The organism is Mucilaginibacter rivuli, assembly GCF_019391655.1.
In the GTDB taxonomy this organism is placed as follows: Bacteria; Bacteroidota; Bacteroidia; order Sphingobacteriales; family Sphingobacteriaceae; genus Mucilaginibacter; species Mucilaginibacter rivuli.
Window position 1 is genome coordinate 115,343 of the sequence record NZ_JAHXPQ010000009.1, and the last position, 57,671, is coordinate 173,013.

Annotated in this window: 54 protein-coding genes (2 of these 54 running past the window's edge); 31 read left to right on the plus strand and 23 right to left on the minus strand. The window is 41.8% G+C overall.

Going from position 1 to position 57,671, the window contains the following annotated elements; all coding sequences use genetic code 11:
- From KXQ82_RS18640 to KXQ82_RS18685, 10 genes are all read left to right on the plus strand, one after another.
- A protein-coding gene (locus KXQ82_RS18640) for an anhydro-N-acetylmuramic acid kinase (RefSeq protein WP_219490082.1) crosses the window boundary here: on the plus strand, positions 1 to 324 show its end. It extends 855 nt beyond the left edge of the window; only the last 324 of its 1,179 coding nucleotides appear in the window; its start codon lies beyond the left edge, outside the window; its stop codon occupies positions 322 to 324.
- 49 nt (positions 325 to 373) lie between these two features.
- Positions 374 to 814 (plus strand): cytochrome B, encoded by a 441-nt coding sequence (locus KXQ82_RS18645; protein WP_219490084.1) that lies wholly within the window; start codon positions 374 to 376, stop codon positions 812 to 814.
- A 294-nt stretch (positions 815 to 1,108) separates the two neighbouring features.
- Positions 1,109 to 2,539: an anthranilate synthase component I family protein gene (locus tag KXQ82_RS18650; RefSeq protein ID WP_219490086.1), complete on the plus strand. Its 1,431-nt coding sequence runs from the start codon at positions 1,109 to 1,111 to the stop codon at positions 2,537 to 2,539.
- An 8-nt stretch (positions 2,540 to 2,547) separates the two neighbouring features.
- Positions 2,548 to 3,120, plus strand: coding sequence for an anthranilate synthase component II (locus KXQ82_RS18655; RefSeq protein WP_219490087.1), 573 nt, complete (start codon positions 2,548 to 2,550; stop codon positions 3,118 to 3,120).
- A 117-nt stretch (positions 3,121 to 3,237) separates the two neighbouring features.
- Positions 3,238 to 4,020 carry an indole-3-glycerol phosphate synthase TrpC gene (trpC, locus tag KXQ82_RS18660; RefSeq protein ID WP_219490089.1) on the plus strand — a complete coding sequence of 261 codons (783 nt, stop codon included), beginning with the start codon at positions 3,238 to 3,240 and terminating at the stop codon, positions 4,018 to 4,020.
- 49 nt (positions 4,021 to 4,069) lie between these two features.
- The gene (locus KXQ82_RS18665) at positions 4,070 to 4,267 is read left to right on the plus strand and encodes a RelB antitoxin-like protein (RefSeq protein ID WP_219490090.1); all 198 of its coding nucleotides are present in this window, start codon (positions 4,070 to 4,072) and stop codon (positions 4,265 to 4,267) included.
- Positions 4,260 to 4,517 (plus strand): type II toxin-antitoxin system RelE family toxin, encoded by a 258-nt coding sequence (locus KXQ82_RS18670; RefSeq protein ID WP_219490093.1) that lies wholly within the window; start codon positions 4,260 to 4,262, stop codon positions 4,515 to 4,517. Before KXQ82_RS18665 ends, KXQ82_RS18670 begins: the two co-directional genes overlap by 8 nt.
- 569 nt (positions 4,518 to 5,086) lie before the next feature.
- A complete protein-coding gene (locus tag KXQ82_RS18675; protein ID WP_219490094.1) occupies positions 5,087 to 5,710 on the plus strand; it encodes a hypothetical protein in 624 nt (207 codons plus the stop codon).
- A 345-nt stretch (positions 5,711 to 6,055) separates the two neighbouring features.
- On the plus strand, positions 6,056 to 7,240 hold the full coding sequence (gene hflX, locus KXQ82_RS18680; RefSeq protein ID WP_219490097.1) for a GTPase HflX: 1,185 nt from the start codon (positions 6,056 to 6,058) through the stop codon (positions 7,238 to 7,240).
- A gap of 47 nt (positions 7,241 to 7,287) precedes the next feature.
- A complete protein-coding gene (locus KXQ82_RS18685; protein WP_219490099.1) occupies positions 7,288 to 8,370 on the plus strand; it encodes an alginate lyase family protein in 1,083 nt (360 codons plus the stop codon).
- Here KXQ82_RS18685 and KXQ82_RS18690 read toward each other — a convergent pair.
- The gene (locus KXQ82_RS18690; protein WP_219490101.1) at positions 8,367 to 9,062 is read right to left on the minus strand and encodes a hypothetical protein; all 696 of its coding nucleotides are present in this window, start codon (positions 9,060 to 9,062) and stop codon (positions 8,367 to 8,369) included. The two genes, KXQ82_RS18685 and KXQ82_RS18690, sit on opposite strands and share 4 nt — an antisense overlap.
- Before the next feature lie 220 nt (positions 9,063 to 9,282).
- On the opposite strand from KXQ82_RS18690, the gene rbfA reads away from it, so the two are divergent.
- Positions 9,283 to 9,654: a 30S ribosome-binding factor RbfA gene (gene rbfA, locus KXQ82_RS18695; protein ID WP_219490103.1), complete on the plus strand. Its 372-nt coding sequence runs from the start codon at positions 9,283 to 9,285 to the stop codon at positions 9,652 to 9,654.
- A 6-nt stretch (positions 9,655 to 9,660) separates the two neighbouring features.
- A complete protein-coding gene (locus KXQ82_RS18700) occupies positions 9,661 to 10,365 on the plus strand; it encodes a peptidoglycan DD-metalloendopeptidase family protein (protein WP_219490106.1) in 705 nt (234 codons plus the stop codon).
- On the opposite strand, the gene KXQ82_RS18705 is transcribed toward KXQ82_RS18700, so the two are convergent.
- The gene (locus KXQ82_RS18705; RefSeq protein WP_219490108.1) at positions 10,362 to 11,495 is read right to left on the minus strand and encodes a glycosyltransferase family 2 protein; all 1,134 of its coding nucleotides are present in this window, start codon (positions 11,493 to 11,495) and stop codon (positions 10,362 to 10,364) included. The two genes, KXQ82_RS18700 and KXQ82_RS18705, sit on opposite strands and share 4 nt — an antisense overlap.
- The gene (locus tag KXQ82_RS18710; RefSeq protein WP_219490110.1) at positions 11,479 to 12,450 is read right to left on the minus strand and encodes a lysylphosphatidylglycerol synthase domain-containing protein; all 972 of its coding nucleotides are present in this window, start codon (positions 12,448 to 12,450) and stop codon (positions 11,479 to 11,481) included. Before KXQ82_RS18710 ends, KXQ82_RS18705 begins: the two co-directional genes overlap by 17 nt.
- A 119-nt stretch (positions 12,451 to 12,569) precedes the next feature.
- Between KXQ82_RS18710 and ruvC the strand changes: the two genes are divergently transcribed.
- Positions 12,570 to 13,178 (plus strand): crossover junction endodeoxyribonuclease RuvC, encoded by a 609-nt coding sequence (gene ruvC / locus KXQ82_RS18715; RefSeq protein WP_219490113.1) that lies wholly within the window; start codon positions 12,570 to 12,572, stop codon positions 13,176 to 13,178.
- A 34-nt stretch (positions 13,179 to 13,212) separates the two neighbouring features.
- Here ruvC and KXQ82_RS18720 read toward each other — a convergent pair whose 3' ends face one another.
- The 6 genes from KXQ82_RS18720 to KXQ82_RS18745 all read right to left on the minus strand — a co-directional run bounded on the left by KXQ82_RS18720 (position 13,213) and on the right by KXQ82_RS18745 (position 18,921).
- A complete protein-coding gene (locus KXQ82_RS18720) occupies positions 13,213 to 13,614 on the minus strand; it encodes an HIT family protein (RefSeq protein ID WP_219490116.1) in 402 nt (133 codons plus the stop codon).
- Positions 13,615 to 13,714: 100 nt separating this feature from the next.
- Positions 13,715 to 14,188 (minus strand): transcription elongation factor GreA, encoded by a 474-nt coding sequence (gene greA, locus KXQ82_RS18725; protein WP_219490118.1) that lies wholly within the window; start codon positions 14,186 to 14,188, stop codon positions 13,715 to 13,717.
- Between the two features lie 174 nt (positions 14,189 to 14,362).
- Positions 14,363 to 15,292 carry a 2-hydroxyacid dehydrogenase gene (locus KXQ82_RS18730; RefSeq protein ID WP_219490120.1) on the minus strand — a complete coding sequence of 310 codons (930 nt, stop codon included), beginning with the start codon at positions 15,290 to 15,292 and terminating at the stop codon, positions 14,363 to 14,365.
- A 73-nt stretch (positions 15,293 to 15,365) separates the two neighbouring features.
- A complete protein-coding gene (locus KXQ82_RS18735) occupies positions 15,366 to 16,256 on the minus strand; it encodes a helix-turn-helix domain-containing protein (RefSeq protein ID WP_219490123.1) in 891 nt (296 codons plus the stop codon).
- A gap of 68 nt (positions 16,257 to 16,324) precedes the next feature.
- Positions 16,325 to 17,146 carry an SDR family NAD(P)-dependent oxidoreductase gene (locus tag KXQ82_RS18740; protein ID WP_219490126.1) on the minus strand — a complete coding sequence of 274 codons (822 nt, stop codon included), beginning with the start codon at positions 17,144 to 17,146 and terminating at the stop codon, positions 16,325 to 16,327.
- 188 nt (positions 17,147 to 17,334) lie between these two features.
- Positions 17,335 to 18,921: a S41 family peptidase gene (locus tag KXQ82_RS18745; RefSeq protein ID WP_219490128.1), complete on the minus strand. Its 1,587-nt coding sequence runs from the start codon at positions 18,919 to 18,921 to the stop codon at positions 17,335 to 17,337.
- 112 nt (positions 18,922 to 19,033) lie between these two features.
- On the opposite strand from KXQ82_RS18745, the gene murQ reads away from it, so the two are divergent.
- The 6 genes from murQ to KXQ82_RS18775 all read left to right on the plus strand — a co-directional run bounded on the left by murQ (position 19,034) and on the right by KXQ82_RS18775 (position 24,545).
- Positions 19,034 to 19,846 carry an N-acetylmuramic acid 6-phosphate etherase gene (gene murQ / locus KXQ82_RS18750; protein WP_219490131.1) on the plus strand — a complete coding sequence of 271 codons (813 nt, stop codon included), beginning with the start codon at positions 19,034 to 19,036 and terminating at the stop codon, positions 19,844 to 19,846.
- A 133-nt stretch (positions 19,847 to 19,979) separates the two neighbouring features.
- Entirely contained in the window at positions 19,980 to 20,546 is a 567-nt protein-coding gene (locus KXQ82_RS18755; protein ID WP_219490133.1) for a hypothetical protein, read from the plus strand.
- A gap of 76 nt (positions 20,547 to 20,622) precedes the next feature.
- Complete coding sequence (locus KXQ82_RS18760; protein ID WP_219490134.1) at positions 20,623 to 21,360, plus strand: Bax inhibitor-1/YccA family protein; 738 nt, start codon at positions 20,623 to 20,625, stop codon at positions 21,358 to 21,360.
- 144 nt (positions 21,361 to 21,504) lie between these two features.
- A complete protein-coding gene (locus KXQ82_RS18765) occupies positions 21,505 to 22,854 on the plus strand; it encodes a lipopolysaccharide biosynthesis protein (RefSeq protein WP_219490137.1) in 1,350 nt (449 codons plus the stop codon).
- Positions 22,855 to 23,358 carry a GNAT family N-acetyltransferase gene (locus tag KXQ82_RS18770; protein WP_219490139.1) on the plus strand — a complete coding sequence of 168 codons (504 nt, stop codon included), beginning with the start codon at positions 22,855 to 22,857 and terminating at the stop codon, positions 23,356 to 23,358.
- Between the two features lie 125 nt (positions 23,359 to 23,483).
- Positions 23,484 to 24,545 carry an alpha/beta hydrolase gene (locus tag KXQ82_RS18775; protein ID WP_219490142.1) on the plus strand — a complete coding sequence of 354 codons (1,062 nt, stop codon included), beginning with the start codon at positions 23,484 to 23,486 and terminating at the stop codon, positions 24,543 to 24,545.
- On the opposite strand, the gene KXQ82_RS18780 is transcribed toward KXQ82_RS18775, so the two are convergent.
- On the minus strand, positions 24,546 to 25,115 hold the full coding sequence (locus tag KXQ82_RS18780; RefSeq protein WP_219490144.1) for a CPBP family intramembrane glutamic endopeptidase: 570 nt from the start codon (positions 25,113 to 25,115) through the stop codon (positions 24,546 to 24,548).
- A gap of 243 nt (positions 25,116 to 25,358) precedes the next feature.
- Between KXQ82_RS18780 and KXQ82_RS18785 the strand changes: the two genes are divergently transcribed.
- The 3 genes from KXQ82_RS18785 to KXQ82_RS18795 all read left to right on the plus strand — a co-directional run bounded on the left by KXQ82_RS18785 (position 25,359) and on the right by KXQ82_RS18795 (position 28,906).
- Positions 25,359 to 27,062 carry a glycosyltransferase family 39 protein gene (locus KXQ82_RS18785; RefSeq protein ID WP_219490147.1) on the plus strand — a complete coding sequence of 568 codons (1,704 nt, stop codon included), beginning with the start codon at positions 25,359 to 25,361 and terminating at the stop codon, positions 27,060 to 27,062.
- A gap of 18 nt (positions 27,063 to 27,080) precedes the next feature.
- Positions 27,081 to 28,094 carry a UDP-N-acetylmuramate dehydrogenase gene (murB, locus tag KXQ82_RS18790; RefSeq protein ID WP_219490149.1) on the plus strand — a complete coding sequence of 338 codons (1,014 nt, stop codon included), beginning with the start codon at positions 27,081 to 27,083 and terminating at the stop codon, positions 28,092 to 28,094.
- A 272-nt stretch (positions 28,095 to 28,366) separates the two neighbouring features.
- A complete protein-coding gene (locus tag KXQ82_RS18795; protein ID WP_219490152.1) occupies positions 28,367 to 28,906 on the plus strand; it encodes an RNA polymerase sigma factor in 540 nt (179 codons plus the stop codon).
- 80 nt (positions 28,907 to 28,986) lie between these two features.
- Here the strand turns inward: KXQ82_RS18795 and KXQ82_RS18800 are convergent, their stop codons facing one another.
- Entirely contained in the window at positions 28,987 to 31,590 is a 2,604-nt protein-coding gene (locus KXQ82_RS18800) for a non-ribosomal peptide synthetase (protein WP_219490154.1), read from the minus strand.
- A gap of 162 nt (positions 31,591 to 31,752) precedes the next feature.
- Positions 31,753 to 33,243, minus strand: a complete 1,491-nt coding sequence (crtID, locus tag KXQ82_RS18805; RefSeq protein ID WP_219490157.1) for a bifunctional phytoene desaturase/3,4-desaturase — start codon at positions 33,241 to 33,243, stop codon at positions 31,753 to 31,755.
- A gap of 139 nt (positions 33,244 to 33,382) precedes the next feature.
- Here crtID and KXQ82_RS18810 point away from each other — a divergent pair, with 139 nt between their 5' ends.
- From KXQ82_RS18810 to KXQ82_RS18830, 5 genes are all read left to right on the plus strand, one after another.
- Positions 33,383 to 34,228 (plus strand): phytoene/squalene synthase family protein, encoded by an 846-nt coding sequence (locus KXQ82_RS18810; RefSeq protein ID WP_219490160.1) that lies wholly within the window; start codon positions 33,383 to 33,385, stop codon positions 34,226 to 34,228.
- On the plus strand, positions 34,225 to 34,797 hold the full coding sequence (locus KXQ82_RS18815) for a hypothetical protein (RefSeq protein WP_219490163.1): 573 nt from the start codon (positions 34,225 to 34,227) through the stop codon (positions 34,795 to 34,797). The genes KXQ82_RS18810 and KXQ82_RS18815 overlap by 4 nt, the downstream gene beginning before the upstream one ends.
- Entirely contained in the window at positions 34,794 to 35,474 is a 681-nt protein-coding gene (locus KXQ82_RS18820; protein ID WP_219490166.1) for a lycopene cyclase domain-containing protein, read from the plus strand. Before KXQ82_RS18815 ends, KXQ82_RS18820 begins: the two co-directional genes overlap by 4 nt.
- A gap of 50 nt (positions 35,475 to 35,524) precedes the next feature.
- Positions 35,525 to 35,761 (plus strand): cytochrome b5 domain-containing protein, encoded by a 237-nt coding sequence (locus KXQ82_RS18825; RefSeq protein WP_219490168.1) that lies wholly within the window; start codon positions 35,525 to 35,527, stop codon positions 35,759 to 35,761.
- 111 nt (positions 35,762 to 35,872) lie between these two features.
- Positions 35,873 to 36,751, plus strand: coding sequence for a hypothetical protein (locus KXQ82_RS18830; RefSeq protein WP_219490171.1), 879 nt, complete (start codon positions 35,873 to 35,875; stop codon positions 36,749 to 36,751).
- A 30-nt stretch (positions 36,752 to 36,781) separates the two neighbouring features.
- Here the strand turns inward: KXQ82_RS18830 and KXQ82_RS18835 are convergent, their stop codons facing one another.
- Positions 36,782 to 37,432: a hypothetical protein gene (locus KXQ82_RS18835; protein WP_219490172.1), complete on the minus strand. Its 651-nt coding sequence runs from the start codon at positions 37,430 to 37,432 to the stop codon at positions 36,782 to 36,784.
- Between the two features lie 179 nt (positions 37,433 to 37,611).
- Between KXQ82_RS18835 and KXQ82_RS18840 the strand changes: the two genes are divergently transcribed.
- On the plus strand, positions 37,612 to 40,551 hold the full coding sequence (locus KXQ82_RS18840) for a M16 family metallopeptidase (RefSeq protein WP_219490176.1): 2,940 nt from the start codon (positions 37,612 to 37,614) through the stop codon (positions 40,549 to 40,551).
- 202 nt (positions 40,552 to 40,753) lie between these two features.
- A complete protein-coding gene (locus KXQ82_RS18845; RefSeq protein ID WP_219490180.1) occupies positions 40,754 to 44,080 on the plus strand; it encodes a TonB-dependent receptor in 3,327 nt (1,108 codons plus the stop codon).
- Positions 44,081 to 44,183: 103 nt separating this feature from the next.
- On the opposite strand, the gene KXQ82_RS18850 is transcribed toward KXQ82_RS18845, so the two are convergent.
- The 6 genes from KXQ82_RS18850 to KXQ82_RS18875 form a co-directional block, all read right to left on the minus strand.
- Positions 44,184 to 45,293: a DegT/DnrJ/EryC1/StrS family aminotransferase gene (locus KXQ82_RS18850; protein WP_219490184.1), complete on the minus strand. Its 1,110-nt coding sequence runs from the start codon at positions 45,291 to 45,293 to the stop codon at positions 44,184 to 44,186.
- A gap of 155 nt (positions 45,294 to 45,448) precedes the next feature.
- Complete coding sequence (locus KXQ82_RS18855; protein ID WP_219490187.1) at positions 45,449 to 45,895, minus strand: KTSC domain-containing protein; 447 nt, start codon at positions 45,893 to 45,895, stop codon at positions 45,449 to 45,451.
- Positions 45,896 to 45,990: 95 nt separating this feature from the next.
- On the minus strand, positions 45,991 to 46,200 hold the full coding sequence (locus tag KXQ82_RS18860) for a hypothetical protein (protein WP_219490189.1): 210 nt from the start codon (positions 46,198 to 46,200) through the stop codon (positions 45,991 to 45,993).
- 57 nt (positions 46,201 to 46,257) lie between these two features.
- On the minus strand, positions 46,258 to 46,785 hold the full coding sequence (locus tag KXQ82_RS18865) for an SRPBCC family protein (RefSeq protein WP_219490192.1): 528 nt from the start codon (positions 46,783 to 46,785) through the stop codon (positions 46,258 to 46,260).
- 21 nt (positions 46,786 to 46,806) lie between these two features.
- Positions 46,807 to 47,187: a DoxX family protein gene (locus tag KXQ82_RS18870; protein ID WP_219490194.1), complete on the minus strand. Its 381-nt coding sequence runs from the start codon at positions 47,185 to 47,187 to the stop codon at positions 46,807 to 46,809.
- Between the two features lie 11 nt (positions 47,188 to 47,198).
- A complete protein-coding gene (locus KXQ82_RS18875) occupies positions 47,199 to 47,606 on the minus strand; it encodes a VOC family protein (RefSeq protein WP_219490196.1) in 408 nt (135 codons plus the stop codon).
- A 109-nt stretch (positions 47,607 to 47,715) separates the two neighbouring features.
- Here KXQ82_RS18875 and KXQ82_RS18880 point away from each other — a divergent pair, with 109 nt between their 5' ends.
- Positions 47,716 to 48,696 (plus strand): GlxA family transcriptional regulator, encoded by a 981-nt coding sequence (locus tag KXQ82_RS18880; RefSeq protein ID WP_219490198.1) that lies wholly within the window; start codon positions 47,716 to 47,718, stop codon positions 48,694 to 48,696.
- A 22-nt stretch (positions 48,697 to 48,718) separates the two neighbouring features.
- On the opposite strand, the gene KXQ82_RS18885 is transcribed toward KXQ82_RS18880, so the two are convergent.
- Positions 48,719 to 52,210 (minus strand): two-component regulator propeller domain-containing protein, encoded by a 3,492-nt coding sequence (locus KXQ82_RS18885; RefSeq protein WP_219490200.1) that lies wholly within the window; start codon positions 52,208 to 52,210, stop codon positions 48,719 to 48,721.
- A 62-nt stretch (positions 52,211 to 52,272) separates the two neighbouring features.
- Positions 52,273 to 53,841, minus strand: coding sequence for a hybrid sensor histidine kinase/response regulator (locus tag KXQ82_RS18890; protein ID WP_219490202.1), 1,569 nt, complete (start codon positions 53,839 to 53,841; stop codon positions 52,273 to 52,275).
- Positions 53,842 to 54,008: 167 nt separating this feature from the next.
- Between KXQ82_RS18890 and KXQ82_RS18895 the strand changes: the two genes are divergently transcribed.
- The gene (locus KXQ82_RS18895; protein ID WP_219490204.1) at positions 54,009 to 54,353 is read left to right on the plus strand and encodes a hypothetical protein; all 345 of its coding nucleotides are present in this window, start codon (positions 54,009 to 54,011) and stop codon (positions 54,351 to 54,353) included.
- A gap of 3 nt (positions 54,354 to 54,356) precedes the next feature.
- On the opposite strand, the gene KXQ82_RS18900 is transcribed toward KXQ82_RS18895, so the two are convergent.
- Both KXQ82_RS18900 and KXQ82_RS18905 read right to left on the minus strand, forming a co-directional pair.
- Positions 54,357 to 56,597, minus strand: a complete 2,241-nt coding sequence (locus tag KXQ82_RS18900) for a glycoside hydrolase family 95 protein (protein ID WP_219490205.1) — start codon at positions 56,595 to 56,597, stop codon at positions 54,357 to 54,359.
- Between the two features lie 125 nt (positions 56,598 to 56,722).
- Positions 56,723 to 57,671 carry the 3' portion of an MBL fold metallo-hydrolase gene (locus KXQ82_RS18905; RefSeq protein ID WP_219490206.1) on the minus strand. The gene runs 38 nt beyond the window's last position, so 949 of the gene's 987 nt are visible here — the last part of the coding sequence; its start codon lies beyond the right edge, outside the window; it ends in the stop codon at positions 56,723 to 56,725.

A 57,671-nucleotide genomic window follows, 5' to 3' on the forward strand; every position in this document is an offset into this window, starting at 1 on the left:
ACTGCGCATATTGAGGCTAAAAATATCATTGCTACCCTCAGTGCTTTTACCGCTCATGTTATTGCAAAGGCAGTGTTGAGTTATGGTGCTGGCGTTCAGCTGTTTATTAGCGGTGGCGGTGGACGCAACCCTTTTGTGATACAGCAGTTGGAAAAATTACTGCCCGGTATCTCAATTAATAAAACCGATAAGTTGGGCATTCCGCCTGATGCGAAAGAGGCTATTTTATTTGCCTTATTGGGTAATGAGGCTTTATGTGGCAACCCGCTTACCATAGGTAAAAACCCGGCAGTATTAATGGGTAAGTTTAGCTTCCCTACATAAAGCACGCAATAATTTTCTTGTATATTCGCACAATAAAAAAACGCTAGATATGGATTTCTATGGCTTAGTTAAAATGCTGCATTCCGGTTTCAGGTATGTGGTATTGGTTATGGTTTTGGTGGCGATACTGCAGGCCTTGTATGGCTGGCTTGGCAAAAAGCCTTATACAGACGGAAACCGCAAGGTGAACCTGTTTTCGATGATCGCTTTTCATACCCAAATATTGTTTGGATTGATACTGTATTTCCTGAGCCCTTTAGTAAAGTTTGCCAAAGAAACGATGAAAGATCCCGACTTGCGCTACTGGACTGTTGAACACATATCAATGATGATATTTGCAATGATATTGGTAACAGTTGGCCACAGCCGCTCAAAGAAAATATTAGTGCCCGAAGGTAAGCACCGCGCTGTAGCGATATTTTACGGACTGGCACTGATTGTTGTTATTGCCGCTATTGTGCAAAGCCACAGGCCATTAATAGGTAGTTAAGCTAAAAACGTACTTTCCTATAGATTTTATAGGGTAAATACCAATATTTAGTGTAAGTTTGACACTTAATTATTTTTATAATTAATTTGTTTATTCAAAAATGTTTCTAAATTTGCATCCACAATGTTCAAAAACACCCATAGCCAAAGCTGGTGGCGCCATGTAAAATGGTAGCCGGGAATGTTATTGACCATATGGCCAACTAACAATTTTAAACCTAATAGAAGATCCGGCAATTCCCAATTGACCGGATTTTTCTGTTTTATACACTTTAGGATACAGCACAAAAAATAAATGACAACATATAAATTAAACACTACATACAAAAAGCTACTGGCCGATACCACTACCCCGGTAAGCATATACCTGCGCCTGCGCGATGTGTTTCCGAACACGCTGCTGCTGGAAAGCTCGGACTATCATAGCAGAGAGAACAGCATGAGTTACGTTTGCTGCGAGCCGATAGCCGGGTTGGTACTGAATGAAGGTGAACTAAAAAAGAAATATCCCGATGGCCGGGTTGAAACCAGCGCCGAAGGAAGCTTCGACCTGATAGATGAAGTAGAGGGTTTTATTAAAGCCTTTGAAAGCGAGGACACCAAACTGAAAATGATATCGAACGGCTTGTTCGGTTATTTTACACATGAGGCGGTGGAGCATTTTGAAACTATCAAATTGAAAAAGGTTGAAGATAGCCCTACAGCTATTCCAACGATGCAGTACCATGTGTATCGCTACATCATCGCGATAGATCATTTTAAGAATGAGCTGTATATTTTCCAGAACCAGTACGGCGAGGCAACGGACGAAGGCCTGGAGAAAGTAGAGTACCTCATCAAAAATAAAAACTTCCCGGAGTACAGTTTTGAAAGCAACGGCCCCGAAACATCAAACCTGACAGACCAGGAGTTTATGGATATGGTGGAGAAGATGAAGAAACATATTTTCCGTGGCGATGTGTTCCAGATTGTACCGTCAAGGGCATTCTCAAAACCGTTTTTGGGTGATGAGTTTAATGTGTATAGGGCGCTAAGATCGATCAACCCGTCGCCGTACCTGTTTTACTTTGATTATGGCAATTTCAGGATCTTCGGTTCATCGCCCGAGGCGCAGATCACCATTAAAAACCGCACGGCAAGCATCTTCCCGATAGCGGGTACCATAAAACGTACCGGCGATGACGAAAATGATGTGAAACAAGCGATTACCTTACAGAATGACCCGAAGGAAGCGGCCGAACACGTGATGTTGGTTGACCTCGCCCGCAATGACCTGAGCAGGCATTGCGAGGGTGTACATGTGCAGGCTTTCCGCGAAGTGCAGTATTACTCGCACCTGATCCATTTGGTATCCCACGTAAGTGGTAAACTGAAAGAGGGTGTGTCATCGTTCAAAATTGTGGCAGATACCTTCCCGGCAGGAACGCTGAGCGGTGCGCCTAAATTCCGCGCGATGGAAATTATCGATGAAAATGAAAAGACCAAACGCAGTTTTTACAGCGGTGCCATAGGCTATTTGGGTTTCAACGGTGATTTTAACCATGCCATAATGATACGCTCGTTTTTGAGCAAGAACAATGTGCTGCATTACCAGGCAGGTGCAGGTGTAGTAGCTGATTCGATTGCCGAAAACGAAAAGAACGAAGTAAATAACAAAATAGCGGCCCTACGCAAAGCGCTCGAAATGGCGGAAACCATAAACGCGCCTGTTGAGATAGCCAACTAAACAGAACCATGAAAATATTAATTATAGATAATTACGATTCGTTCACCTACAATTTGGTGCATTTGGTTAATGAGCTTGGCCTGGAGTGCGAGGTATGGAGGAACGATAAATTTGAATTGGCCGATGTGGAGGCTTTTGATAAGATCATCCTGTCGCCGGGCCCGGGCGTGCCCGAAGAAGCCGGCTTATTGCTTGATGTGATAAAAACCTATGCGGTTACCAAAAGTATTTTTGGTGTGTGTTTAGGCCAGCAAGCCATTGCCGAAGCCTTCGGCGGGAGCCTGCATAACCTGAGCCGCCCGATGCATGGTATTGCCACGCCAATTAAGGTGACCGATAGCGGGGAGCAATTGTTTAAGGACTTGCCGGATGTGTTTAACGTAGGCCGCTACCACAGCTGGGTGGTATCAAAAGATGGCTTACCTGATAGTTTACAGGTAACAGCTATTGATGAGCAGGATGGCTCGATAATGGCACTGAGCCATAAAACACTGGATGTGCGTGGTGTGCAGTTCCACCCGGAGTCGGTGCTGACGGAGCATGGTAAGGAAATGATGGCGAATTGGATAAATAACAAATAAAAATAAATGCGTCATTGCGAGGTACGAAGCAATCATCGATAGGCAGATAACCAACATGCATTGGCGTTAATGCATAGTTTAGGATTGCTTCGTGCCTCGCAATGACGGTCTATTACAATGAACATACTCGATAAAATAGTAATCAATAAAAAGGCAGAGGTAGCGGCGGCTAAAGCCAATGTAAGTGTAAAAGAACTGGAAGCTTCGCCATTATTCAGTAGGGATACCTATTCTTTCCGCAATTTTTTGCTGGCACCGGAGCGTACGGGGATTATCGCCGAGTTTAAACGCAGATCGCCCTCAAAAGGTATTATTAACGATAAGGTACAGGTTGAAGATGTTACCACGGCCTATGCCGCGGCAGGGGCTTCGGCCATATCTGTGTTGACCGATACCGACTTTTTTATGGGTGAAAAGGCCGATCTGCTGGCTGCCCGCGCTGTAAACCAGGTGCCGTTGCTGCGCAAGGATTTTATGATAGACGAGTACCAGTTATTGGAAGCCAAAGCCTGGGGAGCGGATATTATTTTACTCATCGCGGCGATACTGACACCGGCTGAGATCAAGCACCTGTCAGGCTTCGCGAAAAGCTTAGGGTTGAACGTATTGCTGGAAGTGCATAACCTGGAAGAACTGCAGCGCAGCATAGCACCCGACCTGACCGCCATTGGCGTGAACAACCGCAACCTGGCCGATTTTACGGTATCGGTACAAACCTCATTCGATCTGTACGAGCATATCCCGCAGGAATTTTTAAAGATATCTGAAAGCGCCATTAGCAATACCGAAACTATTAAGCAGTTGAAAGCCGCAGGCTTTAATGGCTTTTTAATAGGCGAGAACTTTATGAAGGAAGAGGACCCGGGAGCGGCGATAAGAGAGTTTGTGAAGGGGCTGTGAGGTTTGGATATGATATAAAGGATGAGTAAATTTGTATAAGAACAATATTATGAAAACCCAATTTATAGTAGACGAAGCGGGACATAAAACCGCTGTAATTCTTCCGATTGACGATTATAATGCTTTGGTGAGTGAGCTTGAAGACGCCGATGATGTTCGTATGTATGACGAAGCAAAAAAGGAAGACGACGGCGCACGAATGCTTTTTACTGATTACCTAAAATCAAGAAAAGCGAAAAATGCCTAAATATGTTGTTAGCTTATCTAAAAAAGCAATAAAGCAACTTGATAAACTTTCAGATAAAATTGCTGAGCCTATTATTGATGCTATTAATAATCTTGAAAATGAACCAAGACCTAATGGATATAAAAAGCTAAAGGGACGGGATAGTTATAGGATAAGGGTTGGTAACTATCGTGTTATCTATGAGGTTTTTGATCATATGTTGCTGATTGATGTAATTGATTTAGGGCATCGGAAAGATATTTACCTATAGTGAATCAAGTAAAAAAGCTTATCCTGAATTTTGTACTCCCATTAGCAATGGTGTCATTTTTCGCTATTTCGAGAGTTGTTCTTGCCGAAGTTGTGGATGCCCGGATTCGGTTTTAACCGGATTTCCACTACTTTACACCGGCCCTAATAGGGGCAGCTCAATGGCTGTCAATTTTTTTATCCTTGAATTTATTTTTGACCTGTCGACTTATTTTGTTATTGTTTTACTGATATTCCTTGTCATAAACAAATTTGTTTCTGTAAGATTTAACAGATGGTTATCGGTAACACTTTATGTTTTTGCTGCAGGCTGTTTGGTTCTGATGGTATTATTTTACACACTCGATACAACATTTTACTGGAAGAGAGACTTTGAGATAAAAATAATCAAATCCGATATTTCATTTTTTTAGATACAGGACGCTTTAATAGCTTTTTGATAGATCAGAACTTTAGGAACGAGGAAGATCCAGAAGCAGCGATACAGGAATTTTGTAAACGGGTTGTGAGATTTTTTGTACTTTATTTGAATAGTATATTATATATATTTATGTAATTAATATTATATATATGGCCACTGCAAATTCAACCGGGAACGATAAAGGCAAACAAAATCGCGAATTTTATGAAAAAGTAATTTTACTGATCATTGGCTTTGTCCTAACAGGCGTGGTGGGGACATTTATTAGTTTTTACTTTCAATCAAAAACCAACTATAACAATTATAAGTTGAGTATGATCGAATCGGAAAGAAAGGTTGCTAAAGAGATATTTGAAGATGTTACCTCGGGGATGGATTCGAGAGTATACAGTGCCCTACTTGTAAATAATAGTCGCTTATATAATTACAAAGAGGAGGTTAAGCAAAAATATTGGCTTGAGTATGTTAATGAATTAGGTAAATGGAATAATAATATTACTAAACGGAAAGACTTGGTGAGGTTATATTTTTATGATACTCAAAAAAGGAAACTTGATGATATTCATAATCAATTTATTGACCTGAATATTTTGCTAAAACATCAGATACTTCGGAACGATACCATTGGCTGCGGAAATATATCATTAAAGATGGATAGGATGAATGGGGCTATTAGCGGCTTGAGTCATGGTATGATCGTTGCCATTCAAAATGATGCTGTGGGTAGGATCACTACGCTTAAAGAGTTTAATTTTTGGGGTGCTTTAAATTAAGAAACGCTCTATATATAGAATATTCTTTTGTAATATTATAATGCCATTTCTTTTTTTGCAAATGAAAATCCTTAAATTTGTATTGATAAAATCGAAAAAAAGGCAAATTGCCTGTTAAATAAAATGTGAAAATACCCATAAATACCCATGTGTTCCCGGCTTAATGCTGCGGAATTTTCAGCCATAATGGGGACTTGCGCCAGCGAGTATAGAGTGGCTTAATTCAGAGTTTGATAATCCCGGTTAAGAATCTTAAATATACCCATATTTACCCATGTGGTTTGATTTTTGATTGTGGAAATGATAAAAAACAAAGGCTTACCTTTGTAAACAGAATACGATTTAATGAAACAGAAATTTTATGATACTGCTGTGAAGCAGGAACGCGCTGTGCTTGTGGGTGTAATTACACCCAGCGAGACAGCCGAAATGGCACAGGAATATTTGGCTGAGCTTGAGTTTTTGGTGATGACGGCGGGCGGTGTTACCGTGAAGACTTTTACCCAGAAAATGCTGCGCCCGGAGCGCTCAACCTTTGTGGGTACGGGCAAGCTGGAAGAGATACGTGATTATGTAAAGGCAGAAGAGATAGACATTGTTGTTTTTGACGATGGCCTGTCGCCCTCGCAATTGCGTAATATTGAGAATGAATTGGGTGTGAAGATATTGGACAGGAATAACCTCATCCTCGACATCTTCGCTGCAAGGGCGCAAACATCGCAGGCACGCAGCCAGGTGGAGCTTGCGCAGTTGCAGTACCTGTTGCCACGTTTAACACGCTTGTGGACTCACTTAGAGCGCCAGAAGGGTGGTATTGGTATGAGGGGGCCAGGGGAGTCGCAGATAGAAACGGACAGGCGTATCATCCTCACCAAAATATCGCAGCTAAAAGAGAAACTGAAACTGATAGACCGCCAAAACGAAACACAGCGTAAAAACCGCGGGCAACTCATCCGTGCGGCGCTGGTAGGGTATACCAACGTAGGTAAATCAACTATCATGAACATGATATCCAAATCGGAAGTATTTGCCGAGAACAAGCTGTTCGCTACGCTGGATACTACGGTGCGTAAGGTGGTGATCGATAATTTGCCTTTCCTGCTATCAGATACGGTTGGGTTCATCCGCAAATTGCCTCACCATTTGGTAGAGTGTTTTAAATCGACGTTGGACGAAGTGCGCGAGGCGGATATCCTGATCCACGTGGTAGATGTATCACATCCTAACTTTGAAGACCAGATGCGTACGGTTAATGAAACGCTGAAAGAGCTTGGCGTAATAGATAAGCAGATGATCACGGTATTCAATAAAATAGATGCTTATCAGCCAATACCGGCTGACCCGAGTGAACCCGAAATAAAAATGACGCTGGAAGATTTTAAACACAGCTGGATGGCGAAAAATAACAGCCCGGCGATATTTATATCGGCACTAAAGAAGGAGAACGTTGATGAGTTTAGGGCGATGCTGTATCATTACGCAAAAGATATCCATACCAAAAGGTATCCATACGATAATCTTTTGTATTAAACCATTGAGGGTTTGCCCCCTCTAACCAGTTCACCAAATAACCTGAAATGAAAAGAGTATTCCTTTTTACCGTGTTTGCGCTGTGCGCTATTATGGCTAGGGCCCAGTATGTGGGCTTGAACGATAAAGGCATAAAAAGCTTTAAAGCTTTGATAAGTACCGATGCCGACGCGAAGAAATACTACGACAGCTATCTTAAACTGGCCGATCAGGCGGTGAATGAAAACCCGAACCCGATAGATACCATCCGTACGGAAGGCTTATTGCAGGGCCATCTTAAAAAAATAGCAACTATTGCCGCTTTGCGCGATATGCGTAAAATGTATGCCCTGGCTATTTGCTATAAGGTGGAGAATGAGAAAAGCTACCTGCAAAATTTAAGGAGTTATTTAACCGCATGGGCAAAAGTGAACAAAGGAAGGGGCGACCCGATTGACGATACCAATATGGATGATGCTATTGAAGCATATGATATGGTAAAAGCTAATTTAAAGCCCGAAGAAAATGCTTTGATAACTACTTGGTTTAAACAGGTTGCCGATGCGGAGATAAAAACCTTTAAACCCGAAAAAGCCACCGGTTACAATAATTGGCACTCACATCGCTTAAAGGTAATTGCCGAAATTGCTTATGCTATTGATGATGCCGGCTATCAAAAATTTGTTGTTGATGGTATCAAAAAACAGGTAGAAGTAAATTTATATGCTGATGGCTCGGGAGTTGATTTTAAACTGCGCGATGCTCTGCATTACCACGCTTATGATCTGGAACCGTTAATTAAACTGGCTATTGTTTTAAAACGCGCTACCGGGGTTGATTACTACAGCATGGTTTCACCTTCGGGCTCCTCCATCAAAAAATCAACCGAGTGGTTTGTGCCTTATGTTACCGGCGAAAAAACCCATGGAGAGTTTGTAAACTCTACTGTGTTGTTTGATAAAAAACGTGCTGCAAATGGAGAAAAAGATTACGTTGCCGGAACTTTGTTTAACCCGAAAAACGGAATCAAAAGCTTAGCCGAAGCAGCTTACTTTGATCCTCAATATATAGCGATCATAAAGAAAGTGAAAAGTGCAACCGACGATTACAGCGAGTGGCAATTGGTTTGGAATAAAATTACCCAGAATTAGTAACGGATAGGCTTACGGTATAATTTAGCAGGGCCAAAGCCGAATTTTACGCCTACCGAAAGGTACGAATAGAACTTTACAGGAGCAGCGGTAATGTAACCATCAATAGCCTGCCCAAAAACGGCGTTGGATGTATAGCTTACATCGATACGTATCTGGGGTTGATCATAACCGTTATAGATCTTGAAATCGTAGCCTAAGGTTAAAGGCACCAATACATTGGTTGACGAAATAACAATAGGGTAAAACGACTGGTTATTTGAGTTTGGAAAAAATGGCTGGATAAAGTTGATGGAGTTTTGTAAAAAACCGATACCGGTACCCATGTATACATCTTTTAAGCCATATAAAAAATCGCTGCGCGAGTAATCTATCAGTTCGCCGGCTTGCACATCGGCGTGTAAAATAGCCGCGGCAAAAACGTTTTGAAAATACTTCATATTGAAAGCGGTAAGGTCGCCTCCTTCAAACCGGCCTACCTGCAATTCGCCCGTAAGGGTAAAAAATGGGGTAATGTTATAGCTTAAGGTACCGTTAACGGCCCATTTATCTATGGGGGCAAGGGTATAATCGTACACTGTAGTAGAACCATAACCACCACCAATGCTAAACGAGCTGTACGTATCGCCGCTTTGCGCTTTTGCAGTTATGAAGCTTATTAAGAGTAAAATTATAAAACCAAGCCTTTTCACTTATTCTATCAGTATTGTATAAACTAAAGTTAAACGTTTTTAATAACGTATTTTTTTGCTAAAACGCATAATTGCCATAATTATACTAATTATCTTTTTAATTACCTTTTTTATGTATTCGAAAACTAAATGTTCAGGATAATCTTTATTATTGTGACGATCGTATCAAGCACCACTAAACGTGTGTTTGAAAATTTATCGCCCGCTAAATCACCGCACTATGGAATCAAAACGTCAACAAAAATTTGCAGGAGTAATACAGGAAGACCTGGCATTAATATTTCAGCGCGAGGGGATGAGCTTTTTGCCAAACACACTTGTAACTATTACCAAAGTTAGGGTAACCCCCGATCTGGCTTTGGCGCGCATATTCCTAAGCTTTTTTAATAATATTGATAATCAGCAAGCGCTTAAAACCATAAAGCTGCACGCATCCGAAATCCGTTATAAACTTGGTGCGCGTATTAAAGATCAGGTGCGTATTATCCCTCAACTGGAGTTTTTTATTGATGATACCAGCGAGTATGTTGAGCGCATGGATAAGATATTTGATAAGATAAGCAAAGAGGAGCGCCAGAAAGACGACGAATAGTTGCCGATGGATAAGCACGTGCAATTAGCGAACTGGATAGCTGCCAACCCCGATCGTATTGGTAAAGTGGTTGATCTTGTTGCAGGTACCGACCGACTGCTTCAACTGGATTTTACGGAAAACAACCGCGAATTAACCCTTGCCGATCTGGCCGTTACTGAACGCTTTTCGGCATGGATAGATCGTAAAGTTGCTTCAAATAATGCCCGTTACGGGATAGGTGGATACTTTGAGTACCGTACCATTTACGGCCGTAGCGCTTTATTTGATACAACCGATGAGCCACGCCGTTTACATTTGGGTGTGGATATTTGGTCCAACGCCGGAACACCTGTATATGTGCCGATAGACGGTAAAGTACACAGTTACCAGGATAACAACAATTTTGGCGATTATGGCCCCACGATCATACTTGAACACGACTTAGATGGTATAAAGTTATATAGCCTTTACGGGCATTTATCGCGCGAAAGTTTATCAGGTTTGTACGAAGAGAAACCTGTTGATGCGGGAGAAATACTGGGCCATTTTGGCGATGCTACCGAAAACGGACAATGGCCGCCGCACCTGCATTTTCAACTGATGTTTGATATGGAAGGAATGCGTGGCGACTATCCCGGTGTTTGTAAATACTCGGAAATGGAGAAATACAAATTAAATATCCCCGATCCTGATCTGATACTCAACTTCCCGAAAGGCAACATTATTTAACGCACGTTGCGGCCCTTCCAGTTGTACCTGCGCGAATTGCCCATAATGCCCACATAAACAAAATAAATGGCATGAACAGGTATGATAATGATAAGCAGAGAAATGAGCCGGATGCGCTTGAAAAATGCGGTAATAGGGTATAGATAAATAAATTCGAAGGCATACTTTAAGGCAACCTGCACCAGTAACAGTTTAAAAAACGCAGTGTTATAAAAACCCAGCAAAGCATTCAACAATAACGAAACGTTGAACAGCCAGATACAAACCACAAAGGCAACTACCTTTTTATCTTTATATTTGGTTGACTTTGAAGCCCAGCGGCGACGTTGCTGCATAAACTCCTTAAGATTGGGTTTAGCATCTGTATATACAATGGCCTCAGTGCTTTTGAGGAAACCAATACGGTCGGGATATATAGCTGCTACTTTTTGCAACAATAATTCGTCATCGCCCGATGCAAGATCGTCAATACCCTGGAAGCCGCCAACTTCATTAAATACATCCTTACGATATGCAAAATTGGCGCCGTTGCAGGTTGATGCTTTTCCATTACCAATGAACGCAGCGCCGATACCTATCAGGTACATAAATTCGAGCGTTTGCATGTATTCAAAAAGGCTGCGCTCTTCAAAATAAGTAACGGGTGAAGATATCATCACCAAATTTTCGGTTTCATAATGGTTTACTATGGATGATAACCATTGTGGCCCCATTCGGCAATCGGCATCGGTTGCAACCAAAAAATCGCCGGTTGATAGTTTGATAGCTTCGGCAATGGCGCGTTTTTTATAAGAATTAAGCGCCTTATCATCGCGGAGTTGTAAAAGGCGTACTTTCTTGTCGGCGTAACTGCTGATGATCTCGGCAGTACGGTCTGTTGAGTGATCGTCGGCAATGATGACCTCGAAAAGTTCTTTGGGATAATCCTGGGCCAAAATATCTCCGATAGTGAGGGCTATCTTTTTTTCCTCGTTACGGGCAGCTATCAGGATGGTGACTTTGGTTGTGAAGGTTCCATTATTTCGCCCTACGGAAGTTTTCAGGCGGGCCCAGCCCCTGATGAGGTAACACAATAACAGCAAATAAACGGCTGTACAAAAAAGCGATATGATACTAAGCGTTACGATCAAAGAACCTGAGTTTTAAAACAAATATTGAACCTACTATTGCGGGTACTATTAAATTGATAAACCATATTGAAGATACGCAGGCAATAACGGCTATCTTTTGGGTGGTAATATAGCTAAAAAATGTGGCTGCCGTCATTCCGCGCAAGCCAACGTCTATCACATCCAGCGTTGGCAGGGCCGATTGGATGAAAAACATATTGAACACCATGATGAGCATAGGCACGGCTGGTAACTCAGGCAATAACATGTGTATCACCAGGTAATACTCGGACGAGAACACCGCGAAACGCGAAACACAATACAACATAACGGTTGCCAGTTCGCGGGTTTTATATTTTTGGATAATGTTGAAGAAGCGCTCGTACTTATGCAAAAACTTAACCTTGTTTAGTAAAATAGCCAGCCACCTGATATTAAAAAAGCAAATGATAAAGGCAGCAGCAAGAGCAGCGGCCAAAAGGGTAAGCAATACGTACACACCCGCATTTAAATGGAGGTACACAAACGCGAACGAGATAAGTGCTGTAGCGCCAACAACGTTAGTTACCACGTTTTGTCCGAACGAACCTATAGCCATGGTAAAAATGCCATAGCCGCGTTTTGAGGGAGGTAGGAATAATACCCTGCCTCCATACTCCCCTAAACGGTTTGGCGTAAATATGGCCCATGTAAGGCCGCAAAAAACAGCTTCGATAGAGCGCCATAAGCTCATGCGCTGCAGGCGGCGGGTAAGGTATTTCCACTTGATGGCTTCGAGTACCCAGTTTATCAGCATGAGCACACATACTGCAGATAGTGTAGCGATAACCTTATCGCGGCTGACATTGTTAAGGAGGTTTTTAAATTGGCTCAGCTCGCCTTTATTGCTCACACTGCGGTATATAAACCAATAAGCAATGGCAATAATTGCCACTTTTATACTTAAGGAAAGATACTTTTTGGTAGAGGCTGTCAACAAGGTTAATTTTCTGCAATGTTACAAAAATGCGGTATAACAATAGCGCAAGTATTGCAATAAAGCAGCCTTTTGGTAAATTGTTTTAAATAAAATGCAGGCTTTGCTTATACTTGCCTATGCAGCAGCCCAATGTTAAAGAACGTGTTATTTTAGGGATAGACCCCGGTACGGCTGTAATGGGCTATGGCCTGGTAAAAGAAACAGGCCCAAAGGTTGAGCTGGTTAGCCTCGGCATTATCAAGCTTGACCATTTGGACGACCATGCTTTAAAGCTGCAACGCATCTTTGAAAAAACCATTGCACTGATAGATGAATACCACCCGGATTGCATGGCATTGGAAGCACCGTTTTACGGGAAGAACATACAGGTAATGCTCAAGTTGGGCAGGGCACAGGGCGTAGCTATGGCCGCTGCGCTTTCGCGGAACTTACCAATCACCGAGTATGCTCCCCGTAAAATAAAACAATCCATCACCGGCAACGGTAATGCTACCAAAGAGCAGGTTGCTGCCATGTTGCAAACTTTGTTAAACTTTAAAGAAACACCGCAATTTTTGGATGCTACGGATGGTCTTGCCGTTGCGGTTTGCCATGCTTTCCAAAAAATAAGCGTAAAGGGTAGCGCCAGTATTGGCGGTGGCGGCAAAAAATCGAAAGCGGGTGGCTGGGCGGCTTTTGTTAAGGATAATACAGAGCGGGTGAGCGGGGCGGTGAAGAAGAAATGATTTCGGATTTAGGATGTTCGATTTCGGATTTGTTTTATTCGCTTCTCAAAGCTTCTTTAATCTTCGCTGCGATATCAGCCAATTCATTCTGGCTTAGTTGTAATTTGGGTTTCGCGAAGTTCATGTCATTAATACCATTGATAGGTATCAGGTGGATATGCGCGTGCGGTACTTCCAAACCGATGACGGTTACACCAATGCGCTCGCAAGGGATAGCTTTCTCTATTCCTTTTGCTACTATTTTAGCGAATATCTGTAAGCCGGTATAAGTTTCATCATCCAGGTCGAAAAGGTAATCAACTTCCTTTTTAGGAATAACCAATGTATGGCCAACAGCCAGCGGACTGATATCTAAAAAGGCCAAAAAATCATTGGTTTCCGCAACGATATGTGCAGGTATTTCCCTGTTAACTATTTTGGTGAAGATGCTGGCCATTTTTGATTTATTGAATGAGTGATTTATTGATTGTTAAGAAAGATCTATTGAATGATTATTTATTTTAAATCAATCATTCAATAAATCAATCCATCAATAATTATCGTGATATTTCTAATATCTCAAATTCTATCTTACCGGCAGGTACTGTTATCTCTATAGTTTGACCAACCTTTTTACCTAACAGGCCCTTGGCTATTGGCGATGTTACCGAAATTTTACCTGCTTTAAGGTCGGCTTCACTTTCCGATACCAATTGATAACTCATGGTAGCGCCATTTTTTGCGTTTTTTATTTTTACGATAGACAAAGCAGTTACCTTGCTCAAATCGATCTTTGTATCATCCAGTAAACGTGCATTGGATAAGGCCTCTTCCAGTTTCGATATCTTGTGTTCGTGGTGGCCTTGTGCATCCTTAGCTGCATCGTACTCCGCGTTTTCTGATAAATCGCCTTTATCTCTTGCTTCGGCTATCGCGTTCGAAATGATAGAACGGCCGGTTGTTTTTAAATACTGTAATTCTTCTTTTAATTTTTCTAAACCTTCTTTGGTGTAGTAAGCTACATCTGCCATAACGCACAATTATTAATACTATTAAACAAACTTTGTTAGAACCCCCTTAAAAAAAATAGCCCCCCTATCGCGACAGAAGGACATTAGCGGTTCCCATTAAAAACAAACAAGACTATATCGGCTGTTTACCTACATAGTCTTGTTAAGTGTAGAACGAAGATAATGGATTTATGTTTACAATTCCAAATCTTTTAACTTTTCTGCCATTACCTCGCTAATGCGGCGGTACGAGTCAAAGGTCCAGCCGGCAACATGAGGGCTAAGTATCACTTTGCCTGATGTTTTCAATTCATTAAACCATGGCTGTTCGCCCAATGCAGGGAACTTTTCTACTTCCAGTACATCCAGGCAGGCCCCCAATATTTTGCCGCTTTTTATCGCGTTAAGCACCGCTTGAGTTTTCACCACTTTACCGCGTGAGGTGTTTACCAAAAAGATAGGTTTTTTAAAATGAAACAGGTATTCGTCATCTACCAAATAGTTGGTTTCGTTGGTGAGCGGTATATGCAGGCTTAGTACATCACTATGCTTTACTATCTCTTCCATAGCTACCTCGCGTGCATACCGGTCGCTAAAGCCTGTTTTGTATTTATCATAAGCAATTACATTCACATCAAACCCCGATAGCTTACGCGCCAGGCTTTGGCCCATAAAACCATAGCCAACAATGCCAATGGTTTTACCTTTCAACTCGTGCCCGCGGTTAGCCTCTCGTTTCCACAAGCCGGAGCGCACCTCGTCATCGGCGCGGTTCAGGTTATTCATCAGGCTAAGCAGCATGCCTATCACATGCTCGCCAACGGCATCTTTATTGCCTTCGGGTGCGTTTATCAATTGGATGCCCTTTTGAGCGGCATACGCTTCGTCAATATTATCCATACCGGCCCCGGCGCGGCAAATAAACTGCAGGCTGGTAGCAGCATCAAATACCGCCTTATCTACCTGGAATTTGGAGCGAACCATCAGGCCCTCATAATCGGCCAGTATTTCCAACGTATCGGCCAAGGTAAACTGGGGTTGGTAATTGCATTGGTAGCCCAATGCTTCGGCCTGTTCGATGAAGATGGGGTGCAGGTCGTCTACTATCAGTATTCTTTTTTTCAATGTTGTATTATGTATCCGGCAAAGATAATAATGTGCGGCTTATGTGTTAATGAATGATAGCTGATGCCACTTATCAATTTAACTCATGCTTTTTAAATTGATTGGGGCTCAGGCCCACCTCCTTTTTAAACAACCTTGAAAAATAAGGCAGGTTCTCAAAGCCCAAAGCGTAAGCAATTTCGGCAACCGAGCGGTCGGCAGTTTTAAGCAGGTGTTTGGCCTCGGTAACCAGGTAAATGTGGATCAGGTCGATAGCGGTTTTACCCGTTTCCTGCTTCAGCATATCACTCAAATAGCGCGGCGAAATATTCAGTTTGTCTGCCATGAAATTTACGGTTGGCAAACCCTGGTCCTGCAGCTTGCCTTTCTCAAAATATTCAGCCAAAGCACGGTTGAATTTAGATACGGTTTTGCCCGATAGCTCAGCGCGGTTAATAAATTGCCGTTTGTAAAAGCGCTGTGCATATTTCAATATCGAATCGATATGGGTTAGTATAATATCCCGGCTGTATTCATCGGGGTTATTGTGGTATTCAGTTTCTATTTTACGATACAGGTCCCACATGATATCATCTTCACGGGGCGACAGGTGCAACGCCTCGTTAGTTTCGTAATCAAAGTAGTTATACTTTTTGATCTCCGAATGCAGGAAATGCCCGTTCAAAAAATCTTCATGAATGTATATCAGAAACCCTTCCTCTTCAAACGATAGGTCTTTAAACTCTATTACCTGCCTTGGTTTGATAAAATACATCGATCCATTTTCATGGTCGTACTTGGTGCGGCCATACATGATCACGCCCGAGCGCAGCTTTTTAAAACCGATCATGTAAAAATCGCCGGTAAATTCGCTATTGCCCAAAGAGCAATTATTAGCGCATTTATGCAAACTGATCAAAGGGTTTTCTGGCGGCGCCAAACCGTACTCGCGGTGCAGTTCGCTTAAAGTTTTAAAATGTTTCATCGCGATACAAAATTACAACAATAGCACACTGGTATTCAGTATGCTATTGTCAGTTTAATTACATTTAATTAGTGGCCGTGCGCGGCGGTTGCTATATCGTTCCATTCTTCCCAGGTAGCTAACTTATTGGCATAAACCTGTTTTACCCAAGGCAAGGCTACTTTGCCTAAAAATAAACGCAGTGGCGGGTTTTCGCTATCTACTAATTTTAAAACGGCATCAACAGTTGCTTCAGGTTTACCAAAAGCATCAGTATCTGTCATCCCGGCCTGGAATGCGGCTTTCACACCATCATAAGCAGTAATAGGGGTAGCCTGAGCGGCAGATGCCCCTGCCCAATCAGTGCTGAAACCATTAGGTTCTATCAGCGATACTTTGATACCAAAACCGCTCACCTCGGCAGCCAGTGTTTCGCTCAAGCCTTCCACCGCAAATTTTGACGCGTTGTAAATGCCCAGTACCGGCAAGGTGGTGATACCCAAAACGCTCGATACCTGTATAATGTGGCCATAGCCTTGCTCGCGCATTATAGGTAATACGGCCTGTGTCATCCATAATAAACCAAATACATTGGTTTCTATCTGCTCGCGGGCTTGCTGCTCGCTGGTTTCTTCAATGGTGCCGAATAAGCCATAACCGGCATTGTTAATCAGCACATCAATAGTACCAAATTTAGCCCGGGCTTTTTGTACGGCAGCAAAACCGGCAGCCCTATCGTTAACATCCAGTTGTAAGGGCAATATGGCATCCCCATATTGTTGTACCAGGTCATCTAAAGTAGCTAAGTTGCGGGCAGTGGCTATTACCTTATCGCCGCGTTTTAAAAATGCTTCGGCCCAAATTTTACCAAATCCGCGAGAAGCTCCTGTTATTAAAATTGTTTTTGACATTGTTCTGTTTTTTAATTGTTGAACAAATGTACAGGGCTATAACCGGCAGGATTTATACAAAAGTGGGTATTACTGATACGTTTTGCAGAACAGGTATTAACGGTGTAATAGTAATGTCATAACAGGTAATGAGGGTGGACTTTTCACCAGGGATAGGACAGCTGACCTCAAGCTTCCGACCTCCGATATCACAACCCCTCCATCGCCTTCTTCAAGGTCACATCATCCGCGTTCAGTGTTTTGTAATAAGCTTCGTCGCCCCATTTTAACCTGGCAGCGGTAGCTCTCATATAAAGCTTAATATCATTTGCCGAGCGGGCTGCTTCTTTCGGATCAATCTGTTTAAGGGTTTGGGTAGCGTAAATGATAAAGGCGTTAAACTCTCGGCCGCTTACGCTGTAGTTTTTATTGAAGGTTTCGTAAGTAGTGTATTTAGCCAGGCTGCCCTGCATTTTTTGCAGCGCGTAGGCTAAAAAAAGCTGGTGGGTGCCCAGCTCGTAAAACAGGCGGGTATTGCTCAGGATGTCTGCCGCTACAAACACATCTGGCATAATGCCGCCGCCGCTAAACACTTTACGGCCGTTGGCGGTATGGAATTTTGATGGCTGACGAAAAAGGCTGTCGTCCATATTGCTTTTCGCGGAGAACAGTTCGCCCTTTTTCATGCGGGTGGTTAGCTCGTTATGGTATTCATCAACGCCGTTCTTATACGATTTTTGGATAGACCTGCCCGATGGCGTATAGTACCGGGCAATGGTAAGGTTAATGGCCGAGCCATCTTTAAAGGCAAACTGCTCCTGCACCAAACCTTTGCCAAATGAGCGGCGGCCAACAATGGTAGCGCGGTCAAGGTCTTGCATGGCCCCGGCCAGTATCTCGCTTGCCGAAGCAGAGTATTCGTTTATCAGGATAGCCAGCTTACCATTTTGATAGGCGCCCGAATCGGTGGAGAAGTAATCTGTACGCGGCTCATGTACACCCTGGGTGTACATAATGAGTTTCCCGGCAGGTAAAAATTCATCGGCCATGGCGGTAGCAGCGCTCAGGTAGCCGCCGCCGTTATTACGCAGATCCAGCACCAGCTTTTGCATGCCCTGTGCCTGTAATGCTTTTAGTGCCTGTTTAAAATCTTTATCGGTAGTGGCGGCAAATTTGCTCAGTTTAACGTAACCCGTGGTAGCATTGGCCATGTAGGCGGCATCAACACTGCTTAGTGCAATTCTTGCCCTGCTTACCTTTATCTTTTTTAATGCCGTGGTATTGCCATGTAAAACACCAATATCTACCACAGTGTTCTGCTCGCTGCGGAAGGCGTTGTTAATACGTGTTTGGTTGAGCCTGGTCCCCGCAAAGGGCTTATTGTTCAAGGTAATTATCCTATCGCCACACCGTAGGCCTGCTTTTGCAGCAGGACCGTCCTTTACAACCTGGCTTACGTAAAGGGTGTCATTAATGAGGAGGTACTCCACACCAATACCTTCAAAACCACCATCAAGGGTTTCGTTTATGGAAGTTGCTTTTTGTGCGGGCAGGTAAACAGAGTGCGGGTCGAGGTTTTGCAAAAAGTGATTTACGGTTTCGCCCTCCAGGCTGTCCGCATTTACCGAGTCCACGTATTTTTCGCGCACTAAGCGTGCCACGCGCGCTAGCTTATCATCTTTGCTGAAAACCAAACGGGGGCCGTCAAAACTACCGCGCATGGACCATATCCCCATCAGGCTGCCAATGGTGAGCAGCATAAGCGTGCGTAAAAATGTCTGGATGTTTTTGTTCATATGCCCGACGGCTAATTTAAGCATTGTGGCCAAACAGGCAATAATTTTTATGCCCGAGTGTTTGAGGTATCTGATAAAAATGCCGATTTTTGTATAGCTAAACCCCATCAACGTGGAAAGAGTAACCGAAAGCGATTCGAATTATACCAACCTGGAGCAAATGCCGGTTACCCAACTGCTGCATAGCATTAATAAAGAAGATAAAACCGTTCCGTTGGCAATAGAAAAGGCTATACCGCAACTGGAAAAGCTGGTAGCCATTACGGCCGAAAAGATGAAGGCAGGCGGCCGCCTGTTTTACATTGGCGCAGGCACCAGCGGCAGACTCGGTATTGTTGACGCGTCTGAATGCCCGCCAACTTACGGTGTGCCCTTCGATTTGGTAATAGGCATTATTGCAGGTGGCGATGGCGCCATCCGTAAAGCCGTAGAGTTTGCCGAAGACGATACCAAACAAGCCTGGATCGATCTGCAGCAGTACGCCATAAATGATAAAGATGTTTTGGTTGGGATAGCCGCATCGGGCTCAACACCTTATGTTATTGGTGGCTTACAAATGGCAAATCAGCATAATATCGTTACGGGCTGTATCGTTTGTAACTCGGGAAGCCCGGTTGCCGCTGTTGCCAAATACCCTGTTGTAGTTGTAGTAGGCCCCGAGTTTGTAACCGGATCTACCCGCATGAAGGCGGGTACCGCGCAAAAACTGGTACTTAATATGCTAAGCACTACAGTAATGATACAGCTGGGCAGGGTAAAAGGTAATAAGATGGTAGATATGCAGCTATCCAACAATAAACTGATTGACAGGGGTACAAAAATGATTATGCAGGCCACAGGGATACACGAAGCATTGGCAGCTCAATTGTTAGAAGAACATGGGAGTGTGCGGAAGGCGGTTGATTTTTATTTGATAGGGAAGTAAATGTGCAAATGATTTGAATAGTTGCTACGGTGCGGGTACAGGGTGTTTGACTCACGCCGACTGCACTACGCTGGTTGCCGGGGTAAGTCAAAGAAGCGAAGGGTTTGCCCGATAATTAAATGAAGGATAGTAAATGCATGAAATAGAACCATATTACCGCTGGCGGGATGATTACATAGCATCGGAAGATGAGCAATCGCCTTTTTACGCGGTAGAGTATAACGAGTTTGAATTTGATAAGCAGGTGTACAATTACTTGCTGCATCCGCAATGGGATTCGTTCGGTTCAAACACCCTGTACCTTAAAGTACTGTTTGTTGATTATGAGCGTGGCTATACTATTATTGAGTTGATAGGCGAATGGAACGATGCTATTGATAATGATATTATGCTGCTTAAGCGCGAACTGATAGAGTTAATGATAGACGAAGGGATAAACAAATTTGTGCTTATTGGAGAGAACGTACTGAACTTCCACTCGAGCGACGATTGTTATTACGAGGAATGGTTCCAGGAGGTTGAGGATGGATGGATAGCGGGTATCAATTTTCGTGAGCATGTGATCAATGAGTTTAAGACCAATAATATTGATTATTATATCAACTTTGGTGGCGTGTTGGACGACCTGAGCTGGCGCACCCTGAAACCCTTGCAGGTATTTAAAAAAGTTGAAGAGCAACTGGTAAAACGTTTGAATTAATAATTTACTTTTGGCTTACTAAACCAGCAATAATTACGTTTATATTTATATCACAAAAAAATAGAATTATAATAAAATGGAAATAAAGAGAGATAACTACGTTTATGATAACGTAATAGAAGTTGAGGATTTGGATAAAGTATCCTCACGTAAATTTTTGGCAGGGGTATTTAGCTGGATGTTTGTGGCGTTGGCAATATCTGCTTTCTGCTCATACGAGTTTGCAAACAACCTAAGTCTGTTAAGTTTGGTGTTCGATCTGCAAACAGGTGCACGCACAGGTTTTGGCTTAATCGTAATGTTTTCGCCATTCGCGTTTATACTGGCTATGTCCTTCGGGTTAAACAAAATGTCGTACCCGGTACTTGCTGTACTATTTATAGCGTTTGCAACATGTATGGGTATTAGTTTAAGTTCAGTATTGCTTGTATACACAGGCGGTTCGGTATTAGGGGTGTTTATAACCGCAGCTGTAATTTTTGCAACAATGGCTATTGCCGGATACACAACACAACAAGACCTGACAAGCTTTGGTTCATTACTTATTGTTGCGTTATGGGGCCTGATCATTGCATCATTAGTTAACTGGTTCTTACACAGCGAGCAACTGAGTTATATTATCAGTTATATTGGTGTAGCTATTTTTGTTGGCTTAACCGCTTATGACGTACAAAAGCTAAAACAAATAGGGGCTGAATTAGAACACGGACAAACAGAGACAAAAAAATATGCTTTAATAGGTGCGTTAACACTTTATCTTGATTTTGTTAACCTGTTCCTTTACCTACTGCGCATATTTGGCCGCAGGAGATAATCCGGTTATTAATATACCAAAAGCCCCCGCGTAAACGGGGGCTTTTTTTGTAAAGCCAATTTTATAAGGTAATTTTAAAAATTATTACCAATAGTAAATCCTTTATATCCTGTTTTTCGTAAAATATTTAAACAATTATTATCCATGCCATTCCCTAAGTTGTCAAGTTTAAATAACAAGCATATTCTTGCACTTACAGGTAATTTCGTTATCGCGGGTTTTAGCATCCTTACCATTGCCCTGCTTGCTCATAACATGGGTAAACCCGAAATGGGTATTTACTTTTTCTTTTTTTTAACCTACAACCTGGCCGATGCCATTCGTAATGGCTTACTCACTACTGCCACCGTAAAGTTTTACGCCGGAGCACCGGCCGAGCGGGCTACAGCCGTATTAGGATCGGTTTGGTATTTGGCTTTAGGGCTAACATTGGCAATGGTATTGCTTAACCTGCTGGCCATCCCCTTTTTGCCGTTTACAAAAAATGAAGAAGTTATTATAGTTATCCAATGGTTTGGCGCTACGGTATTAAGTTCGCTGCCGTTTAATGTTACTTTTTGGATATTGGTTGCCGATGAAGATTACCTTACCATACTTTGGTTGCGCCTTGTAAACAGCGGGAGCACCATAGGTGTTTTTGGCATTTTGGCGCTATTACATAAGGCAACCGTATTTAATATATTATGTGCAAACTTTGCCACCAATACCTTAACCAGTGTTATATGTATGGCATTTGGCTATTCTAAATTTATAACATTGTTTAAGCGTACCAAAGCAGTAACACGCGAGCTTTTTACTTTTGGTAAGTTCAGTCTTTCAAGCACAGTTAGTTCATATTTTTTAAGCGCGGCCAATGGTTTTATTGTAAACGGTATGTTAGGTGCACCTGCATTGGCTATATTTACTATCCCTAACAGGTTAATGGAGATCATTGAGATACCTTTACGCAGTTTTGTAGGCACGGGTATGAGCGCCATGGCTACGGCTTACAATAATAATAATATGTACCACTTAACTTTTGTAAGTAAAAAGTATGCGGGTATGCTAACGCTGGTATTTGTTCCGGTGGCTATAGTTACTTTTTTTGGTGCCGATATTGCTGTTTGGCTGTTAGGCGGTAAACAATATACAGGTGGCGAAGCTTCCAATATTTTACGTGTAATGATGTTCATTGCCATACTTTACCCTATAGACAGGTTTAACGGCGTAACACTCGATATCATTAACCAGCCTAAAATAAATACCTATAAAGTTATCCTGATGGGTATTGTAAACATTGTAGTTGCTGTGGTGGCCATTTACTTTTTAAAACATGTTTACGGGGTAGTTATTGCTACATTTTGCACCACCATTGCCGGTATCATATTTGGTTACCACCACCTGCGTAAACACCTTAATTATACACTAAGCGATATTTTAAGCCTGGGCTTAGTTGAGTTGAAAAACTTTTATTTTGAGAAGGTTTTAAAAAGGCCGCCTGTTAATCCACAATAAATGATCATCCGCAAAGCTATCCTTGCCGATATTCCCGGCATTATGCAGGTTATCAGCAATATAGTCCCCCTTATGCGGGCCGATGGAAATTTGCAGTGGGATGATAAATACCCCAATCCCGAAGCATTTCAAAAAGATATCGAACTCGACCAGCTTTGGGTTGCCGATGTTGATGGCGAAATTGCCGGTGCCGCCGCCGTTACCACCGAGCAATACCCCGAGTATGCAGATGCCGGTTTAGATATTACCGAAACTGCCATTGTTGTGCACCGCCTGGCGGTAGATACTAAATACCGGGGCCTGGGCATAGCAGCCGCTTTGCTGCAGCAAGCTGAGCAGGTGGCTGTTGAGCGTGGTATTACTATTTTACGTATTGATACCAACCTGCAAAATAAAGCCGCGCAGGTTTTGTTCCCTAAAGTGGGTTATACTTTCGCGGGAGAAATAGGTTTGGTATTCAGGCCCGGTTTGCGCTTCGTTTGTTTTGAGAAGCGGTTAAAATAATTCTTTTATGCCCTCTTTACCACTCGGGGCAGAGAAAGCGGACCAGCACAGCACAGGTTGAGTCAACATAAATCCAAATAATTCCCCTGTTTTTTATAATTTGCAGCACCAATTATTAACCTGCCATGATCAGAAATATAAAAGCCCCTGTAGCTTTATTCGCACCCATCTGCGCCCTTACATTATTTTTTACGATCACCGTAAAGGCGCAAACTCAAATAGCTTTAAAAGGCTCGGTTGAGCGCATTAGGGTGCATGGTAAACACCTTGAAGGTAACCTGCTTGGCGACTCGGCTGACCGGTATGTTTCCATCTATCTGCCGCCAAGCTATCATACCAATAAAACGAAACATTACCCGGTAGTTTATTTTCTGCATGGTTTTACCGATGATGACGCGAAGTTTTATGGTTTTGCAAAACACTGGACAAACCTGCCGCCAATATTTGATAAAGTGTTTACCTCCGGCGAAGCCAAAGAGATGATCATTGTTACGCCCAATGCTTACAATAAATTTTTTGGCTGCATGTACTCCAACTCCATCACCACCGGCGATTGGGAAGACTTTGTAGCGAAAGACCTGGTGGGGTACATTGATGCGCATTACCGAACCATTGCAAAGGTAGAAAGCCGGGGGCTGGCAGGCCACTCCATGGGCGGTTATGGCACCATGCGGATAGGGGAGCGCCATCCTGATGTATTTTCGGGCATTTACCTGCTAAGCCCAAGCTCGTTACTGGCGGGTAACACCAACCTGTCCGACCCGAAATTTTTGGCCGATACCAACTTTACTTATGATGCTTTTAAAAAGGGAAGTTTTAGCCTCAAATACATGTACGCTTCGGCTGCGGCCTGGTCGCCAAATCCTAATAAACCACCTTTATATTTTGACATGCCTGTTGGCGATAAGCAGGCAGAAATACTGCGCAAATGGGCTGCGAATATGCCGCTTACCACACTCGATCAATACATCACTAACCTGAAACAACTCCACGCCATCGCCTTTGATGCCGGTAATAAAGATGCGGATATTGCTGCCAGTCTTAAAGTGCTGGATGCCGAACTGAACAAATACCATATTGCCCATAGCTTTGAAATTTACGATGGTACGCACACCAGCCGCATAGCTAACCGAATTGAAACAAAGGTGCTCAAGTTCTTTTCGGATAATTTAGTAGCAGGTAAATAATTATTGGGGATGATGAATGCTTAATGCGATAAGATCAACTAATATATGAAACACGATAAGCGTGCTGATGCTTTTATAAATTTGATAATGCGCCCCGCATACTATTGCAAAACAAAAGGTGAATAACAGTTCGCTTAAACTGTGGTAACCATAATGTAAGCCTGCAAATAACAGCGAGGTAATAATTAGCGATATATACGGGTTTTTAGTAAGCAACTCCAGCCTTGGTAATACATACCCTCTAAATATCAATTCTTCGGTAACTCCGGCAGTTATCAATGTAAAAGCGAATGTAAAGTTGTTGCTTTTTACTATTGCCATTACCCTTCGTGCAATAGCTTCATTGTCATGCAATCCAAAGAGTGAGGGTATCCGGGCAATTATACCACAACATATAATGAGCAGGAATAATAGAAACAACCATTTGATGTAAAATACCGGGCCATACCAGGTTTCTGCCCATAACAAATACTTCCGATGTTCAATTTTTCTCGCATAAAAGTAGAGTATCAAAATATCCACCCAGGTAATTAACCTGGAATAAAATAATTTTGGTAAACCAACAGCCATTGGTGATAAGATAAATGAACAAAGCAAAATAAAAATGAATGAAAAAATAATTCCACATAATAGAAATTTATTATCCCGTTCTGTTCTTGTTAAATCATTATTCATCGGTACAAATAGCTATTGCTAAAGTATCACTTATTTTAATGATACCCTGCATCAGGCACATCTTAACTTATCTTCATTTCCCACCCACTATCATATCGTTATTTCCGCTATTTTTGGAGCTGAATAAAACCCTTTTTTTTGGTACAGCACAATACGGTTTCTGGTTATCAGTATTTAACATCGGCTAAAAACCGTCCGTTTTTGCTTGTATTTATATTGGCGCTAATTATCAATATTGCCGGTATAGCAACAACTTTCTTTACTAACGACCCGGCCTTGTACAGCCTCATTGCCAAAGCGATGGTACAAAACCATAATTATATTGATTTGATGTACCGGGGCAAAGATTGGCTGGATAAGCCGCACTTTCCGTTTTGGATGGTGGCCCTGAGCTTTAATATTTTTGGTGCCAATACCATAGCTTACAAGTTACCGGCACTCATATTCTATTTTGTTTCGGTACGATATACTTACCTGTTAGCCAAAAAATTTTATGGTGTTGAAACAGGTTTAATAGCCGCGCTGATACTGCTTACCGCCCAACATGCCATCATGTCGAACACGGATGTGCGTGCCGAGCCTTATATTATGGGTTTGCTGATGGGAGGGGTTTACCATTTTGCTAATCTGAAAGAGCGATTTAATATTTGGCAATTGCTTGTCGCGTCCATATTTACAGCCTGCGCGGTGATGACCAAAGGTATCTACCTGCTCATCCCGATAGGTTTCGCCATTATTGGCGATTATGTTTTTAAGCGCGACTTTAAGGGCCTGCTACAATGGCGCTGGTTAATGGCCGTGGTGCTTGTCGCGCTATTTATCCTGCCCGAAATTTATACCCTGTACGTTCAGTTTGATCTTCATCCCGAAAAGGTGGTATTCGGGCATACCAATGTATCGGGTATCAAATGGTTTTTGTGGGATAGCCAGTTTGGGCGGTTTAATAATACCGGGTACATAGCCCGGCCCGATCACGATTACTTCTTTTTTTTACATACCCTGCTTTGGGCGTTTGCACCATGGACCTTTTTGTTGTATGCAGGTATATTTTTAAACGTCCGCAAAATATTTAAAGGAATTGAACAGCCAGAGTATATGGTATTATCCGGCGCTTTGCCCATGCTGATTATCTTTTCGGTATCGCAATTTCAATTGCCGTTTTATACCAATATACTGTTCCCATTCTTCGCGATGATTACGGCTACGTTTGTAGCGAAGGTGTTGGCTGCCAATAAGAACAGGTATTTTACCATAGCACAATACGTGGTAATGGCATTGCTCATTATAGTTGTAACTGTACTGGCTTTCATAATCTACAGGCCGTTTGGCATGTTGAGCCTGATGCCTTTATACGGATGCTTTACAGGATGGTTTTTGGGTGCATTTTATAAGTATAGAGGGGCAAAATGGTTAATGTTATTAACCTGTTATGTTTCAATATTTGTTAATTTTTATTTGCTAACGGATGTTTACCGTATACTGCTGTATTATCGCGGCGAAGTAACTGCACCTCAATACATCAATTCAAATATACCGGCTAATAAACGCGTCATCGCTTGCTTCGAGGTGCCCGACTCATTTGAGTTTTATACCAAACGCCCGGTTGAGTTTAAGCAGCTCGACAGCGTAATGGCTGAACATACAAGCAACAAAGTTGTATTAATAGGAGATACTTTGCTTAAACATTTGCAAAAGGAGCGCATCTCATTTAGCATGATCAAAGCTTTCGAAAATTATCCTAACGAGGTGATAACACCACAGTTTTTAAAACAAAGCGAGCGCTATAAAACGCTCGATCATTATTACCTCATCGAAATAGATAACCCATATCGCAACCGTTAATTCATTAACTTTATACCAATGCTCCAGATCCATCAAAACGTATCGCTCAAAAACTTTAACACTTTTGGTATTGATGCATCGGCGCGTTATTTTGTTGAGATAGCACACGAAGATGAACTGACCGAATTATTCCTCGACCCGCAGTGGAAAACTACCGAACGGCTGGTTTTAGGTGGCGGCAGTAATTTATTGCTCACTCAGGATTTTGACGGACTGGTTATCCGTATGAACATACGGAGTATTGAGCATCGCATAAACCATAATGAAGTTTTTGTTGAGGCCGGTGCCGGTGAGGTATGGAACGATTTTGTAAACTACTGTGTAGGCTGGCAATTTGCCGGGGTGGAGAATATGAGTTTAATACCCGGTTCGGTAGGTGCATCGCCCATACAAAACATAGGTGCGTATGGTGTGGAACTGAAGGATGTATTTGATACCTGCCGTGCTTTTGAAATTGCCACAGGCGAGTTTAAAACGTTTACCAAAGCCGATTGCCGGTTTGGCTACCGCGAAAGTGTGTTTAAGCAAAAAAAAGGCGAGTATATTATTGTATCGGTTAAGTTTACCTTATCGTTAACGCCCAATATTAATACCCGTTATGGCGCTATAGAGCAGGAACTGGCTAACCGTGGTATAAGCAACCCCACCATAAAAGATATATCGCAGGTAGTATCGCATATCCGCGTATCTAAACTGCCCGACCCATCAACTATAGGCAATGCAGGCAGCTTTTTTAAGAATCCTGTTATTACTGCCGATGCCTTTAACCCTATTCAAAATAAATACCCTGATATTGTAAACTTTCCGGGTGGAGATGGGTTAGTGAAGTTAGCCGCCGGTTGGATGATAGAGCAATGTGGCTGGAAAGGTAAAGTTGTAGGCCATACCGGTACCTGGAAAAACCAGGCGTTAGTGTTGGTTAATCACGGAGGTGCTACCGGGCAAGAGGTGTATGCATTGTCGTCGCAAATCATAGACAGTGTGTACAGTAAATTTGGCGTTATGCTGGAGCGCGAGGTAAATATTTTATAATATCCATCTTGTCCTAAAAAAAAGTCAGAATAGTGTAATGGCGTATTTATCGCTATCGCTGCAAGAGTCCATCATGTAAATTTTACTCCAAAATATTTTAATTTTATTATAACTATCTCATAATTAGTCCATTGAATACATATCGCCAAGATGTATTTACGTGCCTTGTAATAGTGATATGATAAAATTTGCCATATAATCTTTGTTAAAATAATAGCCGGACAGATAACGGTAAGGTGTTTGTATAAAGTTCAACACAAAACTTTAACAACATGACAAAGATTGAGTTTAACACCATGGTTCTCCGTCAGGCAACTTCGCTGAGGTCATATGCGCTTCACTTTACACATGATGCCGACGACGCTAATGATTTGGTACAAGACACCATTTTAAAAGCGATAACTTATTATAATAAGTTTAAAGAAGGAACAAATTTAAAAGGATGGTTGTATACCATCATGAAAAATACGTTCATTAACAATTACCGTCGTTTTGTTAAAATGAGCACTTTTGTTACTAAGTCTGACGAGATATCATCGCCAAACCTGGTTTACAGCTCAACAAAAAATCAGGGCGAGGCTAAATTTGTGATGGACGATATTAACCGCGCCATGGGTAAATTACCTGATGATTATTATGTGCCTTTTACCATGTATTTTGAAGGGCATAAATATCATGAAATAGCCGACCACCTGGATATACCTATTGGTACAGTTAAAACACGTATACACGTTGCCAGAAAGCTGTTAAAGAAAAGCCTTAAACCATACGATACCGGTGCGAAAAAATTAGTATTTGCCGACGAAGATTAAGCCCGAAGCTAATAAACTCAATATATAGAAAATGGCCCGCCTAAAGCGGGCCATTTTTAGTTGGCCGAAACCTGTAGATTTTATGTTTTAGGTTGGTACGTATACCCTTTATTGCACTCGTCCATAACTACTTGAAGTGAGCGGGCAAACTTTTTGTTTTGCGGCGCATCGAAAATGATCATATGTTCGCCGTCAATATCATGGATTTTTACTGAGCGTGCATAAGGTACCCAACCTAAATTTACAAAATCATCAATATAAAAAGATCGTTTTTCTGCACGAAAAACATGGATATCTCCATTATATGGCCTGAGTTGGTAATTGGCAACTGCCTTTTGATGAACCTTTGCTACTTTATCAATAAACTCCAGGTCGGCATCGGGTTTGTTTTCTTTCATCAGATTTTTCCCTGCCATTTGGTTAATTCGTATTTTCAGGGTCTCTAATTTATATTCAATGGTCCTTTTCGGTTCGGCAGCCAGCAGGTAAAAGCCAAACATAAATTTGCGCGCCCGGGTATAAACGCGGTGCAGTGTTTTATATATGCCCGGTTTAAGCTGGTAGTTATTTATTACATAGCCCTCAAACATGGCCAGCAGGGTTACTGTTTTACCCATAGCCATTAATTGTTGCGCCATCTCGAAAGCCATAACCCCACCGAATGAATACCCCGATAAACAATAGGGCCCGTTAGGGTTATGTGCTATAATTTCTGAAATGTATGATGCCGCTATATCTTTAATATTATCAAGCGGCTCAATAAATCCATCAATACCTATTGCCTGTAAGCCAAACACGGGCTGTTCCGCATCCATTTGCTGCGCAAAACTGATGAATTTAAATGCTGTTGAGCCGTTACCATGTACAATATATAAAGGCACTTTGGTACCCTCGGGCTTAATTGGTACTAACGAGTTAAGTATCTGTTTTTTATTATTCTCTATTAATATGGCTAACTGCTCAACGGTAGGGTACTCAAAAAAATTGGCCAGGCGTATGCGTTTGCCGGTTTCGTTTTTTATGCGTGTAATTACCTGCACGGCCGCCAGCGAGTGGCCGCCTAATTCAAAAAAGTTATCGTGCAGGCCAATGTTTTCAATTTTTAAGCAGGTAGTCCAGATATCAGCTATCAATTTTTCTAATTTGGTTCTGGGGGCCAGGTAGCTGCTTAAAGTGGTATCAATATTAATTTCGGGATTAGGTAGGGCACTCCTGTCAATTTTTCCGTTCGCGGTTAATGGCAGCGCATCCAGCAAAACAAAATCATTAGGCACCATAAATATTGGCAATGAGGCTTTTAAAGCGGCCTTCCAGTTTTGTATTTCGGTAGCTTTTGTAATTTCTTTAACAGCCAGGGGTACAACATAAGCAACCAGGCGTGGATCTCCGGCCCGGTTTTTCAAAGAGAGCACTACCGCTTCCTTAATGTTTTTTTGCTGACTGAGTATAAATTCTATCTCGCTTAATTCAATACGGTATCCACGAATTTTTACCTGGTTATCAATACGCCCGAAACAAAAAATATCGCCATCAGGTAGTACCTTGCCCAAATCGCCGGTACGGTACATACGTGTTCCGGTTTCAGTAGCAAATGGGTCATCCAAAAAACGTTCTGCAGTAAGTTCAGGTTTGTTAAAGTATCCCCGTGCAACGCCTTCACCTGCTATGTATATTTCGCCGGTCTCGCCTTCAGCTACTTGTTGCAGGTTATCATCCAGTATATAAATGGCTGTATTGTCAACAGGCTTACCAATGGTTATCTGTTCATCGCCTGTTTTAATCTGTTTCCCTGTCGAAAATATGGTGGTTTCAGTAGGGCCGTACATGTTAAACAGGGCTGTACACTTTGGCAAAAGTTTAAGGGCAAGGTCTTTTGGTAAAGGTTCGCCTGTACTGGTCACCTTTAAGTCCAATTGCTCATCCCAGCCGGCCTCGAGCATAATTTTATAGGTAACAGGTGTTGCCTGTATAAAAGTAATGCGCTCATTCCTGATGATATCCAGCAATGCGCCACCATCTTTTGTGGTTTGCGAATCTGTAAGTACAAGCCTCGCCCCGGTAATTAACGGTAAAAATAACTCAGTGATAGAAATATCGAAAGAAATGGTAGTTACTGCTAAAAGCTTATCCTTATGGTTTAACCCCGGGAATTTTTGAACACTAAGCAACAAATTATATAAGTTATGATGCTCAATTTGTACCCCCTTGGGTAAACCTGTAGAGCCCGAGGTATACAGCACATAAGCCAGGTTATCGGGCCCGGCTTTAAGATCGATGTTTTCGGCAGGATAATCGCTTAGTTTGGGCCATGTATCTTCTACCGCTAATTCCCTTGCTCCGGATTTATACAAACCTTTGTATTTTGCTGATACGATGAGCAGTTTTGCCGCCGAATCGGTAAGCATATACTCGATACGTTTTTGGGGGTATTCCGGGTCGAGCGGTACATAGGCTGCACCTGCTTTCAAAATACCCAGCATTACAATGAGCATTTCGGGTGTGCGGTCAATAGCTATACCTATCCTGTCTTCAACTTGTACACCCTCGTTTATTAAAAAACAGGCAAATTGATTAACCTTTCGGTTGATCTGGTCGAAACTGAAATTTTGCCCGTGGAAACTAAGGGCTATATCAGAAGCATATTTTTTTGATTGTAATTCAAATAATGTAATTATTTGGTTCATTTATGGTATAAATATGCTCCGGCGTATAAACAGGTGTAACGAAATTAGTAAAAAGCGAGCTTAGTTTTTAATTTTTTAAAACTAAGTTGAATAAAGCAATTTTAAAATATCTAACTGACGCAGACGAGTGATTGTAACACTTAAGTTACAAAGTTAATTTTGTTATTTCTTACCACTAAATATCTTCAATGCCTCTTTTGCCGCAACCTGCCCCGATATAATTGCAGGCGGTACACCCGGGCCGGGTACGGTAAGCTGCCCGGTGTACAACATATTCTTTATTTTTTTTGCCCGCATGGCAGGTTTAAAAAATGCCGTTTGCGATAATGTATTGGCTAAGCCGTAAGCATTGCCTTTAAATGAGTTATAATCGTTTACAAAATCCTTATGTGCATAACTCCGTTTAACAATGATGTTATTGCAGATACTTTGCCCGGTTACCCGCTCAAAGCGATCGATCATTAAATCAAAATATTTTTCGCGGATCGTCTCGTCATCCTCAAGCCCCGGGGCAACAGGCATTAAAAAAAACAGGTTTTCGCATCCTTCGGGCGCAACGCTGCTGTCGGTTTTTGATGTGCACGATACATAGAACAATGGCTTATCGGGCCATTGCGGATCGGTGTAGATATAGTGAGCGTGTTCATCAAAATCTTCATCAAAAAACAGGTTATGGTGCTCAATGCCATCCAGCTTTTTATCTAACCCAATAAAATACAATAAGCTTGACGGCGACATAACCCGTTTATCCCAATGTTGTTCGGTATAGTTGCGGTGCTGCTTTTCAACAAGATCCTGGTCAACATGGCGATAGTCTGCACCGGCAATTATAAGATCGGCTGTAAAAGTGCCGTTTGTTGTGTTAACGCTATGCGCTTTTTTTCCGTCAACATTTATTTGTGTTACGCCTGTATCAAGTTTTATCTCTACACCTAATTCTGTTGCTACATTTACCATCGCTTTAACTATCTGGTTCATGCCGCCCATGGGGTACCATGTGCCCAGTACCAGGTCGGCATAGTTCATCAGGCTGTACATGGCCGGAGTATTTTGCGGGGTAGCGCCTAAAAACAACACCGGAAACTCCAGCATTTTCACCAATTTTTGGTTGCTAAAGTATTTGCGTACATGGCGGCGCATGTTGCTTAGCATTTGTATGCGCAGGCTTTCGCGGATAAGGCGGATATCAATAAACTCGGTAATAGAATGCGATGGGCGGAAAACATAATCGCACATGGCAACTTCGTACTTATACTTGGCCTGTATTAAAAAATGCTCCAACGCTTCGCTGCTGCCAAGTTCGGTTTGCTCGAAAAGTTCATCCAGCTTTTCGCGATCAGCAGGTACGTCCATCACCTCATCCCCCTCACCATAAAAAATACGATAACCAGGGTCGAGGCGTTTCAGGTCATAATAATCCGAAACCTTTTTCCCGAAAAGGGCGAAATAGTTTTCGAACACATCGGGCATCCAATACCATGATGGGCCCATATCAAAAGTAAAGCCATCCTTTTGCCATACCCGCGCACGGCCGCCGGGCTGGTCGTTCTTCTCAATGATAGTAACTTTATGGCCTGCTTTGGCTAAAACAGATGCGGCAGATAATCCGGCGAAACCGGCACCGATAACGATAATGTTTTTTGGATGAGGCATAATGTGAGTTGGGCAAATTAAGCAATTTACCGGGATAAATAATGCTGAATTACCTGTAGCATTTTTGCATTCATAACTAACCCTTAAATAAATTGCGCCGAAACATGAGCTTTACAATATTTTATTGATTTTTGCATTAATGGCTATCAATACCAATCTGTATAATAATACCAGCTTTGCCTGCAGCAAACTCATTACTAATAAATACAGTACATCGTTTAGCCATGGCATTCATGCTTTTGATAAGCGGTACCGCGATGCTATTTACGCCATTTACGGTTTTGTACGTTATGCTGACGAGATAGTTGATACTTTCCATGAGCATGATAAGCAGGGCTTGATAGCTGGTTTTCGCCGGGATACCTTCGCTGCTATTGATGCGGGCATCAGTTTAAACCCGGTGCTGCAATCGTTCCAGTTGGTAGTGAATGAGTATGGTATTGAAAGGGAGTTAACAGACGCGTTTTTATGCTCCATGGAAATGGACCTTGACCGCAACACTTACAATACCTCAAGTTTTAAAGCATACATTTATGGCTCGGCCGAAGTAGTTGGCCTGATGTGCCTGAGGGTATTTACCGATGGCGATGAAAGACGGTATCAAAGTTTGCTGCCCAATGCGCGAAGCTTAGGCTCGGCATTTCAAAAGATCAATTTTTTGCGTGATGTAAAAGCTGATTTTGAAGAGCGTGGCCGCACCTATTTCCCCGGGGTTGATCTGGCTAATTTCGCCGAAAAGAAAAAAAAACAAATAGAAGCTGATATAAAAACCGATTTTGACGATGCCCTTGCCGGGATAAAGCAATTGCCCAAAGGCACGCGCCTGGGGGTTTATATTGCTTACCTGTATTATCTGGCGCTGTTTAAAAAGATAAAGGCTACATCCGCCTGTACCATTATGCAACAACGGGTACGGATACCGGGAGTGCAAAAAATGGTATTATACGCCAGGGCTGTTGTAGCATTCAAATTAGGTGTATTATGAGGTCGATTTTTAATTACCCCTTAAAGGTGGTAGCATTACGCACCTGCAGTTTTTTGTTATTCGCCTTATTTACTTTTTCGGCTAAAGCCGATGAGGCTCCCGAACTAAAACAACTGCGCCAAAAATTACTGCAAGCCATTAACAGCAGTAAAACTACCGACTCGCTTTATACCGTGCTTAATAAAATCCAAGTCAAACCTCCGGTAATTATGGGTTATGTGGGTATACTCGAATCACTAAAGGGCAAACATGCCTGGAACCCCTATTCTAAAATAAAATACCTCAACTCGGGGCAAAGAATAATGCAGCAGGCCATCACCGCCGATCCGCATAATATCGAGATCCGGTACCTACGCTTTTCGGTAGAGTACCATTTGCCTGCGTTTTTAGGCATGGCCAAACACATAGCCGAAGACCGCGACGAAATGCTTGCCATGCTTGCCGCTAAAAACTATGCTACAGCCGATAAGCAGGTAGCCGCCAATATTGTAAAAACTCTGCTCGAATCTAAAAAATGTACAGCCCAGCAGAACGAGTTTCTTCATAAACAACAAGCCGAACTGAAATGAAGTACACTTACCTGCTCATTAATTTTTTAACCATACTGTTCCCGCTGCTGCTCAGTTTTGATAAGCGCGTGGCCTTTTATAAATGCTGGAAATTTATTTGGCCGGGTATGGCTATAACCGGCCTGTTCTTTTTAGTATGGGATGTGTTTTTTACCATGCAAGGTGTTTGGAGTTTTAATGATGATTACATTTTGGGCATCAAAATATTTCAACTCCCCTTGGAAGAAGTGCTGTTTTTTTTAACCGTGCCCTTTGCCTGTATATTTATTTATGCCTGCCTTAATCGCTACGTAAAATGGGAACTACCGGCAGCCGTAGCAGATACCATTACAACTGCTGTAATAGTTTACGCTTTATTAAACTGCAGTTTTAACTACAATAAACTGTACACCTTTGTTACATTAGCGCTTACTTTTTTTGCATTGGTTTTGGTACGCTTTGTTTTTAAAGCGCCATGGCTAAATAGGTTTTATGTAGCTTACGCAGTTTGTTTACTGCCGTTTTACCTGGTAAATGGCTATTTAACATCTATCCCCATAGTAATGTACAATAACGCGCAAAACCTGCATAGCCGTGTTGCTACCATACCCCTTGAAGATCATTTTTACCTGCTGGTACTTTTGCTAATGAACATTGCTTTTTTTGAGTATTTTAAAAAGCGTTCATTGGTTCATTAGCCATTAGTGCATGTTTGGTTGTAAGGATAGTTTACTATGTTTGTTTAGCCATGTCCGAATTGCACATTTATACCAAAAGTCAGCTTGCTTTGCGCAACGGGCAGGATAAACCCGAAATATGGGTTGCCCTTAAGGGGTTAATTTATGATGTTACCGACAGCCGCCTGTGGCGCAATGGAAAACACTACGAACACTGGGCCGGACAAGACCTTACCGACGAGTTAAAAGACGCCCCCCATACCGAAACCGTGTTTGAAAAGTTTGTAGTAGTAGGCAGGTTAGGCTAAGAGCATCCCATTGCATCCCGGCAAAGTAATCAGGCGTATTGGCAACCAATTTATGTTTTGCATCGTCATTGAGGTATATATTGCTTTCCCCCTGCATAATAGTAAAACGCCATGTTTAAAATTAAAGAAGATATTATATCTGCCCTTGCATATTTTGATATGTTTGATTACCCCTTAATGGGTAGGGAGATATACCTGTTCTTAAAAAACAGGTACCCTCAATACCAGTTTGATGATACTTTGCAGTGTTTAGTATTAAACGAATTGGTTTATAGGTTTGATAAATTTTACAGCTTAAAGAACGATCCCTTATTGATTACCCGTAGGGTTAACAGCAACAAAAAGGCCATTGAGATGATGAATTTTGCCGGTAAGCTGAGCAATGTGCTTATCAAGTTTCCATATATACGCGGTATTGCGGTATCAGGCGCTTTATCTAAAAACTTCATCAATGGAGATAAAGATATTCAACTGTTTATCATCACAGCCAAAAACCGATTGTGGATTGCACGATCACTAATAAGTATCATAAAAAAACTCCGTTTTTTTGGAGCTAAGCAAAATCACTTTTGTACCCATTATTACATTGATGAAGAGCAATTAGAGGTGCCAGAAAAAACGCTATATACTGCCATAGAAATAGTTACCCTGATACCCTTACATGGAGATGCCCTGTTCGAAAGGTTTTATACCGCCAATACCTGGACTGGCGAGTATCTGCCCAATAAAATTATGCGTCTGTCATCGGCAAAGCCGGTTAAAAGTTCGTTTATAAAGTCGGCCTTTGAAATGATTTTTGATAATCCATTGGGTAATGCTATTGATGCCCTGTTAATGAAGCTGATAACCAAAGGCCAGCAAAGTAAGGCATTGGCAAATAAGCATTGTTTTATGCCCGATACAAAGGGTTTTCAGACTAAATTATTGTTAAAGCACGAAACCCGTGTATTTGATATTTTACATCCCATAGCTGCCGGTGCAAGGCATTAGTTTAGCGTTAATGTTGCCCATATCGTTTTTTTAACTTGCTACCAAACTTGAGTTAGCAACTGTAAATGTTACCGTTTTTGCCGCTAATTTTGGCGAAACACCAAATGCAGTTTGCATAGCTATAATTAAATTATGGCGTGCTTTCCAGGTATGTGTTTGTTGGTCAACGTTAGACCACTCCAAGCCCATGGCAATTGTATACCTTACATTTGCCTGTGGTACCTTTTCTGTTAGCTTTTCAGCTAATGTGGCTTTAACAGCATCAAACTCTGATGCTTTATATTTAAATGCTCTCTTTCTTGATACAGGGTCATACTCCTCGCCATCCATGGCATACATGGTGTTGTAGTGTATCATAACCGCTCCCTGATTGGCGGCATCATACGCTATTATGGCTACACAGTTGCCCAATCCGGTGGTTTTTAACGTGTCGGCATTTGCACCGTATTCGGTCCCCTCAATCGCCACATCAATCGCCTGCCGTTGTACCGGAAGGGTATTAATGCCTGTAGGTACACCTTTAATAACCTCAACATCTTCTTTTCTTTGCACTGGCGGCGGGGCAGCTACTTGTTTTTGAAAAGCCGGCACAGCAGGCATGGTCAAACCCTTTCGTCCCAGGCTTTCTGTGGCAATTGAATTTGAATTACGTGTTTGCTTTTCTGCCGGTGCTGTTTGCATGTGACACTTTAAGTAAAAATATTAAACTTTATTTTAAATATAAAAGGTTTAACGAAAAAATGAATATGCCATATGTGACTTATTATATAGAATTAGTATATTAAAAAAATCTATTTATACCCAATATCATTTGGCTTTAATGCCTTATAGCCTTATATTTAAACGCTAAATTATTTTAAATGAAAACTAAAAGACTGTTATCTGCTGTTTTATTTATTAGTTTGAGCATAGGCGGGGCCTTTGCACAAACCGCCTATGTATGGAAAACCGCCACATCGGGAGGCTACACCTACAAGTATGTTACCGGCGATCCAACACACTCGCGCTTCTATGTATTAAAAAACGGGCTTACCGTTATTTTAAGTCCGACTACAAAAGAGCCGCGCATCCAATCGTTCATCGCGGTAAAGGCGGGTAGCAAAACCGACCCGGCTAATCACACCGGTTTGGCACACTACCTGGAGCACATGATGTTTAAAGGAACAACCAAATATGGCTCGTTGGATTGGGCCAAAGAAAAACCATTGCTCGACCAGATAGATGAACTGTATGAGCAATACAACTCAACCATCGATACTGCAAAGCGCAGGATGATATATGAGAAGATAGATAAAACATCGGGCGAGGCAGCAAAATTCGCTATAGCTAATGAGTATGATAAAATGATGGCATCAATGGGTGGCCAGGGCACCAATGCCTTTACCTCCTTTGAGCAGACCGTTTATACGGATGATATCCCGGCATCGGCGGTTGATAAATACCTTACCCTGCAGGCAGAGCGTTTTCGTGCCCCGGTGCTGCGCTTGTTCCACACCGAACTGGAAGCTGTTTATGAAGAGAAGAACCGTGGTTTGGATAACGACCCGCGCAAAGTGCAGGAAGCCATGTTTGAAGCCATGTTCCCTAATAACAACTATGGTAAGCAAACTACTATAGGTACTATTGAGCACTTAAAAAACCCATCGTTAAAAGAGATACGTAATTATTACTATAACTACTATGTACCTAATAATATGGGTATCATCATGTCGGGCGATTTTAATGCCGATGTAATGGTGAAAAAGATAGACCAAAAGTTTAGTTATATGAAAACTAAACCGGTTCCGCTTTACACTTTTGCACCCGAGAAGCCAATAACCGCGCCGGTACAACGTGATGTTTATGGCCCTAACCCCGAAAATCTTACCATTGCTTTTCGTTTCCCGGGAGCAGCTACGCACGATGCTCAGTTACTTAACCTTGTTGGCGATATGTTAACCAATGGTAAAGCAGGCTTATTTGATCTTGATCTTACCAAAAAACAAAAACTGCTAAGCGCAAGCGCATTTTCATACACCTTAAAAGATTATAGCGTATTGTTGCTGCAGGGTAACCCTATAAAAGGGCAATCGCTTGATGATGTAAAAGCTTTGATGCTGGAAGAGATAGAGAAACTGAAAAAGGGTGAATTTGCTGATGACCTGATCTCATCTATAGTAAACAATGCCAAGAAGAGCAAAATACAAGGTAATGAAGGTTACTACTCGCGTGCATCAAACCTGATGGACGATTTTACTACCGGTATTGACTGGCGCACAGATGTGGCTAACGTTGCCGATATGTCTAAAATAACAAAAGCGCAGGTGATTGCTTTCGCGAATAAATACCTTGGCGACAAAAATTTTGTTATTGTTTACAAACACCAGGGCGAAGACAAAAACATTTTAAAAGTTGTTAAGCCGCATATTACCGCTGTTGAGGTAAACCGCGACGCGCAATCGCCATTCCTTAAAATGGTAGGCGAAATTCCATCCAACAGGATAGCTCCTGTGTGGTTAGATTATAATAAAGATATCCAAAAAGCAAAAGTTGGCCCTGTTGATCTGCTTGCTGTACAAAACAAGGATAATAGCCTGTTCCGTTTATACTACAGGTATAATATGGGTACCTGGAACAATAAACTGTTTAGCCTTGCAGCGCAATACCTGCAATACCTGGGTACAGATAAAATGACAGCCGACGATGTGAGTAAAGCATTTTACAAATTGGCATCATCATACAGCCTGGGTGCAAGCGGCGAAATAACCACAGTTACCTTTAATGGCCTGCAAGAAAATTTCAGTAAAACAGTTGAATTATACGAAAACCTGATTGCCAATTGCAAAGCCGATGAAAAAGCTTTAGCAGGTTTAAAGGTCCGTTTGAAAAAGGCGCGCGAAAATGCCAAGCTAAATAAAGGCGCTATTATGAGCGGCCTGGTAAGCTATGCTCAATATGGTGCCAACAACCCGTACAACTATGCTTTAAGCGATGATGAGCTGAATGCCGTAACTGCTGACGAGCTGGTAGCGATATTGCATGATCTGGCAAATTATAAGCACACCATTTTATATTATGGCCCGTTAACTGCTACCGTAGCGGCAACAAAGCTTGCAGGCATACACCAAATGCCTGTTGCTAACTTTAAGCCATACCCTGCAGGTAAAACCTTTACTAAAATATCGCAAACGCAAAACAAAGTATTGTTTGCCAATTTTGATATGGTACAGGCCGAGATAGATTGGATATTAAATACCAATGCCTATGATAACACGCAAACACCAACTGTTGAATTGTTTAATGGTTATTTTGGTGGCGGTATGAGCAGTATTGTGTTCCAAACCATTCGCGAATCTAAAGCACTGGCTTATTCAACTTACGCGGTTTACCAAACACCTGCTAAAAAAGATGACCGTTACAGCGTGCAGGCTTATGTAGGTACCCAGGCCGACAAGTTTAATGAAGCCATTAAAGGCATGAACGAACTGTTGACCGATATGCCGGAATCTGAAAAAGTATTAGATGCAGCTAAGGATAACATCCGTAAATCATTAGAGACAGACCGTATTACCCAAGATGCTATATTGTTTAATTACCTGGCCAACCAACGCCGTGGTGTTGATTATGATATACGTAAAGCCACTTTTGATAGCATTGAAAAAATGAATTTGGCCGATGTTAAGAAATTTCACACCGATGTGTTAAAAAATAAACCATACACCTATTGTGTGGTAGCATCAGAAAAAAGGGTTAGTGATGACGACTTAAAGAAATATGGAGAATTGACCAAGCTGAGTTTAAAAGAAATATTTGGTTATTAACCTGTTAAGATACTGTTTTTAGAATGGCTCCCGTATTAACGGGGGCCATTCTTGCTTTAATTCATCAGAGTTGTTTACATTAAATTTACATAAAACAACATTTGTTAATATTTAATTAACTTTTATTGCAACTAAACATAATCTACTATTAACATATACTTAATGCAGTAACCGAACCTTTGTGCTCAATTAAAGCACAAAAATGAAAAACCTCTACAAATTCATTCTAACCGGTATCTTCCTCGCTATTGCCGGTATAGCAAATGCGCAGCTGACCAGTGCGGTGATCAGCGGAAAAATTGTTGATCAGAAAGGCATTGTATTACCGGGCGTAACCGTATCGGCAGTAAATACAAGCACAGGTACACGCTACGGCGCGCAAACCAACGCCGATGGTCGTTATTCTATCCAAAACGTTAATCCGGGCGGCCCGTACATTATTACAGCTACTTTTATCGGATACAAAAAAGATGAAAGAACCGATGTTACCCTGAGTTTAGGTACAGCCATCTATAACTTTAAACTGATAGATGCCACTACCGAACTAAAAACGGTAAACATAGTAGGCGGTGCTACCAAAAACGGTGCAGGTACCAATGTTAACCAGGCCCAGATCAGAAGGATGCCTTCAATTAACCGTAACCTGCAGGATATTACCCGCATTACGCCACAAAGTGCTAACAACTCATTCCAGGGTACTAACTTTCGTTACAATAACGTAACGCTTGATGGTGCTATTAATAACGATGCGATAGGTTTCAGCCCATCATTAGGTGGCCAAACCAATCAATCGGGCCAGGTAGGCAGCAGTACACGTACCAGTCCGGTTTCGCTTGACGCGATACAGGATGTTCAGGTTTTTGTTGCTCCTTATGATATTAAAATAGGTAACGTATTAGGTGGCAGTATAAACGCTGTAACCCGTAGCGGTACCAACAAAGTAACAGGTTCGGTATTTGCTTATGGCCGTAACGCAGGTTTAGTAGGCCCTAACAACGCACCTGTACTTTCGGGTGGTGATGGCGCAAGCGAACCAGGCGAATTTCATGACTACCAGGCCGGTTTCCGTTTAGGTTTCCCGATAGTAAAAGATAAATTATTCTTCTTTACCAACGAAGAGATTGCACGCAGGCAAGACCCTGTTATTAGTGGTGCAGGTTCGGCAGGTGCTAATCCCATATTGTCAATAACTGATGCACAAGCCATCGCAGCCGCTTTTAAATCATATAGCGGTTATGATGCAGGTACGTATGACAATACTACCATATTTTCTAACTCTAATAAGTTTTTCAATCGTTTAGATTGGAATATTAATGATAAAAACCAGTTAACACTGCGTAACAACACCATTATATCAACTGCTTCAAACTTAGAGCGCGATGGTGCTAACTTCCGTTTTGGTAGTATTGATTATACTTCGCATAACAACTCAACATCGTTTGTTGGTGAGTTAAAATCAAAATTAGGCAGCAGCCTTAGCAATAGCTTATTGTTAGGTTATTCAAATGTTCACGATTATCGCGACCCGAGCTCAAACCCTGCTTTACCGCAAATTGAGATTGCAGGTAACTCGCCGGGTACTACCATATTTTTAGGTACCGACCGTGAGGCTGCTATTTTTGATATGCGCCAAAAAACAATGGAGTTTACCGATAACGTAACATTAACTAAAGGTATTAACACTTTTACCTTTGGTACACATAACGAGTTTTACGATATTACTTACAACTTTGTAAATGCCTGGAACGGCCGTATTGCTTATGGCTCAACCGCTAAAGATATCCCTACTGTTGGCGACCCTGCTCAAACAGGTATCCAAAACTTTTTACGTAACTTCCCTACACGTTACCGTACAAATTACAACTATACCAATAACACCCGCGATTATATCTTAGCTAACCCTTCAGCTAAGTTTAACGTAAACCTGCTGAGTGCTTATGCGCAGGATGAGATACAGGCTACTGATAATTTAAAAATTACAGCAGGTATCCGTTTTGATTATGCTGATGTACCCACAAAACAACCATTAAGCGCTAAAACAACCGGCGCCGGTGTTGATGCTAATTATGGTAATACTTACACTTACACTTTGCCAAAAGATATTACCAATAACTATTTAGGTAATATTCAGATTAACCCACGCGTATCATTTAACTATGATGTTAATGGCGATCAAAGCATTATCATCCGTGGTGGTACAGGATCATTTACCGGCCGTGTTCCATTCGCATGGTTTGGTTACGCGTTTTATAACAACGGTGTAACTTACGGTGCTTATGATAAAAATAATACCAATGCATTTGTTCCGGGCGGCCAGCCTGTGGCAGCACCAAGCAATGGTGGTTTAACATTTGCAAACAGCCAGGGTTTTAACACCAGCGCAAGCGGTGCAACTCAGGTGGATATGATTGACAACAACTTTAAAATGCCACAGGTTTGGAGAAGCAACTTAGCGTTCGACTTTAAAACTGCCGATCAATGGAAATTTACAGTTGAAGGGATTTATACAAACGTTATCCGCGACCTGAAATTCCAACAGGTAAATACAGTTGATAAAGTAACTTATTACCCTTACGATGTTGATCACGTACAGCCTATTTTTATCAAACAAAACACATCGGGTAACTTTACCAATGCTTACTTACTGTCAAATACCAATAAAGGTTACCGTTATAGCGTAACCGGCCAGGTAGCAAAATCTTTCCCTTTTGGCTTAGATGCTAACGTAGCTTATACCTACGGCGAAAGTAAAGACGTAACCAACGGTATCCGTAACTCAATGGAATCTAACTGGCAGTTGAACCAGGCAGGTAACCCTAACGATCCGCAGGCTGCTTACTCAAATTTTGATGTTCGTCACCGCATCGTATCAACAGTTAACTACAGGTTAGCCTGGGGTACTAACAAAAGCATGGTATCTAATTTTACCTTCTTCCTGAGCGCTCAATCGGGTAACCCATACACATTTGGTTTCTACAACACCACTGTTGATGGTACAGGCCAGCAGGTTAACGTAGCTTACATTCCTAAAGTTGGCGAAACTATTAACTTCTTTAGCAATACACCGGCTACACCAACCGCTGCAGAGCAGGCACAAGCTACAGCCTTTGATAACTTTATTAACGCCGATAGCTACCTGACAACTCGCCGTGGACAGTTTACCGAGCGTAATGCTGCTCGCACACCATGGAATACTGATCTTGATTTCCGCTTTACGCAGGACTTTAACTTTGGTACCAAACACAAACAAATCATCACATTTACTTTTGATATCATCAACCTGACCAACCTGTTGAACAAAGATTGGGGACACTATTACTTCTCATCAAATACATTCAATTCAACAGCCAGCGTTGGTTTAACTACAGTTAGTAAATTGCCGGGTGCTTCAGGTGGTCCAGCCTTTGTACCAAACGGTTTTGTAGGTGCTTATCCAACCTACAAATTTACAGACCCAGGAGTACCTTACCAGGTTGACCTGTTTACATCACGTTACCAAATGCAATTTGGCTTACGTTACAGCTTTTAATTAGGTTTAAATTTCAATATAGTGTAGCCCTGTACCTATTAGGTACAGGGCTTTTTTGTGGGAGTCACTTTTCGCTGGTCAGAATAGGGAAATCCAGGCTTAGTTAAACATTATAAAAGCTTTTTATGATAGCGATAACCTTTGTTACGTCATCATCATCCATATCGGGGTGTAGAGGGATATTTAAGGCAGTTTCTTTTAATAGCTCAGCATTTTCAAGTTTTTTCCCTGTTCGGTAAATTTTCATCAGGTGCAAGGGGTAAAACCTTAACGTGGTATAAATATCATGCTCATATAAATACCTTGAAAGTTCATCGCGCGAGTTGGTTTTTATTAAAAAAGTAAAATAAGAATGCTTGTACCCGCCATCTTTAGGAGCATCCGTAGGTAATATAATATCTCCAACTGTTGCCAATTCTTTTTGATAGGTGTCCCATATCTGTTTTCTTTTTGCTTGAAGGAGTACAAGCTTGTTTAATTGTGCCAGGCCAAAACCTGCCGCTATATCAGATACTTTCATTTTTATGGATACCTCTTCGGCCTCTTGTTCCCACCACCTGGTGTTTTGAACGCCCGCCTGTGCATAAGCGGGGGTAGCTAAACCACACCCCCTCATCACTGAGGCCCTCTGTAATACTTGTTTATCTACACAAGTAAAGCCACCTCCTTCACCTATAGCGATGTTTTTCATCGAATCGTAACTGTATACGCCCATATCACCAATTGTACCACAATGTTTTCCTTTGTAAAGTGAATCGGCAGCGTGGGCAGCATCTTCAATAACAGGGAGTCCGAATTGCATAATAGGGTCCATATCAACCGGAAGGCCGGCGTAATGAACCACCATAATGGCTTTGGTCTTGGTTGTGATACAAGGGGCAATTAAAGCCGCGGTAACATTTTGAGTTTGAAGATCAACATCGCAAAAAACAGGGATACAGCCGCACATCCTGATAGCGTGCGCACAAGATATCCAGGTAAAGGTTGGTATAATAATTTCAGAGCCTACAGGTAAATTAAGTAATTGAATTGCCATAAACATGCCATTCGAGGCATTATCTATCATGATATAATTGGGGCTATTTATTTTTAACCCAAACAGGTATTCAAACTCTTTTACTTTAGGGCCAGCACCTAACCACTGATTATCTATCGAATCCTGTACCTGTTCAAGCTCTTCTTTCCCTACTTTTGATCCGAAAACTTTTATCATGAAAGTAAATTAGTGTTAACAACCGTTAATGTAGTGAGAAATTAAATTAATTCGCAATAAATTAACTCCCAATATGAAACGTTGGTTTTTAGGACACAACTTTAAATCGAGACATGCCGTCTTTGTATTATTAAAGTTACGTTACCTTACCGGTTTTATTCGCTGGCTACAAGCCTGCTTGCGCTGCGGTAAACATACTCGTTATAAATATGGCGGCGCGCAAAACGGCCCGGCGAATCGGCGTTTATCAATTTAACATATACTGCTTTTGGAACATCAAAATACTCGTAAGTATTACCATCGCTAAACTGTACTGATAAGGTTTGCTGTTTATACTCAAAATCAAGTATGGCCGAGGTTGTTGTAGTTGTTATGTAATCAGGCAGCGTTTGCTCGCGGGTTTCGGGTGCTATGCTAACCAAAAAGTGGTAGGCTTCAATAATGTATTTGCTTTTATGTTCGGCATCCGTTTTCTGTTCTTCATCCTGGAATTTATCGGGGTGCCAGGTTTTCATCAGTGAGCGATAAACGCTTTTTAGTTCGGCTAAAGTAGCCGTTTCGGTTACAGTTAAAAATTTTCTGTAGTCAACAATTTTCTTCATTGCCGCAAAAATATCCTTAATAATTGGATTATCAGGTATTTATATTTTTAATAACGCAAGGTTGACAGTTTATTTACATCTGCCAACCTTGATTATCAGGCCAATGGCTCGCAAAAATAGCCTTGCAATTGAAGTAATTGGATAATTGTGCTAACACAAATGCTGTTGCCTTCAATACGTAATATCTTATCACAATCATCCAGGTCGAAGTTAATGTAATGCATAGGGAACTGTTGCGATAATGCTGTTACCAGCACTGCCGCTTGTTCCGTTTGCTTAACATTTGTTTTAAATACCTCAACCATGTAAATGTATTTGCTTGTTTTTTATCGTAGCTGATCACTATTGTAATCAAAGCTTTACTATTTTTCGAGAACGGTTTTCAATGTGTTCAGGCTGGTATCCATATCTTTTTTCAATACTTTTTGCAAGTTGAACAGGATGTGCATTACCTTCATCATATAATTTTTGGTGCCTTTAAATATCCATTTTACCGATGTTTGGTTGGGAGTAATGGCCATTGTTTCCATTGTAGTATATGATGTGCCTGTAAAAGGTTTTATAAAACGTACTTCGTTATCAATACTTTCACCTTCGGTTATCTTGATGATCTCTTGTGCACCCTGGCCAACCTGTTTATTCTCACTTTCCCAGGCATAAATAAAACCTACGTTGCCATCTGTACCGGTAAATTCTTTTTTCATCCCGGGGTCGGTCATTACCCACTTACTATAATTATCCTGATTTTTTAAAAGCTTGATATAATCAAAAACTTCATTTTTTGGCTTATTGATAATGATATCACTTTCGATGGTAAAGCCATCCGCGCCAAACAGTGCCAATATAAAGGGGATGGCGATAACTGCGAGTACAATGTATAAGATAATCATGACGGTTGATTTAGGTTAATGTTAATCTGTTATTTTGTGATAGTAAATATACGAAACCAGTAAGATACCAAAAGTAATAAGCGGCGCGAATGACCCTGGTTGAACGCCATCCACCGAAAGGTGAGCAATTAAGGCTGATAGGTACACTATACCCAGTGCAACATAGGCCCATTCTTTCAGGCGTTTCCACATAGGGATGATGAGTATCAAACCGCCTATAAAGCTACCGATACCTGCTTCCATGGCAAACCAGTTTGGTAGGCCTAAATGCCCTGTACCTTCTTTAGCCATAGGTGAGTTCAGAAAGAAAATGCCGGGTAAAATAAACAGCGCTAATATGGACGTACTTACCCAATAAATAATCTTGTCGCTTTTTTTGATTGTTTTGTTTGAAGTTGTCATAATGGTTTTGATTAGTTTTTTTCGAAATACAATATCCAGTTTATTCCAAATTTGTCGGTTAGGGCCGCAATCATTCCTGCAAAAAAATCATGGGGCGGGCGTGTAGCTTGTCCGCCGGCAGAAAGTTTGCTGAAAAAGATATTCATCTCTTCGGCACTGCTACAAGTTAAAGACAGGGAAACATGATTGCCTTTTTGCGACCCTTCGGGCGATGGCATATCAGAACCCAACAATAGCAAAGGGCCGTTTTTTAATTCGCCATGCAATATGCCTTGCTGAAATTCGGCAGGCCATTGATCAGCCATAGGCGATTCTGCTACGCTTTGTAAGTTTAAATTACCGCCCAAACATTCTTTGTAAAAAGCCATTCCCTCGCGGCACTTACCGTTAAAATTAATGTATGCATTTATCTGAGGCATATTGTTTGTTTTGATAATACAAACTTACAGTGTAAAAACAAAACCTATCGGGTGCAAATGCAACAAATTAAGGGTTGTTTACGACAGGTATTTTAACCAAATTTACAATATGAAACATATATCAATACTGGTTCCTAAAAGCGCAATATTAGGAAGCATTGAAGGCCCGAGGCAGGTATTTACCGAAGTAAATAAGTTTTTACTGAGTATTGGCCGCCCTGCTTTATTTGATGTGCAACTGGTTGGTCTGCAAGGTACAATGCCTGCTGCCGGGGGTAAATATGATGTTTATGCCGATGTGTTATTGAATGATATTACCAAAACCGACCTTATTATTATACCAGCGCTTGATGGTGATATGATAAAAACGCTTGATGATAATGCCGGATTTATCCCCTGGATAAAAAAACAATATGAAAATGGTGCCGAGGTGGCAAGCTTGTGTATAGGGGCTTTCCTGCTGGCATCAACCGGTTTAGTAAATGGTAAAAGCTGTGCTACACACTGGCTGGCAGCTAACGATTTCAGGAAGATGTTCCCTGATGTGAACCTGGTTGAAGATAAGATCATCACCGATGAGAATGGTATTTATTCGAGCGGGGGCGCTTTCTCATATCTCAACCTCATTTTATACCTTGTTGAAAAGTATGCCGGGCGCGATGTAGCCTTATTTTGCTCAAAAGCTTTCCAGATAGATTATGAGCGCAGGAGCCAATCACACTTCGCCATCTTCAGAGGGCAAAAAGACCATGAAGATACTGCCATAAAACAAGCACAACAGTATATCGAAGTTAATTTCAGGGATAAGATAACTGTTGATGAACTGGCATCAATATTAACCATTGGCCGCCGTAATTTAGAGCGCAGGTTTAAAAAGGCAACATCAAATACTGTTATTGAGTATATACAGCGTGTAAAGGTTGAGGCCGCAAAAATGAGCCTTGAGTCGTCGCTCGAAAACGTGAATGAGGTAATGTATAACGTAGGTTATACCGATCCTAAAGCATTTCGCATCACCTTTAAAAAAATAACGGGGCTATCGCCTTTACAGTATCGTAACAAATACAACAGGCAGATCCAGGCGGCTTAAATTTACTTTAAGGGGAAGCCTGCTAAATTGCAAACCTTATGGTAGTTACGGCCCCTAAACCCGGCCCATCGCTCCTGATCTCAAATGACCCGGTATGGCTTTCTACTATTGATTTACAATTGTATAATCCCAGGCCTGTGCCGGTTTTTTTGGTAGTAAAGCCACGTTCAAATAAATGGTCGCCTGTTTTGGCATCAAACCCCTGCCCGTTATCAACCAACGATAGTTCTATCACATTGTCATCTGCATGCAGGTTCAACGTAATATGTTTATCAGCCGCATCAAAATCCATGGCCTCTATGCTGTTTTTCAGGATATTCAGTATCACCTGCATTAGCTTGGTATGATCACCCTTTATAACATAACTACCGGGTTGGGCATGTACTTTAAAATCTATTTTATGTTTATCAAATGATGCAAACAACATAGAGCGGCAATCATCAATAATATTTACCAGGTTAACAGGCTTCCGTTGGTGGCCGCCACCATGCCCGCGCACAAACTGGCGCTGTATGTTCAGTATCTCTTGTATGTGCGTAATAATGTTAAACAGTTCACTTATCGATGCGTTTATTTCTACCTGGTTATCACCCTGTGTTTTTGATATACCTTCGGTAATGGTAACCAGTGCATTTGCTTTGTCTTCGCCCAATACCCCTGCTATAGCTGTTTGCTGTCCCTTTAAAAATACAGCCAGGTTTTTAATGGTATCGATATTGTTTTTATCGAGGCTGCGGTTAATACGGTTTAAATGCGCGCCAAAACCAACCAGGGCATTACCAATATCGTGCAATACCTCCGATGCGATCTCAAATTTACCCTGCGCTATCGCTTTTTCAAGTTCCTGCTCTTTTTGTTTTTGAATTTCGGCGTTAAGCAGCTTAAGCTCTGCAGCCTGCTTGCTTAGTTCTTCCGACTGCTGATTTAATTCGGCGTTAGCGCTTTGCAGCTCTTCTGCTTTTAATTCTACTTCTGCAGTACGCTCTTTAACCTGCCGCTCCAGTTGTTCGCGCTGTCTTTTTATTGCGTTTATCCTGTTGCGATAGTAGGCATACGCGCTGCCTATTACCAGTAATATGGTTAGCCCGATAAACCACCATGTTAACCAAAATGGGGGTTTTACATCAATAGTTACCGATGCGCCTTCTTCGTTCCAAACACCATCATTGTTAGAAGCTTTTACGCGGAAAGTATAAGTGCCGGGGTCAAGGTTGGTATAGCTGGCTTTTCGGGTATTATCTGCAGGTACCCAATCTTTATCAAAACCTTCAAGTTTATAAGCATACTGGTTGTTTTCGGATGTTACATAGTTTAACGCCGCGAAATCGAATGATATGGACGATTGCGCATGCGATAACGATATCCTTTTGGTTACGCTGATATCATTGGTCAATGGCGATCCTTCGTTGCCCGGTATAGCCGTTTTGTTGAATATTTCTAAGTTGGTGATGTAAACCGGCGGGATGAACCGGTTGTTCTTTATCTTTTCAGGATAAAAGGTGTTTAGCCCTTGTGTGCCGCCAAAAAACATTTCGCCATCGCGGGTCTGCATGTAGGCATTTGGCTCATACTCCAAACCCTGCAACCCATCGTAAATATTGAACTTTTTGAACGATTGGTTTTCCGGGTTAAAACGTGTAATACCTTTATTTGTAGATATCCACAGCTTGCCAAATTTATCCTGCGTGATGCCTTTGATAAACTCGTTAGACAGGTTGGCCTTTGTAGTGTACAGGTTAAACTTATTCTCTTTAGTATCAAAAAGATATAAGCCTAACTGACCCACCCAAAGGCGGCCTTTGCTGTCGTTAAATATCACCCTGACATCGGGGCTGGTAGTTTCTTTATTAAAGTAATGAGAGAAGCGCTTCGTTTTTAAATTATAAGCGTTCAAGCCACCATCATCGGTGCCAAACCAAACGTTACCTGCATTATCTTCATTTATAGTAACGATATTATTGCCGGATATGGAAGTTACCCCATCCGGATCTTTTATCACACGCTTAAATTTGCGGGTTTTGCCATCCAATAAATTTAAGCCCGCGTAATAAGTACCTATCCACAAATTGCCCTGCGAGTCTTCAAAACTTTTTTGCCCGAAATTTGAGCTAATAGAATTTGGATCGTGCTTATCATGCTTAAAGTGGGTAAATGTACCGTTCCCGGGGTCGAAGAGGTTTAAGCCACCGCCAAAAGTGCTTACCCAAATATTATTATGATGATCCTCATAAATATCCATTACTGCATTCGAACTGATAGACCTTGGATTTTTAGGATCGTAAGTATATCGTTTAAAAGTATTTTGGCTTTTGTTGAACAGGTTCATCCCACCGCCATCGGTACCCACCCATATATTACCCTTATGGTCCTGGCAAAAAGTTTTTACATCGCTATAGCTGATGGTATTGGCATTTGATTTTTCCTGGTAAAGGTTAAACAGGTTGGCGTGTGGCGCATATAAGTTAACACCGCCGCGATGTGTGCCTACCCATAAATTGCTTTGATTATCCTGGAATAGCGAGGTAATGGTAGTTTGCGATAAGCTCGATGAATTTTCCGGATCATTTTGGTAATGAAAAAAAGAATTTGTTTTAGGGTCGAATAAATTTAAGCCGCCATTTGAGCAACCAATCCATATGCGATTGCTTTTATCCTGGATGATAGCTCTTACTACATCACTGCCCAAACTTGATGGCTGCAGGTCGTTATGGTTAAACGATTCGAACACTTTGTTCGCTATATTGAAACGCGATACGCCACTGTCTTTGGTGCCCAGCCAAAGATTGCCACTGTCATCTTCTTTTATAATGGTGAAGTTGTTGGCACCCTGGATGTTCATCTTATCGTTCAGGTTATTGAACTTTTTAAATGTTTTGGCCACAGGATCGAACAAGTTGAGGCCGTTTTGGGTACCTACCCATAATTTGCCTTTTTTATCCTGAAAAATGCAGTTTACCGAATCGGTGCTTATACTGTTCGGGTTATTGTTTTGGTGGCGAAAATGGCTAAACGTACCCGATTTGAAATTAAACAGGTTGAGCCCTTTTGTCCCTGTACTTACCCAAAGGTTTTTATTGCTATCCTCAAACACACAAGTGATTGCGTTTGAACTGATACTTTTGGCATTTGCTACCACATTCAAATACCTTACAAATGTGTTGGTATTTGAATTGAACCGGTTTAAGCCGTACCGTGTACCTACCCATAATTGGTGGTTATGATCTTCGGTTATACTGCGAATGGTATTGTTGCTGATGGTGGTGCTATCGGTTGGGTCGTTATAATACACCGTCATTTTTACCCCATCATACCTGTCCAGGCCATAGCGGGTTCCCAACCATATAAAGCCCCGCTGCCCCTGGTATATGGCATCCACATCACTGTGTGATAAGCCTTGCTCGGTAGTTATGCGCTTAAATTTAAAATCGGGTGCCTGGCATATCGCTGCTGCGGGCAGTAACCAAAGCAAGCAAATAATTACCACCCGGTTTTTGCAGCCGGCTGGTAAGCGCATAATGTTTTGAAGCATATACTCAATACTATAAGTGATGTTACAAGGCAGGTTGGTTATACAAATTAAGCCGGTAATTTTATGGTAAACACAGCGCCCGGATTATTCTCAACCGAAATTTCGCCCCCATGTGCAACTACAAATTGTTTTACAATGGCCAGGCCCAAACCCGTACCACTGCTTTTTTGTTTGGTTACAAATGGCTCAAACAAGGTTTTCATAATTTCTGCGGGCACGCCCGGTCCATTGTCAGTTATCGTGATCAGCACATGATGCGCACCATCTTGCTTAGCTGTAATATCAATATAGGCGCCACGCGTTTTAAAATCGTTCAGCACATCAACAGCATTGTTTACAATATTGCAGATAGCCCTGCGCAGTTTACTTTCATCGCCTAAGGCTACCATTTTTTCAGGTACGTTCTTATGTATCGCGATGTTTTGGATACCCTCGTGCGATTCGGTTTGCGCTATTGCTTCATCAACGATTTTTTGAACGCTTACCGGGTATTTTTTAACCGGCGTTTGGTTAATAAAGTCTAAAAAGTCGTCAAATATTTCTGATGCTTGCTCGGCCGATTGGTCTATCATATCCAACAGATCGCTGCTCTGTCCGTCATCACGCATCAGGCTGGTAATTAATTTTATATTTTTAATAGGCGAGCGCAGGTCGTGCATTACCATACCTACAGCATTACCCACAGCTGATAGTTTTTCTTTTTGCAACAAACGCTCATTCAGTTCTGCATTGCGGATAGCCTGGGCCGCGTTTTGTACAAAAAGCTTAAGCAGGTACATTTTTTCAACTTTTAGCCTTTCCTGCTTTTTCAGTACAGCAAAAACTGAGTAATGATCCAAACGTGCCATCACAAGCTCATCTATTTGTACTACTTCATCTTTGGCTATCTTGATATCTTTTACACGGGCAATCAACTCATCGAGGTTAATCTTTTCTTCCATCGCACCGATAGACAGGATCTTCTCGTAACTCATATCATCGTGCAATTTGCCTATCAAGGCCATATCGGTATCCACAGAGCTTGCCAGTTGATCCAGTATGTTTTTTAATAGCGATGTTAGCTGTGGCCTGTTCAGCCCGATAGATGAAATAGATTCCATCAGCACTTCCAGGTTACGCAGTTTGTTATAATCGGTAACGGCTTTTGTTGCCAGTTGGATGATCTCTTCGCTGGCATAAGGTTTACAATGGTAGCCCACATTTTGCCCGGCCTGTTCAACAATTTCGTCAATTGATTTATCACTGTAGGCAGTTATAAAAATGATCTCGGCTTTACTATCATATTTTCTTATTTCGATGGCGGTTTCAAGGCCGCTCCAGCCAGGCATGCGCATGTCCAAAAATATTACAGCGTATGGGGTGCCCGCTGCCAATGCTTCTCTGATGCGTTTAACACCTTCCATCCCGTTCGATGCTTTATCAACCGTAAATGCCGGTATGTTGCTGATACGTGGGGCTAGTATAGGCGATGGCCCATCAAAAAGTAAGCTGGCCGCGTTACTTACATCTAAGCTTTCGGAAGATTGTTTACGGGGAATAAGGATATCTTCGATGTTATCTCTAACCATTTCTTCATCATCGATAACCAATACAGCAGTATTTGCTTCGTTCATCATTAAATTAAAAGGTGTACTTTAGGTTTATAAAAGAGTAGCTAAATATAGATAGTTTATTTCTTAATATGCAAGTGTTTACGTTGTAAAAGAATTTATGTTTCAATTTATTTTTTTGTGAATGATATTATTTATCAAATAGTTAAATTTGTGTTACCAAAGCCTCATTTATGAAAAAGATAGTTATTACCCTGGTATTGGTTATGTTATCAGGGGCAGCTTTTTGCCAAACCAAGCCAGATAAAAAAGCCAGGAAACGCGACACGATAAAAGTTTATGACAAGGCCGACCGTCAACTGCTTGTAATTAACTTTTTCAAGCTGTTTAAAGAAGAAACTAACGGAGACATAACCGCTTTATACCCGGTTAAGATAGGCTATTACACCATTGATAAAGACGGTAATTTTCCGGCCAATCGCTCACTTGATGGCGTAATGCTACGTGATATTAAAGGCAAAAACCTACTAATAGATACCGTTAAGGGTGTAGTTATTTATAAGGGGGTTTACAACTAAAAACTATTTTACATTTACAAAACTAATGCGTGGGTCGGTTTTGTAATTTACCTTTTTACCCAAAACCGTAACAACAGGTGTATTCCCGGAGTACGATCGTATCACCGCTTTTTTAAGCTGATGGTCGGTCCATTCAATATCTACCTCATAATTTCCACGTGCTCTTATTCCTAATATTTTACCGCTGCTCCAGGCTTTTGGCAAAGCAGGTAAAATATCAATATCGCCGGTATGGCTTTGCAGCAACATTTCGGCAAAACCGCCCGAGGGTGAATCATACAGACTTGGGAAATTTAATGCCAGCGCGGCTAAACATTTGTCGCCATCAAGTAACCTCGCCCACATGCCTGCCTTATCGGGATGATAGCCCCCACTTTTGCGTAACGCTAAAGATTTATGTGCCGCAGCCAATAATTCGGGTGTGTTTTTGTTGATCTGGCTTAATGGCCAAACCGATACAAGGTGCGATACATGGCGATGGTTGGGCTCCCACTCTTTTATACCATCGGTAAAATCAAAGCTAAACTCATTTAGCTGCCCCTGTGTGCCAATTTTATAAGGTAATAATTTAGGTAAACTGTTTTTAAGCTTTGCGCGGAAACCTGTATCAATACCTAAAACCTCACTCTCTTGTATGCAATGCTGAAATAGCTCGCGGATAAAAGTCATATCCATTGTTGAGCCTTCGCTCACGGCTACCCTGTTTCCTTTCTCATCAAAAAAGTGATTCTCCGGCGATGTAGATGGCGAGGTAACCAGGTAGCCATCTTTATTGGTAACCATCAGATCAAGCGCGAACTCGGCTGCGCCTTTCATAATAGGGTAGGCGGTTGTACGCAGGTAGTTTTTATCAAGGCTAAAGGCATAACGCTCATATACGGTTTGGGTAAGCCAAAAGCCACCCGTTGGCCAGTCTGCCCAGCAAGGGTCGCCCAGGGCCATCTCTGTCATGGCCCAAACATCAGAGTTGTGGTGTGTAACCCAACCGTGAAAGCCATAATCAACTTTTGCAGTTACCGCGCCATGAACAGCAAGATCGCCAATATATTTAATTAAAGGCTCCGTTGTTTCGCCAATATTGGCGGGCTCGGCAATAGAGTAAAACTTTTCAGGGTTTTCATTCAATGTATAATTAGATGAATAATGCGGGGATACATCTTTATTCCAGATGCCTTGCTCGTTTCGAGGGGCGCCACCACCCGGCCTTGAACAAGCGATCAACTCATAACGGGCGTATTGATAAGCCAGCACATTTTTGTTCGGTTTCTCGGCATTTATATCAACCCATAGCCTGCGGAACAAAGCACGATGATCTTTTACATGGGCATCTGCCAACTGTTGATAGCTTTTAGCGGCAGCTTTTGCTATATAACTTTTTACTAAAGCCTTATAGTCTTTACCCTGTGTTACCGGGTCTTTATCAAAACCATTAAAACTCGTGGCCGAAGATAATATAAGTATTGCGGTATCAGCATTGGCAATACTAAGTCCATCGCCTTTGCCGGTTACTTTACCACCCATGGTTTTAATATTTAAACGCGACTCAAATCTCATTCCTTTATTATCTTCCCAAATCGCCGAGCCTGCTTTGGGCGCATCAAAGGCAGGAGCATACCCATTAACTACAATGGTGTTCCCATCAACCAGTACTTTACCTTTTAGCGGGCTATCCATCCCGGCGCTGAAGTTTACAGCACTTTTGGTATCGCCATAAACGCGTATTATAATCACCTGGTCGGGATAGCTGGCAAATACCTCACGAGTATAATTAACACTGCCAATTTTGTATTTAACCGTTATCATGGCGCGGTCCATATCCAATTCTCTACTGTAATTGGTATAGGTTACGCTGTTATCAAAATCAAGTTTAATGTTCCCCAACGGCTCATAGCAGGCGCTGTTTTTAACTTCCATAAAACGCACCAACGAGTCTGCTTTTTTATAAAGCTTTGCAGCTAATGCCTGCCTAACCTGTGCCAGTATTTTTGGACCTTCGGGGTTGGTTTTATTAACAGGCCCACCCGACCATAAGGTAACTTCGTTTAAATTCAACAACTCCTGGCTTACATTACCGTAAATTTTTGCACCTAATCGCCCGTTGCCTATGGGTAGTGCAGCGCCAAAGTTGTTAAGGTCAGTTGGTTCGGTATAGGTTAACTTTAATGATTCCCAATCGCCCGGTTTTTGTTTTGTTTGGCTTATAGCTGTTTGGGATGACGCGATGCTTATAAAAATGCAAAACAAAAATTGCAATGAATGTTTAATGTACAAAGGCGTTTCGAAATGCATTTTTTCCAGGGATTGAGGATGTAACAATTGGTAATTACATCTCAAATGTAATTAACTGATAAGCCCATGCCATCCTGTTCTTACCTGAACTTTCCCCACCACTTATTTATATACCCTTTGCCGTTAAACGTATAAGTTTCGCCGGGTGCGGGTAAAAGCAGGTCGATATGTTTTTCGTTGGCGCATTCAATAACCCGCTCTGCAGGTTGTGTCCATGCATGGAAAGCTAAATTGAAGGTTCCCCAGTGTATGGGCATCATTACTGTGCCTTTAAGCATCAGTTGCGCATCGGTAGCGTAATCGGGGCCCATGTGTATATCACGCCATAACTCATCAGATGCGCCTATTTCTAACATGGTAATATCAAAGGGGCCAAGCCTTTCGCCTATCTCTGTAAACAAAGGGTGTATGCCCGAGTCGGCACCATAATAAACATTATGTACCGGCCCTTTAATGGCGTATGATGCCCAGAGGGTTTGGTTGCGGTTAAACATGCTCCGGCCCGAAAAATGCCTTGCCGGGGCCGCAGTTATTTTAAAGCCATCGCCCAGGTCAACCGTTTGCCACCAATCCATTTCCGTGATTTGTGTTTTGGGGATACCCCACTTCTGCAATATGGCTCCTACACCAAGTGAGGTGTATATATGTGTTCCTTTTTTTGCTAAGGCGATGATGGTTTTATCATCCAAATGATCATAATGGTCATGCGATATAATAATGGCATCCAGCTTTGGCATTTCATCAACACTCACCGGGGTAGGAAAGAAACGCTTGGGCCCCGCAAATTGAAAAGGAGATGCCCGCCTGAAAACCGGGTCGGTTAAAAAACGTTTGCCATCAATTTCAATAATCAGGCCTGAATGCCCTAACCAGGTAATGCGTAAAATATCTTTCGGCAGGTTGTTCAGCTTTTCAAAATCAACGTGGAAAGGGCCGGGAGTTTTTGCGGGTTTTGTATTGGGATGTTTCTTTAATACTTCGGCCAGCATTTTACCCATATTGCCATCCCCACCCATTTTTGTAGGTATG

What these genes read in the sequence shown, in the direction of transcription:
- KXQ82_RS18645 (WP_219490084.1), top strand. Translation starts at nt 374, where the DNA reads ATGGATTTCTATGGCTTAGTTAAAATGCTGCATTCCGGTTTCAGGTAT.
- KXQ82_RS18650 (WP_219490086.1), top strand. Translation starts at nt 1,109, where the DNA reads ATGACAACATATAAATTAAACACTACATACAAAAAGCTACTGGCCGAT.
- KXQ82_RS18655 (WP_219490087.1), top strand. Translation starts at nt 2,548, where the DNA reads ATGAAAATATTAATTATAGATAATTACGATTCGTTCACCTACAATTTG.
- trpC (WP_219490089.1), top strand. Translation starts at nt 3,238, where the DNA reads ATGAACATACTCGATAAAATAGTAATCAATAAAAAGGCAGAGGTAGCG.
- KXQ82_RS18665 (WP_219490090.1), top strand. Translation starts at nt 4,070, where the DNA reads ATGAAAACCCAATTTATAGTAGACGAAGCGGGACATAAAACCGCTGTA.
- KXQ82_RS18670 (WP_219490093.1), top strand. Translation starts at nt 4,260, where the DNA reads ATGCCTAAATATGTTGTTAGCTTATCTAAAAAAGCAATAAAGCAACTT.
- KXQ82_RS18675 (WP_219490094.1), top strand. Translation starts at nt 5,087, where the DNA reads ATGGCCACTGCAAATTCAACCGGGAACGATAAAGGCAAACAAAATCGC.
- hflX (WP_219490097.1), top strand. Translation starts at nt 6,056, where the DNA reads ATGAAACAGAAATTTTATGATACTGCTGTGAAGCAGGAACGCGCTGTG.
- KXQ82_RS18685 (WP_219490099.1), top strand. Translation starts at nt 7,288, where the DNA reads ATGAAAAGAGTATTCCTTTTTACCGTGTTTGCGCTGTGCGCTATTATG.
- rbfA (WP_219490103.1), top strand. Translation starts at nt 9,283, where the DNA reads ATGGAATCAAAACGTCAACAAAAATTTGCAGGAGTAATACAGGAAGAC.
- KXQ82_RS18700 (WP_219490106.1), top strand. Translation starts at nt 9,661, where the DNA reads ATGGATAAGCACGTGCAATTAGCGAACTGGATAGCTGCCAACCCCGAT.
- ruvC (WP_219490113.1), top strand. Translation starts at nt 12,570, where the DNA reads ATGCAGCAGCCCAATGTTAAAGAACGTGTTATTTTAGGGATAGACCCC.
- KXQ82_RS18720 (WP_219490116.1), bottom strand. Translation starts at nt 13,614, where the DNA reads ATGGCCAGCATCTTCACCAAAATAGTTAACAGGGAAATACCTGCACAT.
- greA (WP_219490118.1), bottom strand. Translation starts at nt 14,188, where the DNA reads ATGGCAGATGTAGCTTACTACACCAAAGAAGGTTTAGAAAAATTAAAA.
- KXQ82_RS18735 (WP_219490123.1), bottom strand. Translation starts at nt 16,256, where the DNA reads ATGAAACATTTTAAAACTTTAAGCGAACTGCACCGCGAGTACGGTTTG.
- KXQ82_RS18740 (WP_219490126.1), bottom strand. Translation starts at nt 17,146, where the DNA reads ATGTCAAAAACAATTTTAATAACAGGAGCTTCTCGCGGATTTGGTAAA.
- KXQ82_RS18745 (WP_219490128.1), bottom strand. Translation starts at nt 18,921, where the DNA reads ATGAACAAAAACATCCAGACATTTTTACGCACGCTTATGCTGCTCACC.
- KXQ82_RS18755 (WP_219490133.1), top strand. Translation starts at nt 19,980, where the DNA reads ATGCATGAAATAGAACCATATTACCGCTGGCGGGATGATTACATAGCA.
- KXQ82_RS18760 (WP_219490134.1), top strand. Translation starts at nt 20,623, where the DNA reads ATGGAAATAAAGAGAGATAACTACGTTTATGATAACGTAATAGAAGTT.
- KXQ82_RS18765 (WP_219490137.1), top strand. Translation starts at nt 21,505, where the DNA reads ATGCCATTCCCTAAGTTGTCAAGTTTAAATAACAAGCATATTCTTGCA.
- KXQ82_RS18770 (WP_219490139.1), top strand. Translation starts at nt 22,855, where the DNA reads ATGATCATCCGCAAAGCTATCCTTGCCGATATTCCCGGCATTATGCAG.
- KXQ82_RS18775 (WP_219490142.1), top strand. Translation starts at nt 23,484, where the DNA reads ATGATCAGAAATATAAAAGCCCCTGTAGCTTTATTCGCACCCATCTGC.
- KXQ82_RS18780 (WP_219490144.1), bottom strand. Translation starts at nt 25,115, where the DNA reads ATGGCTGTTGGTTTACCAAAATTATTTTATTCCAGGTTAATTACCTGG.
- murB (WP_219490149.1), top strand. Translation starts at nt 27,081, where the DNA reads ATGCTCCAGATCCATCAAAACGTATCGCTCAAAAACTTTAACACTTTT.
- KXQ82_RS18795 (WP_219490152.1), top strand. Translation starts at nt 28,367, where the DNA reads ATGACAAAGATTGAGTTTAACACCATGGTTCTCCGTCAGGCAACTTCG.
- KXQ82_RS18800 (WP_219490154.1), bottom strand. Translation starts at nt 31,590, where the DNA reads ATGAACCAAATAATTACATTATTTGAATTACAATCAAAAAAATATGCT.
- crtID (WP_219490157.1), bottom strand. Translation starts at nt 33,243, where the DNA reads ATGCCTCATCCAAAAAACATTATCGTTATCGGTGCCGGTTTCGCCGGA.
- KXQ82_RS18810 (WP_219490160.1), top strand. Translation starts at nt 33,383, where the DNA reads ATGGCTATCAATACCAATCTGTATAATAATACCAGCTTTGCCTGCAGC.
- KXQ82_RS18815 (WP_219490163.1), top strand. Translation starts at nt 34,225, where the DNA reads ATGAGGTCGATTTTTAATTACCCCTTAAAGGTGGTAGCATTACGCACC.
- KXQ82_RS18820 (WP_219490166.1), top strand. Translation starts at nt 34,794, where the DNA reads ATGAAGTACACTTACCTGCTCATTAATTTTTTAACCATACTGTTCCCG.
- KXQ82_RS18825 (WP_219490168.1), top strand. Translation starts at nt 35,525, where the DNA reads ATGTCCGAATTGCACATTTATACCAAAAGTCAGCTTGCTTTGCGCAAC.
- KXQ82_RS18830 (WP_219490171.1), top strand. Translation starts at nt 35,873, where the DNA reads ATGTTTAAAATTAAAGAAGATATTATATCTGCCCTTGCATATTTTGAT.
- KXQ82_RS18835 (WP_219490172.1), bottom strand. Translation starts at nt 37,432, where the DNA reads ATGCAAACAGCACCGGCAGAAAAGCAAACACGTAATTCAAATTCAATT.
- KXQ82_RS18840 (WP_219490176.1), top strand. Translation starts at nt 37,612, where the DNA reads ATGAAAACTAAAAGACTGTTATCTGCTGTTTTATTTATTAGTTTGAGC.
- KXQ82_RS18845 (WP_219490180.1), top strand. Translation starts at nt 40,754, where the DNA reads ATGAAAAACCTCTACAAATTCATTCTAACCGGTATCTTCCTCGCTATT.
- KXQ82_RS18850 (WP_219490184.1), bottom strand. Translation starts at nt 45,293, where the DNA reads ATGATAAAAGTTTTCGGATCAAAAGTAGGGAAAGAAGAGCTTGAACAG.
- KXQ82_RS18855 (WP_219490187.1), bottom strand. Translation starts at nt 45,895, where the DNA reads ATGAAGAAAATTGTTGACTACAGAAAATTTTTAACTGTAACCGAAACG.
- KXQ82_RS18860 (WP_219490189.1), bottom strand. Translation starts at nt 46,200, where the DNA reads ATGGTTGAGGTATTTAAAACAAATGTTAAGCAAACGGAACAAGCGGCA.
- KXQ82_RS18865 (WP_219490192.1), bottom strand. Translation starts at nt 46,785, where the DNA reads ATGATTATCTTATACATTGTACTCGCAGTTATCGCCATCCCCTTTATA.
- KXQ82_RS18870 (WP_219490194.1), bottom strand. Translation starts at nt 47,187, where the DNA reads ATGACAACTTCAAACAAAACAATCAAAAAAAGCGACAAGATTATTTAT.
- KXQ82_RS18875 (WP_219490196.1), bottom strand. Translation starts at nt 47,606, where the DNA reads ATGCCTCAGATAAATGCATACATTAATTTTAACGGTAAGTGCCGCGAG.
- KXQ82_RS18880 (WP_219490198.1), top strand. Translation starts at nt 47,716, where the DNA reads ATGAAACATATATCAATACTGGTTCCTAAAAGCGCAATATTAGGAAGC.
- KXQ82_RS18885 (WP_219490200.1), bottom strand. Translation starts at nt 52,210, where the DNA reads ATGCGCTTACCAGCCGGCTGCAAAAACCGGGTGGTAATTATTTGCTTG.
- KXQ82_RS18890 (WP_219490202.1), bottom strand. Translation starts at nt 53,841, where the DNA reads ATGATGAACGAAGCAAATACTGCTGTATTGGTTATCGATGATGAAGAA.
- KXQ82_RS18895 (WP_219490204.1), top strand. Translation starts at nt 54,009, where the DNA reads ATGAAAAAGATAGTTATTACCCTGGTATTGGTTATGTTATCAGGGGCA.